The organism is Nonlabens dokdonensis (assembly GCF_002162835.1).
GTDB classification, from domain to species: Bacteria; Bacteroidota; Bacteroidia; order Flavobacteriales; family Flavobacteriaceae; genus Nonlabens; species Nonlabens dokdonensis_B.
The window spans coordinates 4,601-51,473 of the sequence record NZ_MAAX01000210.1 but is presented as its reverse complement, the minus strand read 5'-3'; the positions used below and the strand labels follow the sequence as shown (position 1 = coordinate 51,473).

The 46,873-nt window shown below is 35.3% G+C and carries 42 protein-coding genes and 1 tRNA gene; 17 read left to right on the top strand and 26 right to left on the bottom strand.

Annotated features, from left to right (window positions below):
* From A9Q93_RS14010 to A9Q93_RS14000, 3 genes are all read right to left on the bottom strand, one after another.
* Positions 1-424 (bottom strand): asparaginase (locus A9Q93_RS14010; protein ID WP_303688023.1); only part of this gene is annotated, 424 nt, incomplete at its 3' end.
* A complete protein-coding gene (locus A9Q93_RS14005) occupies positions 414-1,544 on the bottom strand; it encodes a 1-acyl-sn-glycerol-3-phosphate acyltransferase (protein ID WP_303688022.1) in 1,131 nt (376 codons plus the stop codon). The genes A9Q93_RS14010 and A9Q93_RS14005, both read right to left, overlap by 11 nt.
* A 38-nt stretch (positions 1,545-1,582) precedes the next feature.
* On the bottom strand, positions 1,583-2,350 hold the full coding sequence (locus A9Q93_RS14000; RefSeq protein WP_303688021.1) for a TatD family hydrolase: 768 nt from the start codon (positions 2,348-2,350) through the stop codon (positions 1,583-1,585).
* Between the two features lie 161 nt (positions 2,351-2,511).
* On the opposite strand from A9Q93_RS14000, the gene A9Q93_RS13995 reads away from it, so the two are divergent.
* Positions 2,512-2,952: a TIGR02281 family clan AA aspartic protease gene (locus A9Q93_RS13995; RefSeq protein ID WP_303688020.1), complete on the top strand. Its 441-nt coding sequence runs from the start codon at positions 2,512-2,514 to the stop codon at positions 2,950-2,952.
* A 153-nt stretch (positions 2,953-3,105) separates the two neighbouring features.
* On the opposite strand, the gene A9Q93_RS13990 is transcribed toward A9Q93_RS13995, so the two are convergent.
* The 8 genes from A9Q93_RS13990 to A9Q93_RS13955 form a co-directional block, all read right to left on the bottom strand.
* A tRNA-Val gene (locus A9Q93_RS13990) sits at positions 3,106-3,180 on the bottom strand.
* A 59-nt stretch (positions 3,181-3,239) separates the two neighbouring features.
* On the bottom strand, positions 3,240-4,412 hold the full coding sequence (locus A9Q93_RS13985) for a folylpolyglutamate synthase/dihydrofolate synthase family protein (RefSeq protein WP_303688041.1): 1,173 nt from the start codon (positions 4,410-4,412) through the stop codon (positions 3,240-3,242).
* A gap of 48 nt (positions 4,413-4,460) precedes the next feature.
* Entirely contained in the window at positions 4,461-5,282 is an 822-nt protein-coding gene (locus A9Q93_RS13980; RefSeq protein WP_303688019.1) for a hypothetical protein, read from the bottom strand.
* Positions 5,283-5,284: 2 nt separating this feature from the next.
* On the bottom strand, positions 5,285-5,677 hold the full coding sequence (locus A9Q93_RS13975; RefSeq protein ID WP_303688018.1) for a biopolymer transporter ExbD: 393 nt from the start codon (positions 5,675-5,677) through the stop codon (positions 5,285-5,287).
* 2 nt (positions 5,678-5,679) lie between these two features.
* Positions 5,680-6,375 carry a MotA/TolQ/ExbB proton channel family protein gene (locus A9Q93_RS13970; RefSeq protein ID WP_303688017.1) on the bottom strand — a complete coding sequence of 232 codons (696 nt, stop codon included), beginning with the start codon at positions 6,373-6,375 and terminating at the stop codon, positions 5,680-5,682.
* Between the two features lie 134 nt (positions 6,376-6,509).
* On the bottom strand, positions 6,510-8,039 hold the full coding sequence (locus A9Q93_RS13965) for a Na(+)/H(+) antiporter NhaB (protein WP_303688016.1): 1,530 nt from the start codon (positions 8,037-8,039) through the stop codon (positions 6,510-6,512).
* A complete protein-coding gene (locus A9Q93_RS13960) occupies positions 8,039-9,265 on the bottom strand; it encodes a Glu/Leu/Phe/Val dehydrogenase dimerization domain-containing protein (protein ID WP_303688015.1) in 1,227 nt (408 codons plus the stop codon). The genes A9Q93_RS13965 and A9Q93_RS13960 overlap by 1 nt, the downstream gene beginning before the upstream one ends.
* Positions 9,266-9,330: 65 nt before the next feature.
* The gene (locus tag A9Q93_RS13955) at positions 9,331-10,386 is read right to left on the bottom strand and encodes an anhydro-N-acetylmuramic acid kinase (protein ID WP_303688014.1); all 1,056 of its coding nucleotides are present in this window, start codon (positions 10,384-10,386) and stop codon (positions 9,331-9,333) included.
* Positions 10,387-10,465: 79 nt separating this feature from the next.
* On the opposite strand from A9Q93_RS13955, the gene A9Q93_RS13950 reads away from it, so the two are divergent.
* The 4 genes from A9Q93_RS13950 to rlmN all read left to right on the top strand — a co-directional run bounded on the left by A9Q93_RS13950 (position 10,466) and on the right by rlmN (position 15,728).
* Positions 10,466-11,608, top strand: coding sequence for an acyl-CoA dehydrogenase (locus tag A9Q93_RS13950; protein WP_303688013.1), 1,143 nt, complete (start codon positions 10,466-10,468; stop codon positions 11,606-11,608).
* Positions 11,609-11,697: 89 nt separating this feature from the next.
* Positions 11,698-12,726, top strand: coding sequence for a UDP-glucose 4-epimerase GalE (gene galE, locus A9Q93_RS13945; RefSeq protein ID WP_303688012.1), 1,029 nt, complete (start codon positions 11,698-11,700; stop codon positions 12,724-12,726).
* A gap of 217 nt (positions 12,727-12,943) precedes the next feature.
* On the top strand, positions 12,944-14,611 hold the full coding sequence (locus tag A9Q93_RS13940; RefSeq protein ID WP_303688011.1) for a T9SS type A sorting domain-containing protein: 1,668 nt from the start codon (positions 12,944-12,946) through the stop codon (positions 14,609-14,611).
* A 76-nt stretch (positions 14,612-14,687) separates the two neighbouring features.
* Positions 14,688-15,728 carry a 23S rRNA (adenine(2503)-C(2))-methyltransferase RlmN gene (rlmN, locus tag A9Q93_RS13935; RefSeq protein ID WP_303688010.1) on the top strand — a complete coding sequence of 347 codons (1,041 nt, stop codon included), beginning with the start codon at positions 14,688-14,690 and terminating at the stop codon, positions 15,726-15,728.
* Between the two features lie 271 nt (positions 15,729-15,999).
* Here the strand turns inward: rlmN and A9Q93_RS13930 are convergent, their stop codons facing one another.
* Complete coding sequence (locus A9Q93_RS13930) at positions 16,000-17,601, bottom strand: T9SS type A sorting domain-containing protein (protein WP_303688009.1); 1,602 nt, start codon at positions 17,599-17,601, stop codon at positions 16,000-16,002.
* A gap of 326 nt (positions 17,602-17,927) precedes the next feature.
* Between A9Q93_RS13930 and A9Q93_RS13925 the strand changes: the two genes are divergently transcribed.
* From A9Q93_RS13925 to A9Q93_RS13910, 4 genes are all read left to right on the top strand, one after another.
* Positions 17,928-19,028 (top strand): T9SS type A sorting domain-containing protein, encoded by a 1,101-nt coding sequence (locus A9Q93_RS13925; protein WP_303688008.1) that lies wholly within the window; start codon positions 17,928-17,930, stop codon positions 19,026-19,028.
* A 141-nt stretch (positions 19,029-19,169) separates the two neighbouring features.
* Positions 19,170-20,147: a polyprenyl synthetase family protein gene (locus tag A9Q93_RS13920; protein WP_303688007.1), complete on the top strand. Its 978-nt coding sequence runs from the start codon at positions 19,170-19,172 to the stop codon at positions 20,145-20,147.
* Between the two features lie 121 nt (positions 20,148-20,268).
* Complete coding sequence (der, locus tag A9Q93_RS13915) at positions 20,269-21,573, top strand: ribosome biogenesis GTPase Der (RefSeq protein ID WP_303688040.1); 1,305 nt, start codon at positions 20,269-20,271, stop codon at positions 21,571-21,573.
* A 215-nt stretch (positions 21,574-21,788) separates the two neighbouring features.
* The gene (locus A9Q93_RS13910) at positions 21,789-24,563 is read left to right on the top strand and encodes an outer membrane beta-barrel protein (RefSeq protein WP_303688006.1); all 2,775 of its coding nucleotides are present in this window, start codon (positions 21,789-21,791) and stop codon (positions 24,561-24,563) included.
* Here A9Q93_RS13910 and A9Q93_RS13905 read toward each other — a convergent pair.
* A complete protein-coding gene (locus A9Q93_RS13905; protein WP_303688005.1) occupies positions 24,560-24,703 on the bottom strand; it encodes a hypothetical protein in 144 nt (47 codons plus the stop codon). The genes A9Q93_RS13910 and A9Q93_RS13905 overlap by 4 nt on opposite strands.
* A gap of 145 nt (positions 24,704-24,848) precedes the next feature.
* Here A9Q93_RS13905 and A9Q93_RS13900 point away from each other — a divergent pair, with 145 nt between their 5' ends.
* From A9Q93_RS13900 to A9Q93_RS13875, 6 genes are all read left to right on the top strand, one after another.
* Entirely contained in the window at positions 24,849-25,550 is a 702-nt protein-coding gene (locus tag A9Q93_RS13900; RefSeq protein WP_303688039.1) for a glycosyltransferase family 2 protein, read from the top strand.
* Positions 25,547-27,040: a cellulose synthase family protein gene (locus A9Q93_RS13895; protein ID WP_303688003.1), complete on the top strand. Its 1,494-nt coding sequence runs from the start codon at positions 25,547-25,549 to the stop codon at positions 27,038-27,040. Before A9Q93_RS13900 ends, A9Q93_RS13895 begins: the two co-directional genes overlap by 4 nt.
* Positions 27,040-28,452, top strand: a complete 1,413-nt coding sequence (locus A9Q93_RS13890) for a hypothetical protein (RefSeq protein ID WP_303688002.1) — start codon at positions 27,040-27,042, stop codon at positions 28,450-28,452. The genes A9Q93_RS13895 and A9Q93_RS13890 overlap by 1 nt, the downstream gene beginning before the upstream one ends.
* 124 nt (positions 28,453-28,576) lie before the next feature.
* Positions 28,577-31,597: a T9SS type A sorting domain-containing protein gene (locus A9Q93_RS13885; protein WP_303688001.1), complete on the top strand. Its 3,021-nt coding sequence runs from the start codon at positions 28,577-28,579 to the stop codon at positions 31,595-31,597.
* Between the two features lie 87 nt (positions 31,598-31,684).
* Positions 31,685-32,341 (top strand): peptidoglycan-binding protein, encoded by a 657-nt coding sequence (locus tag A9Q93_RS13880; RefSeq protein WP_303687999.1) that lies wholly within the window; start codon positions 31,685-31,687, stop codon positions 32,339-32,341.
* 132 nt (positions 32,342-32,473) lie between these two features.
* Positions 32,474-33,046: a helix-turn-helix domain-containing protein gene (locus A9Q93_RS13875; protein ID WP_303687998.1), complete on the top strand. Its 573-nt coding sequence runs from the start codon at positions 32,474-32,476 to the stop codon at positions 33,044-33,046.
* A 58-nt stretch (positions 33,047-33,104) separates the two neighbouring features.
* Here A9Q93_RS13875 and A9Q93_RS13870 read toward each other — a convergent pair whose 3' ends face one another.
* The 7 genes from A9Q93_RS13870 to A9Q93_RS13840 form a co-directional block, all read right to left on the bottom strand.
* The gene (locus A9Q93_RS13870) at positions 33,105-34,640 is read right to left on the bottom strand and encodes a bifunctional GNAT family N-acetyltransferase/carbon-nitrogen hydrolase family protein (RefSeq protein ID WP_303687997.1); all 1,536 of its coding nucleotides are present in this window, start codon (positions 34,638-34,640) and stop codon (positions 33,105-33,107) included.
* Between the two features lie 170 nt (positions 34,641-34,810).
* A complete protein-coding gene (locus tag A9Q93_RS13865) occupies positions 34,811-35,485 on the bottom strand; it encodes a hypothetical protein (RefSeq protein ID WP_303687996.1) in 675 nt (224 codons plus the stop codon).
* Between the two features lie 3 nt (positions 35,486-35,488).
* Positions 35,489-36,457: a deoxyhypusine synthase family protein gene (locus A9Q93_RS13860; protein WP_036582440.1), complete on the bottom strand. Its 969-nt coding sequence runs from the start codon at positions 36,455-36,457 to the stop codon at positions 35,489-35,491.
* Positions 36,458-36,471: 14 nt separating this feature from the next.
* Positions 36,472-37,407: an agmatinase gene (gene speB, locus A9Q93_RS13855; RefSeq protein ID WP_303687995.1), complete on the bottom strand. Its 936-nt coding sequence runs from the start codon at positions 37,405-37,407 to the stop codon at positions 36,472-36,474.
* A gap of 49 nt (positions 37,408-37,456) precedes the next feature.
* The gene (locus tag A9Q93_RS13850) at positions 37,457-38,848 is read right to left on the bottom strand and encodes an arginine decarboxylase (RefSeq protein WP_303687994.1); all 1,392 of its coding nucleotides are present in this window, start codon (positions 38,846-38,848) and stop codon (positions 37,457-37,459) included.
* Between the two features lie 92 nt (positions 38,849-38,940).
* Positions 38,941-39,900: a pseudouridine synthase gene (locus A9Q93_RS13845; protein WP_303687993.1), complete on the bottom strand. Its 960-nt coding sequence runs from the start codon at positions 39,898-39,900 to the stop codon at positions 38,941-38,943.
* 130 nt (positions 39,901-40,030) lie between these two features.
* Positions 40,031-41,287, bottom strand: a complete 1,257-nt coding sequence (locus tag A9Q93_RS13840; RefSeq protein ID WP_303687992.1) for an ABC transporter permease — start codon at positions 41,285-41,287, stop codon at positions 40,031-40,033.
* 171 nt (positions 41,288-41,458) lie between these two features.
* On the opposite strand from A9Q93_RS13840, the gene A9Q93_RS13835 reads away from it, so the two are divergent.
* Complete coding sequence (locus tag A9Q93_RS13835) at positions 41,459-42,523, top strand: diphosphomevalonate/mevalonate 3,5-bisphosphate decarboxylase family protein (RefSeq protein ID WP_303687991.1); 1,065 nt, start codon at positions 41,459-41,461, stop codon at positions 42,521-42,523.
* A gap of 2 nt (positions 42,524-42,525) precedes the next feature.
* Entirely contained in the window at positions 42,526-43,464 is a 939-nt protein-coding gene (locus A9Q93_RS13830) for a mevalonate kinase (RefSeq protein ID WP_303687990.1), read from the top strand.
* A gap of 108 nt (positions 43,465-43,572) precedes the next feature.
* On the opposite strand, the gene A9Q93_RS13825 is transcribed toward A9Q93_RS13830, so the two are convergent.
* The 6 genes from A9Q93_RS13825 to pepE all read right to left on the bottom strand — a co-directional run.
* On the bottom strand, positions 43,573-44,346 hold the full coding sequence (locus A9Q93_RS13825) for a M48 family metalloprotease (protein ID WP_303687989.1): 774 nt from the start codon (positions 44,344-44,346) through the stop codon (positions 43,573-43,575).
* A gap of 5 nt (positions 44,347-44,351) precedes the next feature.
* Entirely contained in the window at positions 44,352-45,041 is a 690-nt protein-coding gene (locus A9Q93_RS13820; protein ID WP_303687988.1) for a M15 family metallopeptidase, read from the bottom strand.
* Entirely contained in the window at positions 45,038-45,493 is a 456-nt protein-coding gene (locus tag A9Q93_RS13815; protein WP_303687987.1) for a GNAT family N-acetyltransferase, read from the bottom strand. The genes A9Q93_RS13820 and A9Q93_RS13815 overlap by 4 nt, the downstream gene beginning before the upstream one ends.
* Positions 45,490-46,035 carry a GNAT family N-acetyltransferase gene (locus tag A9Q93_RS13810; RefSeq protein WP_303687986.1) on the bottom strand — a complete coding sequence of 182 codons (546 nt, stop codon included), beginning with the start codon at positions 46,033-46,035 and terminating at the stop codon, positions 45,490-45,492. Before A9Q93_RS13810 ends, A9Q93_RS13815 begins: the two co-directional genes overlap by 4 nt.
* The gene (locus tag A9Q93_RS13805) at positions 46,032-46,313 is read right to left on the bottom strand and encodes a GNAT family N-acetyltransferase (protein ID WP_303687985.1); all 282 of its coding nucleotides are present in this window, start codon (positions 46,311-46,313) and stop codon (positions 46,032-46,034) included. The genes A9Q93_RS13810 and A9Q93_RS13805 overlap by 4 nt, the downstream gene beginning before the upstream one ends.
* Before the next feature lie 17 nt (positions 46,314-46,330).
* Positions 46,331-46,873: dipeptidase PepE (gene pepE, locus A9Q93_RS13800; protein ID WP_303687984.1), on the bottom strand; the 543-nt coding region annotated here is incomplete at its 5' end.

Here is a 46,873-nt window from a genome sequence, read left to right as displayed (position 1 = left end):
TGTTGTTTTGAATGGCAAGTTGCAGGCTCGTTATCAAGTTTTCTTTTGCATCAGTGCGTAAATCTCCTATAGGTAGTTGAGAACCAGTTAGAATAATGGGTTTTGTAAGATTCTCAAACATAAAGCTAAGAGTGCTGCCAGTAAAGGACATGGTATCACTACCGTGCAAAACTACAAAACCGTCATAATCGTCATAATTAGTATATATAACATCTCCTAATTTGCGCCATTCTTCTAAATTCATGTCTGATGAATCTATGGGGTACTCAAATGAGTAAGGTTCAATATGGCAATCGAGCTGTTTTATTTCTGGAATGTGAACTAGCAATTGAGAAAAATCAAAGGCTCTCAGTGCTTTAGTCTCTGGATCTTTCATCATACCGATGGTTCCACCAGTATAAATAAGTAAAATATTAGGCTTCATTTGTTACAGCCAGTTTTTCTTTATTTAACACTGGTCTCGCATACATGTTGAGAAAACTCTCTACAGCCTTATGATCTTCTACATTTACTCGCAATCGTAATCTTCTTTCAAATTGTTGCATGTCATGATCTGAATAATGAGCTTTATACTTACTAGTAGAAGTTAATAAATCATGTGCCACATAATTAGTAGGCCATAATTTATAATTAGTCTGAATTTCATTATCAAGATGCTGTACTACTCGCTGTAAAATTTGATTGGTACTTTGGTTGGCACGTTCGGTAACTTTAAAAGGTTGTGCAGCGTGAATGTGAATATGCTTTTTCTGACCTAGCGCACCTTTAAGGATACTATTAAAATCTTCATTTTCAGATTTAATATATTCCTGTTCGGCTAGTTTAGCAAGCAGTTCAGGTACTTTTAAAATATCAGTAGGATCATATTCATAAGAGATAGAAACTGGGACAATGCGTAAACTATTTAAATAATTTTCTAATCCTCTCTTGCCGGCAGCAAGCGCTATCATCTTGAGAACACCTTGTTCTGTAATGTCGTTACCATCTTTAGTGCGACCTTGTCTCTGGGCGATCCATACACTTCTATTCTCTTCATGAATTAAGAAGTTGATATACTCACTTAACTTTTTACTACTCGTAAGTATCTCGCGTGGACTAGCACCTCTTTTTACTATAAAATTGCGTGTTAACTTGCTCAAAGCATTAACAAATGGTCGTTGCACGAGGTTATCACCTATCGCGCTTGCAGTCCTAATAAGGTTTTTTCTAAATAAGATAACATTGATTAACGACGTGTCTAGAACTATGTCTCTATGATTTGAAATATAGAGGTAGCTCTTTTCTGGATCAAGATTTGAAAATCCGCTTGTGGTGAGTCCTGCACTAGACTCGTCTAGTACACGTTCTACCGTTTTACTTATGACATCGCGTTGAAAATCATTTATTGATTTACATGATAAAACTATTTTCTTTGCCTTTTCATAATCCATTTCTTTAAATGTATATTGAAAAAGCGCTTTTATCATAGGGTGTCGCACAGCACTTTTAAGTGCCACTTGCACCTCTGCGTCATTAAAAAACCTTATGTCATCGTAATTGTTCAAATCTTGCATCTATAAAAACAAATGTAATGATCTCAAATTTATATACCGAAAACTTCACGCGAATTTAAGGTTGTTATATGTGCAATCTCTTTAATGTCTTTATTATATACCGTTGCAAGTTTTTGAGCTACCTCAATTAAATAAGAGCTTTCATTGCGTTTACCACGGTAAGGAACTGGTGCTAGGTAAGGAGCATCTGTTTCTAATACGATTTCAGATAAGGGTATCTTTTCTAGAAATTGATCTATTTTGCCATTTTTAAAAGTTACCACACCACCTATTCCTAATTTCATGTTGAGGTCAACGGCGCGTTTTGCTTGTTCTAAATTTCCAGTAAAACAATGAAAAATACCATGAAGTGATGTGTTTTTATAATCTTCTAGTACTTCAAAGACTTCGTCAAATGCTTCACGACAGTGAATCACTATAGGTAAATTACGATCTAAAGACCATTGTATCTGAGTATGAAATGCTTCTTGCTGCTGTGTTTTAAAATTTTTATCCCAATATAGATCCATTCCTATTTCTCCTACGGCAACGTAGTTCTCTTTATCAAGCATTTGTTTTACATGAGCCAGTTCTTCTAGGTAATTTTCCTTTACATGAGTAGGATGTAGGCCGCACATTAAATGCACTTGTTTAGGATACTTGCTTTTAAGATCCAGCATGGATTGCGTGTAAGTAGAGTCTATAGCTGGTACAAAAAAGCGTTGAACTCCTTTGTCTAGAGCGCGCTGTATCATAGCGTCTTGGTCTTCCTCAAACGCCTCGCTGTATAAATGGGTATGTGTATCTGTAAAAATCATTTTGCAAAAATAAGGCTTGTATATTGTAGGTGCGACAATAGAAGTTATAAGTTATTGTTATACCTATGGCTTGAATTATGATCTTTGTGTTTAAAGAAGTTGTGGGTCTTTAGTCCGCTTTCGCAAAAGCGGAATTATATTTACCCTTTAATCCTATTTTAATGGCGTCGCTCAAAAAATTACTTATTTCTCAAGGCTATATAGCACACAACATAAGAGTTGCTAGCAAAAGCGGCCATATCGTTACCAAGGCGTCTATAAATGGGCACAAAGGTAGATTTATCATTGATACTGGCGCGAGTGCCACGTGTGTTAATCAGGCTATGTATAAAGAATTCCAGCTAGAAACAGAATTTATGGATAGACAAATAGGTACGGCAAGTGGCTCTTTGCGTCCTAGAATTTCTCATAAAAACACATTAGAGTTAGGCGAGTGGAACGATGAAGACGTTACCTTGCTAAGTATGGATATGAGTTACATTAATAACGCCTTAAAAACTGAAGGAATGCGTTCTATTCAAGGGTTGCTAGGAGCAGATTTTTTGATCGCATCAAAAGCTGTGATCGATTATAAGAGTAAGAAGATTTATTTAAAGATGTAATTGATCTTATAATAAAGATTAAAAAATGGTTGATTGATAATTAATCATTTACTCAGATCACTGTTACTAGAGATGAAAATCTCAAGTATGGAAGACGAGTCGAGTCTAAGTTTATTACATAAAAAAAAGGTCTTCATTTCTGAAGACCTTTTGTGGGCGCGAAGGGATTCGAACCCCTGACCCCTTGGGTGTAAACCAAGTGCTCTGAACCAACTGAGCTACGCGCCCTAAAGCGGTTGCAAATATACAACTGTTTTTATTTCTGCAAAGGAAATTTTTTATTTTTTTTAAATAATTTCTGCGACAACAAATGTGCTTCCTGTTACTAGAATTAAATCGTTTTTTGCGGCTGCTGTTTTTGCCCTTTCAAGCGCTTGATTTACAGACTTAAAAGTGGTATTCATTAATTTCTGTTGAGTGAAATGATTACTCAGTTCTTCTACAGGCATTCCTCTAGGGATGTCTGGTCTCGCTAGGTAGTAAGTAGCTTTTTGAGGAAGTAGCTCTAGAACTTTATCGATATCTTTATCGTTCACCATTCCTATGACAATATGAAGTTGCTCATACGTTTCAGTCAAAATTTGTTTGATAAGTTGAGACATGCCTGCCACATTGTGTGCAGTATCCAGTATGATTTTAGGTTCTTCACAGCTCATTTCATATCGACCTCTAAGACTGGTGTTTTTTACCACGTTTAGAAATCCTAGCTGTATTTCTTTAGCACTTATATTAATTGTGTTGTTAGCATTTAAAAGGGTCAATACTTTTTCAGCTAGTCTGGAGTTTGCTTTCTGATAGGCTCCTTTTAAATCGGTCGGTAAACTTTGTGATCTATGATCTATGAAATAAATGGGTGCATTCTTATTAATGGCGCTTTCGCGAAAGCTAGATTTTAAAAACCTCTTTTGTTCTCCTATTACAACAGGAACCTTTTCTTTAATTATACCTGCCTTTTCCTTTGCAATTGCGGTAAAGGTATTTCCTAAAATCGCAGTATGATCTTTTGCAATGTTTGTTATAGCGGTAATTACAGGCTTGATGATGTTAGTTGAATCTAGACGACCGCCTAATCCAGTTTCTATAACAGCAATATCTACTTGTTTTGCTTTAAAATATTGAAATGCCATTCCTACGGTCATTTCAAAAAAGGATAGCTGGTGATCGATAAAAAAGTTTTTGTGTTTTTTTACAAAATCCACGACAAAAGTTTTCTCGCACATTTGCCCATTTACTTTAATACGTTCTCTGAAATCTTTAAGATGTGGCGAGGTATACAAGCCTACTTTATATCCTGCTTCTTGTAATGCGCTTGCCATAAGATGGCAGCTGGAGCCTTTGCCATTTGTCCCAGCAACATGGATAGTTTTATAACTAGTGTGAGGATTACCTAGGTGGTTATCTAGATCAATAGTATTATTAAGATTTGCTTTATAGGCTGCTTTTCCAGCTCTTTGGTACATAGGTAGCTGTGAGAACAGCCATTCCAGTGTCTGTGAGTAATTAGACAATTATTCTCCTACTTTAAAAATAACTTCAATGAAACCTATTTGTATATTTTTGGCCTTTGGAGCGGCACTGAATCTATAGGTTAGAGCGCTTTCTTTTGCAGCGTCTAATAGGCATTGTACTCTATTTGTGGTTCCTTTTTTACCTGGAGTAGCTTTAATTACTTTTCCTGAACGGTCTACTTGAATTTCTACAATTACTCTTCCGGTTTCATCGCAGTCTTGAACGACTCCTCTTCCTGCTAACTTGCCTCGTCCATTAAGGCCATAGCCTTTACCGCCAGTACCAGATCCTGGAGCTCCATAATAGGTGTTTGCATATGGGTCGCCATTAATATTACCTTTATTTCCAGGTCCATCACCAGGGCCTTCTCCAGTACTAGTTTCTCCATCTACCGCTTCAGATCCTGTTGCGCTATTAATGGCGTCTAAAACAGAAGAATCAGGTTTTGGGTCTGGTTTAGGCTCTACAGGTTTAGGTGTAGGTTTTGTTTCAGGTTTTGGATCAGGTTGTATAACTGTTGGGTCTGATACTACAGATGGAGCGTCTGTATTATCTTGTGTAACCACATTATCTACAGGTGTAGTTTCTGGCTGCGTTTCAGGCTCTGGATTAGATTGTTGTGCAACTTTAGTAGGTTTTGCAGGTTCTACTGGTCCAGAGCCTACTGCTGTGTTACCAAAATTTATCGCTATTCCTGACTTTTCTGGCGCTTCTATGACATTGATGATAGAGACAAATCTAAACAATAGAATGAGTGCTAGAATAATAACCGTACTTATTACTGCAGAAATCTTTTGCTCTTTTGTCTTTAAATAACTCATGTCTATTTATTTTTTACAGCCAGCACAATCTGTATTTTATTTCTATTTGCAATATCCATTACTTTAACAGAGTGGCTTACCGCTGCATCTTTATCAGAGCGTAGCATTATGGTAGGTTTATCTTTACCTTCAAGTACACCTAAAATTCTGCTTTCTAGATCTTCCTCAGTAGCTTGAGATGCGTCCACATAATAATCACCATCTTTTGAGATGCTCACAGTGACTTTACCTTGTGTTTGAGTTTTACCACCTGCGCTAGGTAATAAAAGATCAAGTGCCTCTGGCGTTATGGATGGTGATGTAAGCAAAAAGAATACCAATAATAGAAATACGATGTCTGTCATAGACGACATAGAGAATTCTGGACTTACTTTATTTCTACCTCTTAAATTCATAATTAAGCAGGTTCATTTAATAAGTCTAAGAAATCAGATGCGTTTTCTTCCATCTGGTGTACTACTTTATCAGTTTTAACAACTAAGTGATTGTATCCTATATAAGCCACAATACCGACTATTAATCCTGCAACTGTAGTGATCATTGCTGTATAAATACCACCTGCAAGGCTTCCCATGTCTGCACTTCCGCCAGCGTCTGCAAGAGTTTTAAAAGCGATTACCATTCCTATTACGGTACCTAAGAATCCTATCATAGGTGCAGCACCAGCAATAGTGGCAAGCATGCTCACATTTTTTTCTAGTTTGTAAACTTCAAGTTTTCCTGCATTTTCAATAGCACTATTAATATCTTCTAGAGGTGATCCTATACGACTGATTCCTTTTTCAGTAAGTCGTGCTACTGGAGAATCTTCTTTTGCGCAAAGCATTTTTGCACTATCTAGTCTCCCGTTAGAAATATGATCTTTAATCTGTAGCATGAAATTACTGTCTATTTTAGAGCTAGACCTTATTTTCATAAGCCTTTCAAAATATATATAGATAGCAAAAAATAATAATAGAAGTAGTACTCCTATAATTACCGTTCCAGAAGGACCACCAGCAGTTATCAAGCCTATAAGGGATTGCGATTCTTCATTTACTAAAGGTGTCGTTTCGGTAGCGATTTCGGCAGTTTCTTGAAAAAGTAAACTCATTGAAATTATGATATTAGTATGGTTGATAACGCAGTTTATTACTCATTCATTGTATAAACTGTGTATTTGATTTATTAAAGTTATGCTTTCGCGAAAGCGAGAACATCACAAACTCTTACAATAATACTCTTTTATTATAAAAAGTACCAAACACAGCCTAAACCTACAAGAGTTAGTACAATTGTATATGGTAATGCCATTTTAACCATCTTACCATAAGACAAGTTAATGAGTGGTGCTAACGCTGAGGTCAATAAAAATAGGAATGCGGCTTGCCCATTAGGCGTTGCAACACTCGGTAGATTAGTTCCAGTATTAATTGCAACTGCAAGGTGCTCATATTGATCTCTAGTTATTGTTCCGGCTTCGTATGCGTTACTTACCTCGTTAATATAAACGGTTGCCACAAAAACATTATCAGATATCATACTTAAGAATCCGTTTGCAAGGTAAAATATACTAGGCTGTGTAGAAGGATCTTGTTCCAGTGCCCATTGAATGATAGGTGCAAATAAATGCTGATCATGTATCATCGCAACGATTACAAAAAACACTACTAACAGTCCTGTAAATGGAAGAGCTTCTTCAAATGCTTTACCTAGACTATGCTCATCAGTGATTCCCATGAATGCAGTTTGTATAACTATAAGACCTAGTCCTATAAATCCTACGGGAGCAACGTGTAATGCTAGTCCTGCTATAAGTAATACGGCTGAAATCCCTTGAACTACCAATGCATATTTTTCTTTATCGGTACGTTCTGAATCTCTTTTTTCCATCCATCCTTCAATTATAGTGCGTACTACAGGAGGCATTTTCTGACCAAAACCAAAAGTTTTAGTAGTCTCTAAAAAAATCGTGGTCAAAATTCCTGCCGCGAGAACCGGCATCGTAACCACAGTCATCACCTTAAAGAACTCAATAAAATCCCAACCCATTTTAGAACCTATCAATAGGTTTTGAGGTTCTCCTACGATTGTACAAACACCACCTAAAGCGGTACCTACAACTCCGTGCATCACTAGACTACGCAGGAAAGAACGAAACTCTTCTAAAGTCTCACCACTCAGCTGCTTTCTGTCTAAAGTGTTATCGTGATCTAAATCTAAATCGCTGGAGTGTATTTTATGATATACATTATAGAATCCTATCCCAACACTTATTAGAACTGCTGTTACAGTTAATGCATCTAAAAAGGCAGATAAAACGGCGCTTATTAATAGAAATACTAGAGATAATGCAAGCTTTGACTTGATTTTAGTAAATAGCTTTACAAAGATGTACATCAGTAATGGCTTCATAAAATAGATACCAGCAACCATGAAAACTAGAAGTAAAATAACTTCTAGATTCTGAGCAACCTCTGCATACACACCACCTAGAACATGGTTTCCGGCTTCATCATAAAGGAACTCATGCGTATCATGATCCTTTGCATACATAGGGTGTGTTAAGCCTAATGCAAGTACTTGTATAGCAAGTAATCCACCAGATTGCAATGGATAACATTTTAAAGCCATTGCTAGGCAAAAAATAAATTCTCCTATGAAAATCCATCCCATTACCGTACCGCTAAGTGTGAAATAACCTATAATGTTAAAAATAAGAAAGGCGATTATCGTTAATTTAAACCACCTAGGACTATTACCTAAAAAATATTTCATCAAACTAATTGTTTAAGTGCAATTTCAAATGCAGTAGAACTGATTTGCTTTTTTGAACTGTTGTTATTAAATGTATTCTGAATTGCGTTGCGTATAGTCATGCTTGTATCATTGAAAATAGCCTCGTCCGTCATTTGAACGCGACGCTCCATGAAATAAGCAAAAACTCGTGCCATACCACAGTTGGAAATAAAATCTGGAATAAGACTTACTTTTTCATCTGTGTGTTCCATAATAGAACCGAAGAAGATTTCCTTATCTGCAAAAGGAACGTTTGCACCACAAGAAATTACTTCTAGACCAGAAGAAATCATTTGATCAATTTGTTCTTGAGAAATTAATCTAGAAGCAGCACATGGAGCAAAGATTTCTGTTTCTATATTCCAAATGCGTTTATTAACTTCTTCAAAAGAAATTAATTCTTTTGCTCTAAGGGTATTTCCATCTTTATTTAAAAATAACTCTGTAATTTCTTGATGAGAAAAACCATCTTCATTTATAAGACCACCTACACGATCTATAATTCCTACCACTTTTGCACCCATTTGTGAAAGATAGAAGGCGGCAGCGCTTCCTACATTACCAAATCCTTGTACAACAGCACGTTTACCTTTTACATCGCCTCCGTAAATATCATAGAAATGTTTTACAGCTTCAGCAACGCCAAATCCGGTAATCATATCTGCTACAGTATATTTTCTTGAAACGTCTGGAGAAAACGTAGGATTCTCTATTACTTTAATCACACCTTGACGCAGCTGTCCTATTCGGTTAATTTTATCTGCCTCAGTAGGAGCAAAGTGTCCATTAAAAACACCTTCTTGTGGATGCCACACACCACAATCTTCAGTCATAGGAATCACCTCGTGAATTTCGTCTACGTTTAAATCGCCACCAGTACCGTAATAACTTTTGAGTAATGGTGATACTGCTTTATACCAGCGTTCTAAAACCCCTTTTTTACGAGGATCTTGTGGATCAAAATTTATTCCTGATTTTGCACCACCTATTGCTGGTCCAGAAACGGTAAACTTGATTTCCATAGTTTTTGCAAGAGAAAGCACCTCATTTTTATCAAGTCCTTTTCTCATTCTGGTTCCTCCACCAGCGGCTCCACCGCGCAAGCTGTTAATTACAGTCCATCCTTCGGCATCAGTTTCAGGATCATTCCAGTGAAAAACAATTTCTGGATCGGCATTTTCATAACGTTTAAGAAGTTCCTTCATAGGCTGTCATAAGTTTGCACAAATATAATGGAACTGCAATTGTAAATAGACATTTTTACAATTTCTTAAGGTACGTAAATTTTACCGCTGCTGTGATCGTGCAACGCGCCGGTCACACTGGCTAGACAGTTATTCTCGTTACGCAACTTTAATACACCTAGAAATGCAAATATTAGAGCTTCTTTGTTTTCTACGATAATATCATCTGGTATGAGTAGTCTTGCGTCTGTAAATTCTTTTATTCTTTCTATTAAATATGTATTGAATGCGCCTCCACCAGTTATAAATAGACTCGCATTAGGTTTTATTTGATTTGAAATTTGAATTGCTACATGCTCCGTAAACGTAGCTATAATATCATGGCTGTCTGATATTGTGTCTAGAATCTTAAAAATGTTCTCGTTTACCCATTCGATGCCTAGTGATTTAGGGGCTTTTAAGTGGTAGAAATCTAGACTATTTAATTTCTTAAGGATAGAGGTTTTTACGGTTCCCGCTTTCGCGAAAGCGCCACCAGTATCATACTCTTTACCTAAATTCAAAGCATAGTGATTAAGAACAACATTTACAGGACATATGTCATATGCCACTCTTTTATGGTTACTGGAGAAACTAAGATTTGCAAATCCACCGAGGTTGAGACAATAATCATAATTGCTGAATAACAACTGGTCACCAATGGGTACTAATGGAGCGCCTTGCCCTTTTAATGCAACGTCTTGTACTCTGAAATCGCAAACTATCCTATTGTTAATGAGGTTTGCAAGCTCTGGTAAATTTCCTATTTGAAGGGTTAGTCCTTTATCAGGTTCATGGAAAATAGTGTGGCCATGAGAGCAAACTGCTATAAGGTTGGCGATATTATTTTTTGTAATGAAGAGATTGATATTCTCGGCCAGATAATTCGTGTATTCCTTATTTAATGATGAAATGGAAGTATTATCATCATGAATAGCATCTTTTAATTTTTGTTTCATAGCAGCAGAATAGGGAAACGTTTCGGCTGTATGAATTTGAAAGCTCCAGCGGTCTTTACGTACTAAGGTAACGTGTGCAATGTCAATGCCGTCGAGGGATGTTCCAGACATAACTCCTAAAACGTTATAGTACTGATGATTCATATCTTAAAGTTGTTGAAATTAGACTAGAATAGCATTAAATTTGCAAAACGGAAAAATAACTAAAAAAATAAAATACTAAATGGATTTTGGCCTAACAGAAGAGCATCTGATGATAAGGGATGCTGCGAGAGATTTTGCAAGAACGGAATTATTACCAGGTGTAATCGAGCGAGATAATCTTCAAAAATTCCCTGCTGAGCAAGTTAAGAAAATGGGTGAGCTAGGTTTTCTAGGAATGATGGCATCTCCTAAATACGGCGGTGGTGGCATGGACACAATTTCTTATGTCCTTGTTATGGAAGAGCTTTCTAAAATAGATGCAAGTGCTTCGGTAATTGTTTCAGTAAACAATTCTTTAGTTTGTTGGGGTTTAGATACCTATGGAAATGAGGCGCAAAAAGAAAAGTATTTAACAAAGCTTACTACAGGAGAGTCTATAGGAGCTTTCTGTTTATCAGAACCTGAGGCTGGTAGTGATGCTACTTCTCAAAAAACAACTGCCATTGATAAAGGTGATCACTATGTGCTTAATGGTACAAAGAACTGGATTACTAATGGAAATAGTGCAGATTATTACCTAGTAATAGCGCAAACTGACAAAGAGAAAAAGCATAAAGGAATTAATGCTTTTATCGTAGAAAAAGGTTGGGACGGATTTGAAGTAGGTGTAAAGGAGGATAAATTAGGAATACGTGGTAGTGATACGCACTCTTTAATATTTAATGATGTAAAAGTTCCTAAAGAAAATAGGATAGGTGAAGATGGATTTGGTTTCAAGTTTGCTATGAAGACACTTTCTGGTGGTCGTATAGGAATTGCCGCTCAAGCTTTAGGAATTGCTTCAGGAGCTTATGAGCTAGCTAGAGATTATTCTAAAGTAAGAAAAGCCTTCGGTACAGAGATATGCAATCATCAAGCAATTGCCTTTAAACTTGCAGATATGCATACTAATATTACTGCTGCACGTCATTTAGTAATGCAAAGTGCTTGGGATAAAGATCAAGGTCGCAATTATGATATGAGCGGTGCTATGGCAAAATTATTTGCTTCTCAAGTAGCGATGGATACTACAGTAGAGGCTGTGCAAGTGCATGGTGGAAATGGGTATGTAAAAGAATATCACGTAGAACGATTGATGAGAGATGCAAAAATCACTCAGATTTATGAAGGAACTAGTGAAATTCAAAAAATCGTTATTTCTAGAGGCTTGTTAAAAGATTAACTGCCACTATATTTATTATATGTAAGACAGCTGCAATTTGCAGCTGTCTTTTTTTATTATCTAAAGTATTAAATTGTAGTTTTGTTAATATGAAGATATTAGTTACCGGAGGATTAGGCTACATAGGTTCTCATGTAGTAGTAGAGTTACAAAATTTAGGTTATGATGTTATTATCGTTGATAATTTATCAAATGCATCTCTTAATGTTTTAGAAAATATTACCTCTATAACTGGTAAGCAACCTGCCTTTCATAAACTGGATGTAAGCGACAAGAATGCACTTTTTACATTTTTTAAAAATCATGAAGATATAGGTGGTATCATACATTTTGCGGCATTTAAAGCAGTAGGCGAGAGTGTATTGAATCCCTTAAAGTATTATGAAAACAATATAAATTCTCTAGTGTATCTCTTACAAAATATTCAAGAAAGGAATGTGAGCTTCATATTTAGTTCCTCTTGTACAGTTTACGGGCAAGCAGATGTCTTGCCGGTGACCGAAGATTCACCAGTAAAACCAGCCGAATCTCCTTATGGTAATACTAAACAAATAGGTGAGGAGATCATTAAGGAGACTTGTAAGGTGAATTCGAACTTAAAAGCAATTTCTTTAAGATATTTTAATCCTATAGGTGCTCATGAGAGTGCAAAAATAGGTGAGCTACCTTTAGGTGTTCCACAAAACCTGGTTCCTTATATAACACAAACAGCAATAGGTTTAAGAGAGCAGTTATCAGTATTTGGGACAGACTACCCTACGCGAGATGGTACGGCTATAAGAGATTATATTCATGTGGTAGATCTTGCTAAAGCTCATGTAGCATCGTTAAAAAGGTTGTTGTTAAATGAGGCTGATACAAACTACGAATACTTTAATGTAGGAACTGGCGATGGGTCAACGGTTATGGAGGTTGTTACAGCCTTTGAAAAAGCTACAGGAGAAAAGCTTAATTATAAATTTAAAGAGCGCAGGTCAGGAGACGTTATAGCTGCTTATGCAGATACAACTAAGGTAAGCGAGACTTTAGCATGGGAAGCAAAATATTCTTTAGAGGAGTCGTTACTTAGTGCTTGGAATTGGGAAAAACAAGTGAGAAAAAGTGACATCGTAGGCTAACTCATCAGCTTGTATTTAAAGCTACACTTTTTTTAATTGAACAGAGCATTTTATTAAATAACACCTTATTGAAATATTTATCGGTATAATTAGAATAGCTCTGCCTTTAACTTTGTCAGTTTTTTCGTTAAGTTTTGGTTAACATTTTAACTTTAGTAATTATGTGGAATTACATGTTTGAATTATCTTGCTCATCTATTCCTAAAACTATTAAATTATGAGAAAAGTTTACTTGCTTATTGCGCTTTTTGCTTGTCAACTAGCGGTAGCACAAGTAACTAATGAAAGCACACCCAAGAGTTGGGATTTAGCTTTTAAAAGTCAACCCCAGAAGATTACTATGCCATCAATTGATCTTGAGGCAATACAACAACAAGATGCTATTGATGATCAGATTAGAAATAAACCGTATAAATTTGGACATAAAATCCCTGTTGATTTAAATCTGTTCAATTCCGGCTTATGGACAGAACTTGAGAATGGTGACCGTTTATGGAGATTAAATATTGAATCTAAAGGCGCTAGAACAATTAACTTTCTTTTTGATAGGTATGATTTACCAGTAGGTGCAGAGATGTATCTTTATAACAATGATCGATCTGATCGAATGGGACCTTATACTGAAAATGAAAACCAGGAGGACGGAATCCTTGGGTCATGGATTATTTACGGTGATAACGTTTGGATTGAATATTATGAACCTGCTGCTGTTAAAAATCAAGGGAGAATTTCTATAGAGCAAGTAGTTCACGGTTATAGAGGATTTGGTATTGAGGAAGAAAATTATCTTAAGCTCAATGAGTCTGGATCTTGTAATGTTGATGTGCAGTGTAATCCTAATCTAGGATCTTCTACTGGTACAGATTGGACAACTATAAGAGATAATTATAGACAAGCGGTAGCTCGCATTATTATTAATGGTAATGGTTTATGTACTGGAACTATGATCAATAATGTAAGAGAAGATGCGACTCCTTATTTTTATACCGCAAACCACTGTCTTGGAGCAAGTGATGGTGCTTCAAGTTTCTATAATGCAAATAATTGGTCATTTGGTTTTGAGTGGTTCACTAATACACCAGATTGTGCCACTTTTGCTAATACTACTGGTCCATTTAATCCAACGCAAGTTTTAAATGGTGCCTCATTAAAAATGAATCACGGTTTTAGTGATACAGCACTTTTTGAATTGAATCAAACTCCTCCAGCATCATGGAATTTGTATTATGGTGGTTGGGATCGTACGACTACCGTACCTACAGAACAATTAGGTGTGCATCATCCTAGTGGTGACATAATGAAGTTGTGTAGGAATGATCAAGCTGCTGTTGCTCAAAACGTGACTATAGGTGGAGTTACCGCAAATACGTGGGCTATTGCAGACTGGGATTACGGAGTTACCGAAGGTGGATCTTCAGGTAGTTGCCTTCTTAATAACAGCGGTCAAATCATAGGAGAACTGTATGGTGGTGCTGCATTTTGTAATGGTACGGTAGATAATGGACAACCTGATTTTTATGGGAGATTTAGTACCGCATGGAATGGTGGAGGTTCTCCTGCTACCAGACTAAGAGACTGGTTAGATCCAGATAACACATCACCTAATACTTTAGATGGTGAGTTTTATGATATTCTTAATAATGAAGAGATTAATGCTGTAATTAGTATTGAAATTTACCCTAATCCATCCTCAGGATTAATAAATGTGATATTAGAAAATCCTGCTTCTTACGATGTATTTGATTTATCAGGAAAACTTATCCAATCTGGATCTTTTAATCAAGTAGAAAACCAGTTGAATATTAAAGAACTTGCAAATGGTATTTACTTTTTAAGAATACAAGATGGTAACAATTCTATTACCGAGAAAATTTCTAAAATTTAAATTCATATTTTAATAAAACTCTTAATGAACGCGTTGCAAGATCATGTAATTTTGCAACGCGTTTTTATTTAAAGATTTGAAAGAGAAAAAAAGAGACATAAGGGCATTAACTAAAGAGCAACTAAGAGACTTCTTTATTGAAAAAGGAGAAAAAGCTTTTAGAGGTAATCAAGTATATGAGTGGCTATGGAAGAAAGGTGCGCATTCATTTGATGATATGACTAATCTTTCAAAGGAAACAAGAATTTTTTTAGATACCCATTTTGAAATCAATCATATCAAAGTAGATGACATGCAAAGAAGCCAGGATGGCACCATAAAAAATGCAGTAAAATTACATGATGGTCTTACGGTGGAGTCTGTTTTAATTCCCACGGCAACGCGTACTACAGCTTGTGTATCTTCTCAAGTAGGTTGCAGTTTAAATTGTGAATTTTGTGCTACGGCAAGACTAAAACGCATGCGTAACTTACTGCCCGATGAAATTTATGATCAAGTGGTAGCTATAGATCAGCAAAGTAGGATGTATCATGGCTTCCCATTGTCTAATATCGTTTTCATGGGAATGGGAGAACCATTGATGAATTATAACAACGTTCTCAAGTCTATAGAGAAAATAACTGGTGAAGACGGCTTAGGAATGTCTCCTAAAAGAATCACCCTTTCCACCAGCGGTGTTCCTAAAATGATGAAAAAGCTGGCAGACGATGGCCCAAAATTTAATCTAGCACTATCATTACATAGCGCTATTGATGAAAAGCGCACTAAGATCATGCCCTTTAATGAGCAATTTCCGCTTGCTGATATAAAGGAGGCCTTAAAATACTGGTATGATAAAACAGGTACTAGAGTCACTTATGAGTACGTAGTCTGGAAAGGTATAAACGATACCATTGATGATGTTCATGAATTGATCAAATTTTGTAAAGTCATCCCTTGTAAGGTTAACATCATAGAATATAATTCTATCGATGATCCTAGATTTGAGCAAGCTAGTCCTCAAGCTATAGATTTATATAAAACTCAGTTAGAACGTAATCACATCATAGTAAATGTACGTCGCAGTAGAGGTAAGGATATTGATGCTGCTTGTGGTCAGCTGGCAAATAAGCATTAACAGGCCTTTCAATAGTTCTTTAAATTCATATCCTTTTTTATATATCTAGCTATTTAAAATTCCGCTTTCGCGAAAGCGATGCAGATTTACCAAATTACGTGTGTTAGATCTTCATATATAAGTATTCTCATAATCCAAAGAGACAAATTAATTATAGAAGGTGTTTGAATATCTTGAGATTAAATTATAGAACAAATAGTTCTGTTAATCTAAGTACATAAAAAAGCACCTCAATTGAGGTGCTTTTTAATTCATAATTTCAAAGTGTAAATTATTTTACAAACTTAATAGAATGTGTTTTTCCTTTAATATTTATTTGTGCAAAATAAAGCCCGTCACTTGCTGCATTTAAATCTATGGTCGTAGAAGAAGCATTCACATTTTGGGTAGCAATTTGTTGACCTAGTAAATTGTAAATATTGATATCATCAATTTTGCCATCGGTAATTTCAAGATTAAAAGTATTTGTTATACTGTTAAAAAAGTAATTAAGGTTAACATTATTTGCATCATCGACACTTAAGGTTGAATTAAGTGTTACTGCATCAATAAATACTGTATTTGCGGTTGTAACACCTACGAGAATATTAGACTTATCTCTAATTCCAAAATAATAATCTCCAGAAGTTGCAGGTGTAAAACTACCACTTCTTACTTGATATGCGATGTTATTCATGTCATCATAAGTGGCAAGAACTGTATTGTTCATTCCATCGTTTGTAGTGGCTGCTACGATTTCTATGTCTTTGTTAGGTGTTACAGCATCTGATACTACTCTGTTTCTTTGATCAAATCCAAAAGTGTAAGTCGTTCCACTAGTAAGGGTAAATGGCCCAAGATATATTGTAGCGTCTGCATCATCATTAATAAAGGTATTGTTAGAGAACATAAAACTTATACCATCACTGGCAAAATCATTAGTTGTATCTCCATCTGTTAAATCATCTTGAGCAAATGACCAATTGTTTGTGTTTGTGAAAAAACTTAAACCAAAATTTAATAATAAAGCTTGATTTGCTGCTGGTTCAAAACCTTGTGAATATGGGAAAGTTATTCCTGGTATAGGTGTAGTTCCTACTATAATTTCTATCCAGTCTGATAGTAAGCCACCAGCGCAAGACTGTCTTACAAATACGTTGTAAGATACACCAGGTGTAAGGCCGGTTAATTGATAGCTATTACCACCGACTACTGAATCTACAGTTCCACCAGCGTCTCTCACGGCATATGGGTACTCACCATATCTAATATCAAAATCACCTGAATTATCCCATGAAATATCTGCAGTGGTGTTTGCTATTGTTGCTGAATCAAAAGTTAGGTTATTAGGAACGTCACAAGCTGGTGCTTCTTCTACAAGGATGTCATCAAGGTTAAAAGATGCTCCGTCGCTTCCAGTATAGTTAATTTCAATAAATACATTATTTAGGCCCGCGTAAGCAGTAAGATCTAAAGTAACTTCAATCCACGTAAAACTAGTGAAGACGCCTAGATCATTTTCTGTCCACAATGCTGTTGTATTAGCTCCTTGTCTAGCTGAGATAGTAATATCATAATTGTTATTGGGGTCAACAGCCCAAAAATAGCTTAAGTTCACAAAGAGGCTTAGTTCTGGTGCTGTGGCAGATGTAAAATCTAATGCTGGAGAGATCAGAGTTTCATCTTGAGCAATTAGTGCTGGATCATACTGTACTTCTGCAGAACCTGTACCAGTATTTGCAGTTGTGGACAATTCAAAACTATAATTTGTATTTGTGCTATTAAGTGTCCATCCCGCTGGTGGAAAAGCACCGCCTTCAAAACCTTCAGTTAGATATTGACCATAGGAAAGAGCTCCTATAAACAGAATGATAATAAATGTAATTTTTTTCATTTCAAAGAATTTTTGTTTTAGATGAAATAAATATAAAGGTTTCTTACTAAAGTGTTTAATGATTTTTCAATAATTAAGGTGTTTGGTTAACTTTAATTGAGCTTTTTCGACAGAAAGAATTGTTTTTAAGATTAACGTGAAGACTATTGGTCATTTTACCGGATAATATTTATTTATTGTTAAATACATTGATACGTTTCTAGAGAAGGTATGTCTAGTTTTTTTTGCTTTATAAGTGCCCATTTTAACTTACATCACATTTCTTTTAACATATCTTTTAATAAAATTTTGTTTAATTAATTAATTTTACGAGAAATTCCCATAAAATGAAAAAAACTATACTTTTAATTGGAGCGTTTGCTCTAAGCTTAACATCATTCAGTCAAGTGCTGGAACAAGAAAATTTTAATAATTTAGTACCTGGAGATGTCGGTACTGTCTTTGACGCTAGTGGAGCAGGTCAAGGTGGATTTTTTACACTGGCGACAAATGGAGACGCAGCGTCAACAACCACTAATGCTGGAAATTCAAACTTTCAAATCGCTACGGTAAGAAATAGTACTGAACAAAACTTTAATCTAACTGGGCCAGATGGAGATCAAGGTGTAAGAGCTATGTGGAGAGATGGTCTTGATATGTCATGGACTAGCAGGACTGTAGGTAATGATGTAATTGAATTAGAATACACTTTTAACACAGGTCCTACTACGACTAGTAAAAACCAGATTGGTATGAGGATTTTTGCAGACAATCCGAGTACAGATCCTAATGCGCCAGCAACAACATCTTGTGTTGGTTATTCTTATGAAACTTCTACAGGCGAGTTGTTCGGGATAGCTTATCTTAATAATGGTGGTACTGAAGGAACCTTTAGAATAGGACTTTCAGCTACAGGACTAATTCTTTCTCCTAATACAGACTATACTATAGGGTGTTCTTATAATGTGGCAACAGGTGAGGTTTTATGGAAGACAGACCCAAATGCCGGAAACGCAACTATAGGTAGCGCTTTTTGGGTAACTAATCAAGTGCCTTTAGAAATTGATTTTTTAGCTTTTAGTACTGCTGCAAATCCTAATGCAACACCACCAGTGACTGCAAATACATCTGCCACTACACTAACTTTTAAAGATTATGTTTCTAGAGCTGTTGCAACTAGTAACTTATTGAGCAATGAAGATGAGACTCTTGATGAAGTAAGTGTAAAGATTTTCCCTAATCCAGCGACTGACATTTTAAACGTGTCTAGTCCTACGCAACAATTAACATCTCTTGAGATTGTAGATCTTAACGGTAGATTGATTAAATCTCTAGAAGTAAATAACACAGAAGTAAATGCAAATATTGAAGATTTAAAGCCAGGTCTTTATATTTTAAATATTTCAAGTAATGATACAGTCATTACAAGAAAATTTGTGAAGGAATAATAAGACTATATTCATAACTCTTAATAATCAGGCTTTCTTAGTAAGAGAGCCTGATTTTTTTTGAAAAAGAATTAGTAAAAATTCTAAATGTTAAGTTACAGTTCTTACTTTACATTTGCTCTATCATTATATTTGTAACTTATGAAAATCGTAGAGCAAATTAAAGAGCCTATAGCTCATGAAATGGAGCTTTTTGAAAAGAAGTTCCATCTTTCCATGGCTTCTCGTATAGCTCTACTTAATCGCATTACCCATTTTATTGTAAATCGCAAAGGAAAGCAAATGAGGCCCATGTTTGTTTTTCTTGTGGCCAAAATGATAGGAAAAGGTCAAGTAAATGATCGTACCTATCGTGGTGCATCTGTAATTGAGTTGATTCATACAGCTACGCTAGTACACGATGATGTAGTAGATGATAGTCTTAAGCGACGTGGCTTTTTCTCTATTAATGCATTATGGAAAAATAAAATAGCTGTTCTTGTAGGAGATTATTTATTATCAAAAGGATTACTTCTTAGCATCGATAATAAAGATTTTGACTTGTTACAAATCATTAGTGTTGCCGTACGTGAAATGAGTGAGGGCGAGCTACTCCAGATTGAAAAAGCTAGAAGACTGGACATCACAGAAGATATTTATTATGATATCATACGTAAAAAAACAGCTACGTTAATTGCTGCCTGCTGTAGCTTAGGTGCCTGTTCTGTGCAACCAGAAGGAGAAGATGTAGAAAAGATGCGCAAATTTGGCGAGTTAATCGGTGTTGCATTTCAAATTAAAGATGACCTATTTGATTATGGAAATCAACGTATAGGAAAGCCTACAGGTATCGATATCAAGGAACAAAAAATGACGCTACCGCTCATTTACAGTATCAATACGGCTTCTTCTAAAGATAAAAAATGGTTGATCAATTCTGTAAAGAAACATAACAGAGATAAAAAGCGTGTACGAGAGGTTATCAATTATGTTAAAACTAATGGCGGTCTAGATTATGCCATCGACTCCATGTATCGATATAAGAACGAGGCACTAGATATTTTAAATACCTATCCAGATTCAGAGTATAAGACTTCCTTGCTTAAAATGGTAGATTATGTCATTGATAGAGCTAAGTAATTAAGTTTTAAGTGTTGGTTTTTCTTCGCTTTCGCGAAAGCGGAACTTTAATCAAACATCTTCTCAATGCTACAGCTCTTATACTCAATAAAAAACTACCTTTGCAAATTCAAATAAAAGTATCATGAGTATAGTAGCAATCGTAGGAAGACCTAATGTAGGAAAGTCTACTCTTTTTAATCGTATGATTCAACGTAGAGAGGCCATTACAGATTCTGTAAGTGGTGTCACTAGAGATAGACATTACGGTAGAAGTGACTGGAATGGTAAGGAATTTTCTTTAATCGATACTGGTGGTTATGTAGTAGGTAGTGATGATATATTTGAAGCTGAAATAGACCAGCAGGTTGAACTGGCTATCGATGAGGCTGACGCTATTCTTTTTATGGTAAATGCCGAGGAAGGTATTACTCCTATGGATGAAGATGTTGCTCAACTATTGCGCAAGGTTACAAAACCAGTTTTTCTTGTTGTTAATAAAGTAGATAATAATAAGAGAGAGCAAGATGCTTATGAATTTTATAATTTAGGCCTTGGTGAATATTTTTCCATTTCAAGTATTAATGGAAGTGGTACAGGAGACTTACTAGATGAAGTAGTAAAAGTTCTTCCTGAAACTGTTGAGGAAAAGAAAGACGATTTACCTCGATTTGCAGTAGTAGGAAGACCTAATGCTGGAAAAAGCTCTTTTATAAATGCCTTAATAGGAGAAGATAGGTATATCGTAACAGATATTGCAGGGACAACTCGTGACTCTATTGATACTAAGTATAATCGCTTTGGTTTTGAGTTTAATCTAGTAGATACTGCAGGAATACGCAGAAAGAAAAAAGTAAGAGAAGATCTAGAGTTTTACAGTGTCATGCGTAGTGTTAGAGCTATTGAACATAGTGATGTTTGTATTTTAATGCTAGATGCAACAAGAGGTTTTGATGGTCAGGTGCAAAATATTTTTTGGCTGGCAGAGCGCAATCGCAAGGGAATTGTAGTTCTTGTAAATAAATGGGATCTTGTAGATAAGGAAACTAATACTGCAAAAGAATTTGAAGCAAAAATCAGAAAAGAAATGGAACCATTTACTGATGTTCCTATTGTTTTTATTTCAGTTTTAAATAAGCAAAGAATTCATAAAGCCATTGAAACTGCTGTGGCTGTGTACAAGAATAGGTCTAAAAAAATCAAAACTAGTCAGCTCAATGAGACTTTGTTGCCTTTAATTGAGAATTACCCACCACCATCACTCAAAGGTAAATTTGTAAAAATTAAGTTTATCACTCAATTGCCTACGCCACAACCGCAATTTGCTTTCTTTTGTAATTTACCCCAATATGTTAGGGATGCATACAAGAGATACCTTGAGAATCAATTACGAGAACATTTTGATTTTCATGGTGTACCTATCAGTGTTTATATGCGCAAAAAATAGATGGATCTTTGATCTAATAAGAAAATTTTCATTCTAGATTTATAAATAAAATTCTACTACTAGTATTTTATGATATCCTGAATATTTTAATTGAGGTCGAAGAATTATTACAGCTTCTTTCTTAACTAAATGTTAATAGGTTGTTTCTTATAAAATTTAACTAATATCCTTGCGTTGAGGATATACCAAATTCTTAGAAACTAACCTTACTCTTAATGAGATTATTCTTTTTTTCATGTTTAGCAACTTTATTTGCTTTGCATTCGACAGCGCAAACATTTAGTATCAAAGGAGTTGTAAAAGATTCCTTGACAAATGAAAAACTACAAAGCGCGACTATTTACCTAGAAAGTGTTAAAGATTCCACGTTAATTACCTACTCGATAACAGATGAGCAAGGAGTATTTGCTCTTTCAGGTAATACTGCTTATGAAGAAGTAAGCTTTATAGCATCTTTTCAAGGTTATAAGACATATACAAAATCTGTAAACCTAAAAGAAACTCGAGAATTAGATTTAGGTGAAATCTTTTTAAGTAATGATATCGAGGCACTCAATAGTGTGCTGGTAAAGGCTAGAAAAGCACCTATAACAGTAAAACAGGATACCTTAGAATTCAATGCAAAGTCGTTCAATACTAAAGCCGATGCCACTCTTGAAGATGTAATGAAAGAATTACCTGGTGTAAAAGTGGACAAGGATGGTAAAATCACGGTAAATGGTAAAGAGGTTTCAAAAATATTAGTAAATGGTAAGGAGTTCTTTGGTGATGATCCTCAGGTAGCACTTAAAAATTTACCCAAAGAAATTATAGATAAAATACAGGTTACAGAGTCTAAAACTGATACTCAAAAGGCTACTGGAGAAGATGGAGATGCAAACGCTAGTGAAATAAATATCACCATTGACGAAGATAAAAATAAAGGCTGGTTTTCTAGATTAACTGCTGGTGGAGGAACAGATGAAAGATACTCCATGAGTGGTATTGCAAACTACTTCAATAAAGACTTTAAGTTAAGTATCTTAGGAAGTAGTAATAACATTAACAGCCCAGGTTTTTCTTTTGATGAGATTTATGATGCTATGGGGAGTAGCGCTTACTCCATTTCTAGAAGTAGTAACGGTAGTTTTGGAATTAATGGTATCAACTTCGGTGGAAGTGGTGGAATTACCTCTAGTGATAGCGCTGGATTAAATATGTCTAACGATTGGGGTAAAACGGTAAGCGCATCTATGAATTACTTTTATGGTGGAGAAAACACCATATCTGCATCAGACACGAGAAGAACAACCTTTTTACCAGACAGAACTTTTAATACAATAGGATCAAATCGTGGAGATCGCACAGGAGATAATCATAGAATTAGTGGTCGCATAGAAGTAAAGCCAGACACGCTTACTTCCTTTAATATTAGACCTACTATAAACTTATCAAACAACTTCAGCGACAACTCCAGCTCCTCAGTCTCTACAGATGAAGAAGGCAACATAATTAATAATGTGGAAACGTCATCTATTTCAAATTCAGATAATCAATCTTTAGGAGCAAACTTTAATTTTTCTCGTAGAACCCAGCAAAAAGGAACTTACTACGGTCTTTACGGTAACGTAAATAAGAATAAAAATGAATCGCAAAGTGACTTTAATAGTATAAGAATTACATTTGATGAATTGGGTAATCCAGAAACTCCAGATATTCAAGACCAGATCATTAATAACAATTCAGAGAACAATAGGTTTTCAATAACACCTTATATTAATAAAAAAATTAGTGAAACACTTACCGGTTCCATAAATTATAATTTTGAAACAGGTAATCAAGAAAATAAGCGTAGTGTTTTTGATCGTGATGGATCAGGAACTTTAATTTTCAACCCTGCATTAAGCAATGATTTTGAAGTTAAAAATCGCCAGCAAAGACCTAGTATAGGTTTGCGGTATAAAAAAGGTGATTTTAGGTTTAACTTGAGCGGTGGGATTATTCATCAAACCTTAGAAAGTGAAGACGTTCTTTTAAACACAAGTTTTGATAAAGAGTTTACAGACCCATATGTAAATGCAAACATGAATTACAAGTTCGGTAAATTTGGTAGGGCATATCTCAATTACCGCAATAGTATAAATGTACCTAGTGTAACGCAATTACAACCTGTAGAAAACAGGACAAACCCACAAAATATAATCATAGGTAATCCAGACCTAGATGCAAGTCAGCGTCATAATCTATATTTCAATCTTAGCAATTACGACTGGGAAAAAGGCTCCGGTTTTTACTCTGGAGGTGGATTTACTTATACAGATAATAGTGTTGCTGCAATTACCACTACTGACGAAGACTTAATTAGAACTACGACCTACGTGAACATAGATGGTGAGTATAACGGCTATTTATACACCAGTTATAGTAAATCATGGAAGAAAGACGACAGAGAAATAGAATTTGACTTAGGAATAGATGCAAACCTATCGCTTAATAAAGGGTTTACTAATGGTCTTGCATTTCAAAGTGAAGCTATACGCATTGCGCCAGAAGTGACACTTGAATACTCTTTGAAGGATTATATAGACGTAGAGCTGGAATATGAAATCAGTGCCAATAGAACTCAATTCGACATTGAAAACATTAGCGATCAAGAATTTGTGAACCATCGCGCTGCCATAGATATTACAACTTCTTGGCCAGAACATGTAATTTTAGGTCTAAGAGGTGAATACAATAAATTTGGAAATATTTCTGGCGATTTTGATGACGATTCCTTTGTATTGATAGGAAGTTTAGGATATAAGTTTTTAAAAGATAAGGCTACAGTAAAATTGAAGGCTTACGATATTTTAAACCAAATCATAGATACGCGTCGTACTATAAGTGATGATTTTGTTTCAGACACTAGTAGTTTGGTTTTACAACAGTATTTCATGCTCAGTTTTACTTATAAGTTCTCGCAATTTGGTGGTAAAAAGCCAGACAGTAATAATGTAATTATGTTTTAATTAGAGGTGAATTTTGTTCTCGCTTTCGCGAAAGCGAGATTTCTACAAACACCTAGGAATTCTTTATTCAAAGTAAAATGAAAGCTCGTCACCTTAGCATCATGTGCTCTTGGTAGGCTTATGTGATGTATTTTACTCAAACGAGTTGTATTCAAAAAAATGTTTGATAGCTATTAAATTAATCTTGCTAGATTATTATAGTTTGTAGAGCTAGGATTAATTCCAGAAATCTAAAGCCACCAATTTCATAATGCTTAAATTGCGCGACTTTTTAATGCCATTCTCCTGAGTTCACTACCCATCATAAGAGTTATCATACCAGCTTATAATGAAGCCGATTCAATTCCGCTTGTCATTAGAGACATTCCTTCCATCGTAGAAGAAATAATCGTATGCAGTAACAACTCAAATGATAACACCGTAATAAACGCTCAAAAAGCAGGTGCTACTGTTGTAGAAGAATCCACTCCTGGTTATGGTAATGCTTGTCTTAAAGGTATAGAATACCTAGAAGGCCTAGAATTGCCTACTGATATTGTAGTATTTCTAGATGGAGATTACAGTGATTACCCACAACAACTTACAGAATTAGTGGCGCCTATAATGGAGGAAAATATAGACTTTGTGGTAGGAGCAAGAGTGAAGCATTTACGAGAATTAGGTTCCATGACGGCTCCTCAAATTTTTGGAAACTGGCTAGCTACTAGTTTAATGAAGCTTTTATTTAATTCTAGATTTACAGATTTAGGTCCCTTTAGAGCTATTAAATATGATAAGCTCAAGGAGCTACAGATGGAAGATCGTACCTATGGATGGACTGTAGAAATGCAATTAAAGGCTTTAAAAAAAGACTTTTCATATAGAGAAGTGCCTATGAAATATAGAAATAGAATAGGTGTGTCAAAAGTTTCAGGTACCGTTAAAGGTGCTATCTTTGCGGGCGTTAAAATTTTAACTTGGATATTTAAATACGGTTTTAAAAAATGATATTGGTCTGGATTTGTATTGTAATTTACTCTATATCGCTAGTGTTGATATTATTTTATGCCTTTGCGCAGCTCAATTTGTTAATTAACTATATGAAAGCGCAAAAGTCAGTTGATCATGCTGCTTTATTAGACTTAAATGATCCTGACCAAGTTCCTTATGTAACGATACAATTGCCCGTATTTAACGAGGCATATGTAATGGATAGACTTCTAGACAATATTGTATTACTCGATTACCCTCGAGAAAAATTAGAAATACAAGTTCTTGATGATTCTACTGATGAGACTGTAGCGTCTACCGCTGCCCATATAGAACGACTTGCTGTAAATGGACTAGACATTGTCCATATTACTAGAACAGATCGTACCGGATATAAAGCTGGTGCCTTAAAAGAAGGTCTTGAGATAGCTAAAGGTGATTTAATCGCCATTTTTGATGCAGATTTCCTTCCAGAAGCTGACTGGTTACAAAAAACGATTCCGCATTTTAAAGATCCCGAGATAGGTGTTGTGCAAACCAGATGGGCGCACCTCAACCGTGATTATTCTATTCTTACCCAAATTCAAGCCTTTGCACTTGATGCCCATTTCACATTAGAACAAGTAGGTCGTAACTCAAAAGGTCATTTTATAAATTTTAATGGTACTGCCGGAGTGTGGCGCAAAGAAACGATATACGACGCAGGAAATTGGGAAGGTGATACCTTAACCGAAGATCTGGACCTGAGCTACAGAGCACAATTAAAAAACTGGAAGTTCAAGTATCTAGAACATGTCACTACACCAGCGGAGTTACCTATTATCATAAGCGCAGCTAGATCTCAACAGTTTAGATGGAATAAAGGTGGCGCAGAGAATTTTAGAAAGATGTTCAAAAGAGTGATCTCTTCTGAGATGTCTTTTAAATCAAAACTACATGGAATTCTACACCTTTTAAACAGTACTATGTTCTTAAATGTTTTGATTGTAGGGATTCTAAGTATTCCTATGTTGTACATTAAAAATGAATACGGCCACTTGAGAGAATATTTTATAGTAATGAGTTTCTTTGTAATCAGTACCATAATATTTTTCTTTTGCTACTGGTATATGTACAAGAAAACTTACGGTGGTGGTTTACAAAACTTCATTTCTTATATAGGAATGTTCTTTACATTCTTTTCCATAGCTATGGGCTTTTCATTTCATAATTCTATTGCGGTTCTTGAAGGTCACGCTGGTAAACGCAGTGAATTTGTGAGAACGCCTAAGTTTAATCTTAAAGCAGTAGGAGGCAACTGGAAAGCAAATAAATACCTGCGTAAAAAAATTAGTCCTCATGTGATCATTGAAGGAATGTTGATGCTATACTTTGCTTTTGGTATGTATTCAGCCTTTGTTGTAGGTGGAGCAGAAAAAAACGGTGATTTTGGACTGTTTCCTTTTCATTTAATGTTATTCATAGGCTTTGGATTTGTATTTATACGTAGCATTACAGAGAAGCAATAATGAAAAATAAGCTCGGTAATATTCTAGGTATTATCAGTTTAATCAGTGTAGTTTTATATGCTGTTTTTTTCTCGCTTTCGCGAAAGCAATTTCTGGAAACCTTTGTTATTTACAGCTTACTGTTTATAGGTCTGCTTGCTATTTATCAAATTAGTAAAAAGGCATTTGTTCAAGATCACAGGCTTTTACCTAAAAGATGGAGTAGTAAATTATTTGATTCTGATATTTTGTTATTTGTATTGTTTGTAGGTGTTTTTCTAAGACTAACACTACTGACATATACGCCTAATCTATCACAAGATTTCTTTAGATTTTTTTGGGATGGGCACCAATTATTAAATGGTTATAATCCCTACCTTTATTTACCAGACGAAGTTATTGCCACTGATGCTTCTCATATCCCAAATGCAACTTTGTTACGCGCAAATATGGGTGCGCTTTCCAGTGGTCATTATACAAATTATCCACCATTAAATCAATTGTTATTTGCCGCAGCCGCATTTTTGGGAGGCAAAAGTATAGTTTTAACGATGGTATGGATGCGTGTTTTTATCATCCTTGCTGAGGTAGGTATTTTTATCTATGGTGTGAAACTACTCAACCTATTAGGAAAACCACCATATCTTATTCTGCTTTATTTTTTAAATCCGTTTGTAATTATTGAACTAACTGGTAATTTACATTTTGAAGGGGTTATGGCTTTTTTCATGCTGTTAGCTGTCTATAATTTGTTTGTTTCGAGACATTTAAGGAGTGCGTTATTCTTAAGTTATGGAATCCTTTTGAAATTACTTCCGGTAATTGCACTGCCTTTATTAATCAGGAGACTAAATATTAAGAAAGCCATCTTGTATTATTTATTTGTAGGTATTGTTATTGTATTAGGTTTTCTTCCTTTTTATAGTAGTGAGTTAATTGCAAAATATTCAAGCTCAGTAGGCTTATGGTTTGGTAATTTTGAATTCAATGCTAGTTTTTATTATATCATACGTGCCGTAGGTTATGAAATAACAGGTTATAATATTATACAGATTGCAGGTAAGATATTGCCTGTAATTACTTTCTTCTCAATTTTTGTAATCGCCTTAAAACGAAAAAATGAAGTTCCAGAAGTGCTATTAATCAGCATTGTTTATTCATACTTCATATACTTATTACTGTCAACAACAGTTCATCCATGGTATCTTACAATACCGTTGCTATTTTCTATCTTTACTAGGTATCGATTTATGCTCGTGTGGAGTTTTTTAATTTTTCTTAGTTATTTGACTTACTCTAATAACTCTTATACTGAAAACCTATGGCTTATACTACTAGAGTATGCTTTAGTGATCGCAATGTTTATGTATGAGTATTACAAAAAACCTAAAAATCATTCATTAGAGGTTGGAAACGTAGCAAAGTTGCCATAAAAATATAAGATTTTAAGTCATTGATCTAAATTTAGAATCACTTGATCGTCTTTGTCAATTTCTTCCATGGATTTATTTTTGTAAACCCTTGTCACTACTTACTTTCGCAGTCAAATTAATGATAGTGAATAGATTAATATTAGTATTATTAGGCTTATTTTCAATCAGTTTGACAGCTCAAAATGGTCCAGGTGGAGTTGGTGATTCATCCATCAATGGTCTTTGGTTAGATGCCAATACAATTGCAGTTTCTAATGGTGATCCTGTTCCTACTTGGAATGATACCTCAGGAAATGGTAATGATGCCTTTCAAACTGTAATATCTGATCAACCTTCATATATAGCAGCCTCTTCATTTAACTCATATCCAGCTTTAGACTTTAATAGATCTAGTTCTCAATGGATGCAGGTGGCAGATGCTCCAATTTTAGATGGAACTTCTTCTATCAATTATTTTGCAGTAGTAAGACCTACTAATTTAAGTGGTATCAATGCTATTGTTGCAAAGCGCAGAGAATATAGTGGTTTCAATTCAGATTATGCGTATACCTTTTTCTTTAATGGTACACCTCTCAATTTAGATATAAATACTGCAAACAATAGGTTCAATGCTTCTGGTTTTTCTTCAAATACAAATTATTTATTAAGCTTTGGATTTGATGGGGCACGATCATCTTCTTCAAGAAGTGTTATATCTAGAAATGGTGCGGTTATACGTACTAGTTCAGAGTCGTCAACAAGTATTATAGATTCTTCCTCTCCATTAACCATAGGTTTACTTAATGTAGCTGACGGTAGATATCTAGATGCAGAAATAGCTGAGATCATTCATTTTAATAGAGAATTAAACGCAACCGAATCTATCATTGTAAACAATTATTTATCAGCAAAATATGATATTTCTATAGCTTCAGCAATTGACTATTACACTCAGGATGATCCTGCAAATGGTGATTTTGATCATGATGTAGCTGGTATAGGTAGAGAACCAGGTACTTCTTTCCCTAGCGGACAACATTTAGATAGTCAGGGAACGGGAATCGTTCGTATATCATCTCCAACAAACATCGGTAGTGGTGATTATTTATTTTGGGGTAGAGATACAAAGAGTGGTGTTACTCCTAAATTTGTAATTAATACAGTTGACAACAATCTTATACTTGATACTAAATGGAGAGTTTCTAATGTGAGCAACGGCATAGGTGGAAATCTCAATTTTGAAATTGATCTAACAGGTGTTGTAGAACCGGACGGATGCGATGATTTACAGCTCATTATTGATAACGACAGTGATTTTAGTTCTCCTAAATTTCCTGAAACACTTTCATTATCTGGCACCATAGCAACTGCAATCACTGAAGTAGGTTTTGATGATGGAGATTATTTTACTATAGTTAGAAATAACGTTGTTATATATGATGGTACTACATGGTTCAATGGTTCGGGTTCTGGTAGTATACCAGATCTAACAGATAATTGTAAAGATCTATATATTCTTTCTGGACCTAGAGTAGACCTAGGAAATTTTAGTGTACGATCTATACAGCTATTTGGTAATGCTAGGCTGCGTGTAAACAATGATGAAGTTGCTATTGTAGAAAATGGCATTTTTATCGATACTAATGCTAGAATTATTTTACGTGGCAGGTCACAGTTAATACAAAACCATACTGGTGCTAATTTAAATTCTGGTGATGGAATTTTAAGGGCTAGACAACAAGGTACTGCTAATAGATACAACTATAATTTCTGGAGCAGTCCTGTCCATAGATCTGGTAACTGGCAATTACAGTACTTACAAAATGGAAATGGTCCTGTCTTATTTTCACCTATTTCAGAAGCAAATCCGTCAGCAGGAGATAATCCGCTTACATTGAGTGGACGATGGCTATACACTTACAATGGAGCTAGAAATGATTATAATGCATGGAATTATATAGGAGCTTCTGGAGCTATCCTTCCTGGAGAAGGTTACACTATGAAAGGTAGTGGAATAGGCACTGGAACCTATAATTATTTGTTTGATGGGACACCTAATAGTGGTGATATTTCTATTCCCGTTACTGCAAATGGATCTGTATTAGTAGGAAATCCATATCCTAGTGCGCTAGATATGAATCAATTCCTGTCTGATAATGCTGCAAATACTACTGCCACGGCATATTTCTATGAACAATTTGACACAAATAACTCTCACTTATTAAACGAGTATCAAGGTGGATATGCTACCAGAAACTTAATGATGGGAACACCAGCGACTGCAGACACAAGTGGTTTGACAAGTGGATTAGGTACTGCATCAAAACCTGCTCCTAATCAGTATACCGCAGTTGCACAAGGATTCTTTATGGACACTACTACAGGTGCTGATATTGTTTTTAACAATGATCAAAGAGATTTTGTGAGAGAAAACGATGCAACAGGTTCTGTCTTTTATAGAGCTTCAGGAAATTCAAACCCTGCATTAATAGGCGATTCTAGAACTACTATAACTCTTTCATTTAGTAAGCCTAATGCCTACGTAAAATACATAGGCTTGGGTTATGATTCAAGAGCAACATATGGTGTTGATAATGGATTTGACGCCATAGATAAGAATGATGAGCCCGATGGGATGAGATGGTATCTCAATCAAGAGGATTATATCATACAGGCACTACCACAATTTAATAAGGCAGATGTACTTCCTTTGCGATTTAATATTGAAAATGCAGGTAATTACACCATAGGTATAGAAAGTGTGAAGAACGATCCTGGTAATTTACAAATTTATTTATTCGATCAATTAACTGGCGTAGAATATAAACTAAATGATGGTCCAGTGAATTTAACTTTGCCTATCTTGAATCAAGTAAGTGATCGTTTTTCCATTCGTTTTGAATCTATAGCTACTTTGACTGTAGAAACTACAGCGTTAGAAAACGTTAGCGTTCAATTTTTGAATAGAGAATCTGTACTGGAAATTAGGAACGCTACAAATTTATCAATAGAAAAAGCACAAGTCTTTAGTATGAATGGTCAGTTGCTTCATATCATTAACGAGCCTAAAACTCACACAGGCTTGAACCTCTCTTCTGGAATTTATATCGTGCAGTTGATGACTCAAAACGGACTGCAAAAAAGCGAGAAGTTCATTGTAGAATAGTAGGATTTTTGTTCCGCTTTCGCGAAAGCGAAATAAATACATTCTTCATCTAGGATTACTATCTTTGACATCACAAAGAGAGTAATTATGAAGCAAGTCATCATTTTTTTATTAGTACTAATACTGGGATTCTTAGTCTATGATTTTTACAAAGACTGGGAACGTTTTCATGCACCTAACTATTTCTACGAGTCTAGTGATGAGGTGGATCTGAATTATTATGATAAAATGACAGTATGGGATTATGAAGAGGCAATTCAAGACTTGAATACCTATGTGAAATTACAGTGGACTGCAAATGATATAGACGTACGATCTCCCGAAAAGGATAATCTAGAAACTCAAAATGCTGTAAAGGGCTATGCACAGAAACTAGCCAAAGTCAAATACCTAGAAAAAAAGTTAGTTTCCTCTGCAATTCACAAAGCAGAAGGTTTAACTAATGCTGAAATTAAAAAGATCAATTCAAACGATTTTAAATCAAAATCTGCTCCAGATGATGATCCTAAACAAATTTTAAAACAATTATTTAGTGATCAATCAGCCATAAGCAAAAAATTAGGTTCTAGAAGTGCTCTAATTTACGAGACGCAAAAATTATTAGTCGCTAAAGGTTATGCCATTCCATTAGACGGTGTTTTTGCTCAAATCACCAGTACCGCACTAGCAGATTTTGAATCAAAAAACAATCTTTTCCCAGATGGGAAAATAGATATACTAACTTTTGAGGCTTTATTAAAGTAGTTTTTAAGGTATTGTATTTCAGAGTTTTGACATGTTTGTCATAAGAATGACGTAAACAAGTCTGCACTATAATTTGTTCTTCAAATGACTTCATTCTTAGGTTTGTTTCACTAATTTTAATTCATGAAAAAGATGAACCCAGTAGGTACTAAAATCAAAGAAATACGTCTCAAAAAGGGTATGTCTCAAGAGGAGCTTGCGACAGAATCTCAAGTCAGTTTACGAACCATTCAACGTATCGAGAACAATGAAAATGAACCTCGAGGTAAAACAATGCAGCTTATTTGTGAAACGCTGGATATTAACATTGAAGAGTTGCTTGATTACGGTAAGCATGAAGATCATCAGTTTTTAATGTTTTTTCATTTGTCGGTTTTAGCGGGCGTATTTATTCCAATCGGGAATATTCTTTTACCTCTAATTCTATGGATGACTAAAAAAGATAAAATTCAAGGCTTGCAGAAAATAGGAGCGAGGTTGCTTAATTTTCAGATTGTTTGGACTTTACTTTCATATCTATTGCCTGTAATTATAGTTGGCTCGCAATTTTTTAATAAAGAGTTAATACCGTTAAGTGTGCGTTCTGTGGTGTATATTTATTTTATAATTAGCCTTATAAATTATGTCTTTTCCATAATTTTCGCTTTAGCAAATCGAAGCGGTAAAAAAATCACCTATCCAAGTATTATTCCTATGATTAAATAAAAAAAGGTTTCTTATGCTTTATAAGAAACCCTTTTACAATTTTAATTTTAGGCAAGGCTTACTTTTTACTCACCTCATATAAATCAGTCCTGCGGTCTTTTAAATTCTTAACTGCGCCGTAATTGTGCAGTTCTTTTAATAAATCTAGATCTACATCGGCCACAAGAATCATTTCTGTATTGGCTGTAGCTTCTGCCTTAACGCCATTTGATGGGAAAGCAAAATCACAAGGCGTGAATACAGCACTTTGCGCATAAGAAATATCCATGTTTTCTACCGCAGGTAAATTCCCTACGCTACCTGCTATCGCTACATAACATTCATTCTCTACCGCTCTAGCTTGAGAGCAAAGGCGTACACGAGCATAAGCATTTTGTGTATCTGTCAAGAATGGTACAAAAAGAATTTGCATCCCTTCTTGTGCCATAATACGACTCAATTCTGGGAATTCACTGTCATAGCAAATCAAGATTCCTATTTTACCACAATCGGTGTCAAAAGTCTGGATCATACTTCCACCTTGTAATCCCCATACTTTTTGCTCATCTGGCGTCACATGTATTTTTTCATAACGTCCTATCGTTCCATCGCGACGGCACAAATTCCCAACATTGTACAATTGTCCATCAATAATTTCAGGCATGGAACCTGTAATAATGTTGATATTATATTTAATGGATAATTCAGAAAACTTGTTTCTTATCATCTTAGTATATTTTGCTAGTTCTCTAATAGAATCACTAACACTCAACTTATTGTAAGCAGCCATTAAAGGCGCGTTAAAATACTCCGGGAATAAAGCAAAATCAGATCTGTAGGCAGCTACCGCATCTACAAAGTATTCTACTTGTTGCATCAACTCATCAAAACCAGAATAAGGGCGCATTTGCCACTGGATTAATCCTAACCGTACCGTGCTTTTTAATGCTGTGGTTTCTGTAACTGGTTTTGTATAGTAAATATTATCCCATTCTAGTAATACCGCATATTCCATAGAGGCTTTATCACCATCCAGATAGTTTTTAAGAACACGAGAAACATGGAAGTCGTTTGATAATTGAAAGTTTAGGACAGAGTCTGTAATCTCTTTATTGCGCACTTTTTCAATGTACTCCTTAGGCGTCATATCACTCGCGTGATTATGATAGTTAGGAATACGACCGCCAAAGGCAATACCTCTTAAATTCAAATTCTCACACAGCTCTTTACGGTAATCATATAAACGACGACCTAATCGCATACCGCGATATTGTGGTTTTATAAATACCTCAATTCCATAAAGTACATCACCATCATCATCGTGCGTGGTGAACTTGTAATTTCCGGTTACTTGCTCATAAGTGTACTGACCACTGAAATCGTTATACTTTACCACTATAGAAAGCGCACAAGCTACGATCTCTTCATTCACTTTGAGGACAACTTGACCTTCTGGGAATTTATCTATAAGCGTTTTGATCTGTTCTTCTCGCCAGTAAGAATCTGGTAGATTACTATAAGAATCTATCATTGCATGTTTCAACTCTTCATAATCCTTAAGCTGTAAAAACTCCAGATTTAAGTTGTCTATCTTACTCATATTTATATCACTCATGATGTGTTACTTATATTTAAATGTAATTGTAAGTCATTAATATTTCACAATTGAAACGTTAATATTTAAAGCATAAAAAACCTGTAAACCGCTATGTGTTGAGCAACTTACAGGTTTTGATTTTTGTTCCGCTTTCGCGAAAGCGAAGCCTAATATTTATTAAATCAAAATTAACCGCAATTAGAATTATAAAGTTCAACAATCTCCTTTAAATCTTTCTTTTTGAGTTCACGTTCTTCAAGTTGAACAACTACGGCAGGACAGTCACCAAAATATTTAGAAGCTCTTTTTTTAAAGCCTTTAAAGAGACTTATTTGATTAATCAATTTTGCTTCTTCATTTTCTTTTTGAACATATAACTCATTGTGCGTCATCCAATAATTATGATACATAGGAATATTTGTGCCTGTTTGATTCATAGGTCCGATAGCTCCTTGTGCATTTACGGTTCTGCCGTATAAGGAAATCGGTCCCACAACAATTTCTTCCATAAAGCATTTTTTGACCTTCTTTTTCCGTTTTTTATTTATTACTGGTACGTATTTAGCTGTTCTAGTGTTTTCTATTTTCTCACCATCTACCTTTTCTGTAAAAGAGATTGTAAAGACTATTTGTGATACTTCTGAAATATCATATTTAGTTTTTTTGGAACCTTTCTTTAACCTGAATTTTACTCTTTCCTTATGTTTAACAATACTTCCTACGCCACTATTTTGCATAGGTATGCTAGCTTCTCCTGTTAAAGTTTTTCCATTATTGAGACTTACAACCGCAGGAGTCCAACCATATTGAGCGTAGATTAAATTGGAAACTAATAAACTAACGATTAAAATAATATTTCTCATAAATTACATCTCTAATAAATAAGCAAAGATCAATGGTGCTACTATGGTCGCATCACTTTCTACAATAAATTTAGGTGTGTCTTGATCTAGTTTTCCCCAAGTGATTTTTTCATTAGGTACGGCTCCAGAATAACTTCCATAACTGGTCGTTGAATCAGATATCTGACAGAAGTAACTCCAAAACGGCGTGTCGGTACGTTCCATATCTTGATACAACATAGGCACTACACAAATAGGGAAATCTCCTGCGATTCCACCACCTATCTGGAAGAAACCGATTCCTTTCTGTGAGTTGTCAGTATACCAGTCTGCAAGGAAAGTCATGTACTCGATACCGCTTTTTACAGTACTTGCTTTTAACTCGCCTTTTAATACATAACTGGCAAAAATATTACCCATCGTACTGTCTTCCCAGCCTGGAACGACGATTGGTAAGTTAGCTTTGGCAGCGGCATACATCCATGAGTTCTCAATAGGGATTTCATAATACTGTTCTAGGACACCACTTAAAAGTAGTTTGTACATATATTCATGCGGGAAATAACGCTCGCCTTTTGCCTCTGCATCTTTCCATATTTTTACGATGTGTTCTTGTAATCTTCTAAAAGCCTCTTCTTCTGGAATACATGTGTCGGTTACACGGTTGAGTCCTTTTTCTAGTAAATCCCATTCGTCTTGCGGTGTTAAGTCGCGATAATTAGGCACTCTCTTATAGTGGCTGTGCGCTACTAGATTCATCAAGTCTTCTTCTAGGTTGGCACCTGTACAAGAAATGATATGTACTTTATCCTGACGAATCATCTCGCCAAAAATCTTTCCAATCTCTGCAGTACTCATTGCTCCAGCAAGTGAAACTAGCATTTTAGAGCCTTGGTTTAATTGTGCTTCATAACCTTTTGCAGCGTCTACTAGTGCAGCGCTGTTAAAGTGTAAGAAGTAGTTTTCTATAAAATCAGTAATAGGTTTTCCCATGATGTTTTTGAAGATTAATCTTCTATGTTTTTCATTTTTTTTAATCCAGATTTGGTAAAAGCATTATTTGCTTCATAACCATCTTCTCCTTCTAGAGCAATGTCTTTAAATTTATAGCTCAGCATTTTATAATATAGTTTTGCAGCAAGAAAATCTGATGATTTCTCTGATGGATTAGGACATAATTCAACAATGTCAAAACCTACCACGTTCTTCTCTGCAAATACCATTTTTAAGAAATCTAATGTTTCATACCAGAAGAGCCCACCAGGTTCAGGCGTGCCCGTAGATGGACATATCGATGGGTCAAAAGCATCTAAATCGATGGTAATAAATACATTTTCTGTAAGTGCTTCAGTAGCTTTCTCTTGCCAGTAGTCATCTTGAACCATTTCATGTGCAGAAAATATTTTATCGTCATCATTAATACCTACTTCTATACTATCCATAGAGCGTATTCCTACCTGCACTAGGTTTGTTTTCTGACTTGCTTCATAAACGGCGCAGGCGTGATTACAACTACTACCATCGTATTCTTTTCTTAAGTCTGCATGAGCGTCTATTTGTAAAACACTTAGATTTTCATACATATCGTTAAAGGCGCGTATGCTTCCGATAGAAATAGAATGTTCTCCACCGAAAAGGGTTACAAACTTATTTTTCTTGATATACTTTTTAGCAGTTGCGTGAACGGCATCTACCATTGCTTCTGGCGAGCTATTTTCTGTAACAGGATTTGCAAGAAAGACTCCATGATGATACACTTCTGTATCCGTTTCAATATCGTATAATTCCATATTTGCACTGGCGTCTAGAAAAGCTTCTGGTCCTTTATCTGCGCCTTTTTGCCAGGTGCTTGTTCCATCATAAGGAACTGGAATTAAAACGATTGATGCATTATCGATTCCAGCATATTCATCTGGAATTCCTGCATAGTTTGAATTACTCATGTCTTGAAATTAAAAGTTTGTTTTAAAGTTAATCGATTTATATAAAATATTAATATCCTAATATATCTAGCATTTGTTCTGAGCTTTGTTGCTCTTTAAAAACTCTAGTTTGTATAGCGCCATTTTCATCGCGGTCTATTAAAATATGTTTAGGTGCTGGTATTAAACAGTGTTGTATACCGCCATATCCACCTATGCTTTCTTGATATGCTCCAGTATTAAAAAAGCCTATGTAAAGCGGTCTATCCTTATGATATTTGGGTAAATAGATAGCGTTAACGTTTTGCTCGCTGTTGTAATAGTCATCACTATCGCAAGTTAGTCCACCTAATAATACACGCTCATATTCCTCATTCCAGCGGTTTAAGGCTAGCATAATAAAGCGTTTACTTATTGCCCACGAGTCTGGTAAGGTTGTGATAAATGAACTATTAATCATATTCCACTTTTCACGATCATTTTGTTGTTTTTGATACAACACTTTGTAGATCGCACCACCACTTTCACCTACTGTAAAAGAACCGAATTCTGTAAAAATATGTGGTACGTCCACATCTGCCTCATCACACACCTGCTTTATTTGAGTTACAATCTCATTAATCATGTACTCATAGTCAAATTCAAATGCAAGTGAGTTCTTAATCGGGAAACCACCACCTATATTGAGACTGTCTAATGAAGGGCATATTTTCTTAAGGCTTATGTATACTTTGAGACATTTGTGTAATTCATTCCAGTAATATGCGTTATCACGTATTCCGGTATTAATGAAAAAATGAAGCATCTTAAGAGATACCTGTTGGTTCTCCTGAATCTGATTTTTATAGAAAGAAAGAATGTTTTTATAACCTATGCCTAAACGACTGGTATAAAATTCAAACTTTGGCTCTTCCTCACTGGCAATGCGTATTCCTACTTTAAACTTCTTATCAGTAACATTAGTTAATAAGTTCAGTTCTTCGTAGTTGTCAATGATAGGAATACAATTCTTGTGACCAGAGTTGATCAAATCTGCAATATTATCTATGTACTTTTCACGTTTAAAACCATTACTGATGATATAGGTGTCGTCTTTAATTTTACCTTCAGCTTTCAGGCTTTTAATAATATCTATATCAAAAGCACTGCTGGTTTCTAGATGTATATCATTACTTAATGCCGTATCAAGTACATGTTTAAAGTGTGAGCTTTTTGTACAATAGCAATAGTGATATTTTGCTTTGTAATCCGCTTTCGCGAAAGCGTCATTAAACCATTTCTGTGCACGCTGAATATTATCAGAGATCTTAGGTAGATATGTAAATTTTAAAGGAGAGCCGTACTGCTCAACTAGGGCCATGAGATCAATATCATGAAATTTTAATTGCCCTTTATTCAATTCAAACTCCTCAGTAGGAAAGAAGTACGTTTGATCTATGAGATCAATGTATTTTGTATTCAATATGTAAACTAATATAATTTATTAAGCAACCACTCAATTTTTGGGTTGATTAAATGTAAACAAGTTGAAGTTAATACAATGTTAATTTATCACTATATCATTTTGAGATTGATCACCTCTTGTTCAGTTAATTTACGGTAGTGGCCTCGAGGTAAATCTTTTTTTGTTAAACCTCCTAAAACAACTCTATCTAGGACCTTAACTTCATAACCTACAGCAGTAAACAAATTTTGAACGATGTTGTCCTTACCACTAAAGATCTCTATACCTATCTCGTTATTTTTACCGTTTTCTATATAATTAATATCCTTGATCTCAATTATTTCTTTATCGATCATTATGCCTTTACGCAATTGCATTAAGTGTTCATGCTTGAAACTACGGTCCAAAGCAACTTGATATATTTTACGTAATGGTTGTTTAGGGTTATTCAACTTATTTGCAAGTTCTAGGTCATTTGTAAAAAGCATAAGCCCTAGGGAAGCACGACCTAATCTACCTACAAAGTGCAAGCTGTTAGGACTGGCATTTTCCATAAGATCAAGAACTGACTTTGAAGAGCGTTCTCCTTTGCGAGGCGAGTTGAAACCTTTAGGTTTATTAAGGATGAAGTATTCTTTCTTAGTAGGCTGTATAGGACGATCGTCAAATCTTACTTCATCACCAGGCATAACTTGATAACCCATTTCTGTAACAGGTTTACCGTTTACAGAAACACTTCCTGCTTTAATATAAATATCTGCATCACGACGGCTACACAATCCAGAATTTGCGATGTATTTATTTAATCTGACGCCGTCTTTATTAGTTTTTCTTTTGGAGAAACTCTCTGCTTTTTTACGTTCTATGTACTGTTTTTTTGTAACAGGATTTCCAGATCGTGAGGTGCCTACCACTTGATTTTTACCACCGCGAGTGGTTTTACGTTCATCACCATCTTTGCTTGACGGAAAAGATTTTCCTTTGCGGTCATTACTATTTTTATTAGCAGCACTTTTACCGTCGCGGCGTCCTTTACCTTTATTCTTTGATCCTTCGCTACCTCTATTCATCGTATTCAAATTTTTTGCAAAGATAGCTTTTTAGAGTTTTGAAAATCAATAGAGAATACAATTATCCATAAAACTATATAATCCATTAATGGACTGAAATTTTGATAGGTCTATAAATTAAGAATATATCTTACATTCCTGTTCTTATAGCTTCTACAGGATCAAGTTTTGCAGCAATAATGGCAGGGACTATACCTGCAATTAAACCTATCGTCGCACTTATAGATGTACCGAGTAGTACATTAGAGCTAGACAGTACAAAAGTAAAATCTTCTGTAACGCTGTTTGCAATTATACTAGCTATCCAGACAAACAATAAGCCAAAGAGCCCGCCAAATAAAGCTAGGATAATAGATTCAAATAAAAACTGGGAAAGAATAAAACGTCTTTTAGCACCTAGGGACTTTTGTATACCTATTAAGTTAGTACGTTCTTTAACGCTTACAAACATGATATTTGCGATTCCAAAACCACCTACCAAAACAGAAAAGCCAGCAATCACAGCGCCTACTAAGGTAAGTGTGCTTGTTACAGTGTCCAGTAAGTCTGATAATCCTTTTATAGGGTTTATGAAAAATGTGCTTAGTTCGCCATCTTTTAAACCACGGTAAATTCTTAATTTTTGCTCAAGAGTTGCAATAAATTCATCCTGATCAACATCCTTTTTAGGTTTTACAATTACTGCAGGAAGCCTCGATCTATTATTATCTCCATAGATTTTTCTAACAAAACTTACTGGAACATAAGCGCTACCGTCTTTAGGCGGCCCGACGCTCAATCCTTGACCTACTTTTTCTAATACACCTATTACAGTAAATTTATTACCATAAAGTCGTATACGTTTACCTATAGGGTCACTATCACCGAAAAGGCTTTTTGCAACCTCATACCCCAAAACGGTAACTGGACTACCATTATTAGACTCTGCGCCATTAAAAAAACGACCATCCTCAAGTTTGAGGTTTTCAATGTCATAATAACTATCAGTTCCTGGTATAATATTTACATTAGTTGCAGTATTGTCTTCAAATTTTATGTTCTCTGGAGCAGAAAAAATTGTGTACGTAATTACATCAATATCTTCCATGCTACTTTCTAGCATTTGATATTCATCATAAGAAATATTAGGAAAATTCTCGTACTGATAAGGCTCTAATTGTGTTGGCCCAAAAGATTGCCTAGTCACATAAATCGTAGAAATATCCAGTGAGCTCAATCCGTCTTTAAATTCTTTTTCTAAAGAATCGACTGCCGCAAGAATACTGATAATCGCAAAAATTCCGATAGTTACACCTAGTAAGGATAAAAATGTACGCAGCAAATTGGTGCGCAAGGCATTCAATGCAAAAAAGAAACTTTCCTTTAAAACTCTTAGATAAATGAGCATGAATTGGCTTTAATTTTTTTAGCTAGTTAAAATAGGCTTTCTCATTGGACAAGATAATGGTAGAAATGTTACAATAAAAATGGTTTAATGTTACGCTTTCGCGAAAGCGGACTCTCAACCATCTTAAAACCGTATTTCCTATCTTATATTTGTAAACTAAATGTAACACTTTTGGAAGATAATTTTAAACTAACGAGTTCTTTGGACTTAAAGCAGTCCATGGTAACTAAATGGCAAGCGCCGTCTAATATTGCACTGGTTAAATACTGGGGTAAATACGGAATGCAATTACCGGCAAACCCTTCTTTAAGTTTTACATTAAATCAGTGTCGCACGATTACTAAAGTAAATGTGAAAACTGGAGAGCATGGTTTTTCTATAAGTTATGATGGAGTAGAAAAACCGGAGTTTGCACCTAAGATCAAGGCCTACTTTGAGCGCATTCAAGATTACTGCCCTTGGATTTTAGATTACTATTTTGAGATAGATACACATAATACGTTCCCGCACAGCTCTGGAATAGCAAGTAGTGCCAGTAGTATGGCTGCGCTGAGTGCTTGCGTGATGGATTTTGAAGCGCAACTAACAGGTCAAGCTATAGATTATCATAAAATGTCTTTTCTTGCACGCTTAGGCTCAGGAAGTGCTTGTCGTAGTTTAAAAGGTGAAGCTGTACAATGGGGCGAGCATAAAAATACTGCTGACGGATCTAATTATTATGGAGTTGATAAGAGTGATTTGTTGAATCCTATTTTTCAAGACTATCAAGACACTATTTTATTAGTAGATAAGGGAGAAAAGGTCGTGAGTTCTACCGTAGGCCATGATTTAATGAACGATCATGCTTATGCATCAAGAAGGTTTGAACAAGCTCATGAAAATCTTGCAACCTTGAAAACTGCTTTAAAAGAAGGAGATTTAGAGACATTTATTAAGATTACAGAAAGTGAGGCGCTTACCTTGCATGCGATGATGATGACTTCTCATCCTTATTTCATTTTGATGAAACCTAATACGCTGTCGATCATAGAAGCTATATGGGCTTATAGAAAAGAAACGGAAATACCAGTCTGTTTCACACTAGATGCAGGAGCAAACGTTCACATGTTATATCCTAAAAAATATAAAGATAGCGTCGATAAGCTGATTAACAACAAATTGGCGCAATATTGTCAAAACTCTCATTATATTTGTGATGAAATAGGCACAGGCGCAACTAAGGTGCAAACCTCTTGATTATGAAAGGACCATTATTTTATTCTAAGATTTTACTTTTTGGGGAATACGGTATCATTAAAGATTCTAAAGGTCTTTCTATACCATATAATTTTTATAAAGGAGCCCTAAAAATTAGCACCGATTTATCAGATCAAGCTGCGCAATCTAATAAAAATTTAGAACGACTTGCTACTCATATTGAAACACTACAAGAAACTGATCAAGAATTTCCGAGATTTGATATCGCGAGTTTAAAAAGCGATGTAGAAGCTGGAATGTATTTTGACTCTAGCATACCTCAAGGTTATGGAGTAGGAAGTAGTGGCGCGTTAGTAGCCGCTATTTATGATAAATATGCCATTGATAAAATCACGGTTCTTGAAAATCTTACAAGAGAGAAATTACTCGTTTTGAAAGATATCTTCGGTAAAATGGAGAGCTTTTTTCACGGTAAGAGTTCAGGATTAGATCCGCTTAATTCTTATTTGAGTTTACCTATACTTATCAATTCTAAAGAAGATATTGAGCCAGCAGGAATTCCATCGCAACTTGCGACAGGAAAAGGAGCTGTTTTTCTTTTAGATAGTGGTATAGTAGGAGAGACCGCACCTATGGTAAATATCTTTATGGAGAATATGAAGCAAGAAGGCTTCCGTTCTATGTTAAAAGACAAATTTGTGAAGTACACAGATATGTGTGTGGAAGATTTCTTAAGTGGCGATGTAAAAGGACTTTTCGGTAACGTTAAGAAACTTTCTCATGTGGTTTTAGATAACTTTAAGCCTATGATTCCTTCTCAATTCCATGAATTATGGAAAAAAGGATTAGATACTGGAGACTATTATTTGAAATTATGTGGTTCTGGCGGTGGTGGTTATATCCTAGGATTTACTGAAGATCTAGAAAAAGCAGAAAAGACTCTTGAAGACTATAAACTAGAAGTTGTTTATTCTTTCTAACAGAAACTTTATTATATAAAAAAACGCTCAATTTAAAAGTTGAGCGTTTTTTATGGACGTAAAACTTTCCTTTCCTTTCTATAAATTAAATTTCATTAAAACGCTGGATTAAGCTTTTCTATAAAACTCAATGGCTTCTTTAATGCGTTCAATGCGGTTTTCTGGATCTGGATGAGTACTTTGAAATTCTGGCGTGCGGTTAGGGCCACCGGCAGCTTTAAGAATTTTCATAACGCCTATCATCTCGTATGGATCAAAGCCAGCATCCATCATCATTTTAACACCTAGTTCATCACTTTGTAGCTCATCATCACGCCCATATTTCATCGTTAGCATTTGTGCAATGGCAGCTGCTGCTTCACCACCGCTACCATCAGTTCCTACACTTACTCCAGTAATAACTCCTTGTGCTAGCCCTTGCTGGCTCATTCTTTGTGCACTATGTTTGGCAACGACATGACCTATTTCATGACCTAACACGCCCGCTAGTTGATCTACATTTTCCAGTTGTTGATATAAGGCGTAGGTTATAAAACACTGTCCACCTGGTAAAGCAAATGCATTGATGGTTCTATCATCTGCTAGCAAGTGAAAATCATATTGATAATTGGTACTTTTACCTATACTGCTGTTCACTAATTTTGCTCCTACAGCATCTACAATATCTTGATATTCTTGGTTAGGGTAAAGACCACCATGCTGCTCGATCATGCTAGGTGTGGCTTGAAGTCCTAGTGCAATTTCTTCGTCAATGGTTAAGTCTATATATTGTTTTTCGCCAGTGTGTTCATTAGTCTCTGCGCTCCCGAAATACTTAATTACCGCAAATGCGACAATGGCTACTCCTATGAATAACTTTAATTTTCCGCCTCCTCGTCTCATTTGCTTTAATTTTTAAGTAAAGGGTTTACACCTTTTATGTGTTCTTCTAGATAACGCTGGATTCTTTGATCGCTAATTTTATCCATTCCCATGATATTTTCAGATCTTAAGAAAGATAGTAAATCTATGTGTTTAAGGTAGTTGTTATACCGCTTTCGCGAAAGCGGAACATAACTATAATGCCACGGCTCGTATTTAAAGCCAGTGCGCCTATCATTCATAGTGTAAACTAATTCAAAACCATGTGCAGAAGCGTTTTTTTCCATCCAATCTTTGAGCTTGCAAAAAGGACCAGTACCATGAAATTTTGACGGAACCAAAACGTCGCCGTTATAGTTTGCGTTTGTATCAATGATATCTATGTCAGTACCCCAATGATGCCTTGAAGTCCCTGGAACAGTGCTGTATTCCACGATTTTATCAAAAATGGCATCAGGTTCAAGACCTTGAGACTCGTACTTTTTATACTTACGATTCCAGATTTGAGTCTGTCGCTTAAAGCTTCTATAACCAGAAACGACGCTTATTTGAATACCGTTTTTTGCTGCGTCTTCTTTCATTAAATTAAACGCAATTTGTACTTCTTTCTCTAGCAGGTTTTTGGGATTAGGACTTTGCCCGGTCAGTTTTTCTATATCAACCTTTTGTGGTTGAAACAAGAGCAGTAATAATAAAAATGCACAAGATCTCATCATAATAATTTCATCATTTTGTGATGGTCGCCCACTTGAGGAATCATAAAAGGTTCGCTAACGATTTCATATCCCATTTTTTCATAAAAAGAAATCGCATTTACTCTTGCATTAAACCAGAGCCCTTGTACCTGTTTATCTTTGAGGAGCTTTTCTGCATGTTTTAAAAGCTTTTTTCCTACTCCTTTTCCTTGAGCTATTTCTAGTACAGCCATGCCTCGCAATTGATAACAATGATGTAGTTTGATGTGTTTGATTTGCTCTAAGTCAATATCTTTATTCATTAAAAATGTAGCAACACCTATAATTTTATCTTTTTCAAAGGCTCCTAAATGGAATGTAGTACCAAGCTCATCGCCTGAAAAACGACAGTCTTCTACAGGTCTTCCTTTACGTAAAACAGCATGCCTTACTGGGTAGGTTTCTCTTGAGGTAATAGGAATTATTTGTATCATTTTTTAACAGTGTTAAAATAATGATTTTTATTTATTTGATAATGTCTTCCTGGTTCTCTTTCTTCCCAATAAAACCTGTGCTCTAAACTCATGCCTAAACGTCGTGCAACTTTTTGAGAACTGTAATTTAATTCATGTACTTGTGCGACAAGAATATCTAGTTGATGATCCTCAAAGCCATGTCTTACCACTTCTATTCCAGATTCTGTGGCGTAGCCATGACCCCAATATTTTCTCATGAATCGATATCCTATATCTACAAAATCGGCGCTTTTGTGATATTTAAGTCCTGACCATCCTAAAAACGCATCATCTGACTTTCTTATGACAGCGATTCTTCCCATGTGATATAATTGGTACTGACTGTTCTTATTTGTATTATAATCTATAGCAAATTCTTGCGCTGCTTCTAGATCTTTAAAAGGAACGTCACCAGTATACCGCATCACTTCTTCATCGTTATTGAGTTCAAACAAATAGGGTGCGTCCTCTTTTATAAAGGGACGTAGATAGAGACGATCTGTTTCTAGTTCAAGTTTCATACTCTTACATCGTTCCAGTCTTGATTCTTGTCAAAAAGAACCTCTGCAAATGGACATAGCGGATTAATCTTATGGCCGTTTTCTTTTGCATACTCATAACTGCGTTCTACAAGTTTACTGCCGAGTCCTTTTCCTTCTTTCTTACGATCTACCTCTGTATGATCAATGGTCATGACATTATCATTTAATGAATAAGTCAATTCTGCTATGGTATTATCATTTTCTTTGATGTAAAAAATACCTCTAGATTCGTTGTGATTGTGTTTTATGGAGTTCATATTTAGAAAGTTTAATTTTATAGTTGTGCAAAGTTATAACCTGTAGCAACTTCTATTGCTATTTGATCTTTTTTAAAAATCCTAGCGGTAAGATTACCACAAAGAATCTCTTCTTTTCCTTCTACTCTGATGTAGCTACCTTCACGTAAACCTACCACAGGTAGTGAGTTGTATGCATGAAACTCTTTAATTCTTTGTTCGCGAGTTTCGCCCATATGAGTTGATGAAGGATCAGGATCAAGATAATGTGCATTAATATTATAACCTATGGCTCCGGTAGTTTTGAAACTAGAAGGCATCACTATAGGCATGTCATTTGTGTTTCTCATATTCAGACCACAAATATTGCTTCCGGCACTCGTTCCTATATAAATAGCTCCATCGTACATCTTCTTGCGTAAGGGAACCATTAAATTTAAATCGTGAAGCATTTTAACAAGAACAAAAGTATTGCCTCCACCAGTAAAGATCGCTTTTGCATCTTCCAGCGCTTGTTTAGGATCGGCAAATTCATGGATTCCTTTTACTTCAGTATCAGTGTTTGCAAACGCCGTTTTTAC

Coding starts and splice junctions, on each gene's coding strand:
- speB (WP_303687995.1), bottom strand. CDS start 37,407: ATGAGTAATTCAAACTATGCAGGAATTCCAGATGAATATGCTGGAATC.
- A9Q93_RS13825 (WP_303687989.1), bottom strand. CDS start 44,346: ATGAGACGAGGAGGCGGAAAATTAAAGTTATTCATAGGAGTAGCCATT.
- A9Q93_RS13940 (WP_303688011.1), top strand. CDS start 12,944: ATGAGAAAAGTTTACTTGCTTATTGCGCTTTTTGCTTGTCAACTAGCG.
- A9Q93_RS13965 (WP_303688016.1), bottom strand. CDS start 8,039: ATGAAATATTTTTTAGGTAATAGTCCTAGGTGGTTTAAATTAACGATA.
- A9Q93_RS13875 (WP_303687998.1), top strand. CDS start 32,474: ATGAACCCAGTAGGTACTAAAATCAAAGAAATACGTCTCAAAAAGGGT.
- A9Q93_RS13820 (WP_303687988.1), bottom strand. CDS start 45,041: ATGATGAGATCTTGTGCATTTTTATTATTACTGCTCTTGTTTCAACCA.
- A9Q93_RS13980 (WP_303688019.1), bottom strand. CDS start 5,282: ATGAGTTATTTAAAGACAAAAGAGCAAAAGATTTCTGCAGTAATAAGT.
- A9Q93_RS13810 (WP_303687986.1), bottom strand. CDS start 46,035: ATGAAACTTGAACTAGAAACAGATCGTCTCTATCTACGTCCCTTTATA.
- A9Q93_RS13830 (WP_303687990.1), top strand. CDS start 42,526: ATGAAAGGACCATTATTTTATTCTAAGATTTTACTTTTTGGGGAATAC.
- A9Q93_RS13925 (WP_303688008.1), top strand. CDS start 17,928: ATGAAAAAAACTATACTTTTAATTGGAGCGTTTGCTCTAAGCTTAACA.
- A9Q93_RS13890 (WP_303688002.1), top strand. CDS start 27,040: ATGAAAAATAAGCTCGGTAATATTCTAGGTATTATCAGTTTAATCAGT.
- A9Q93_RS13955 (WP_303688014.1), bottom strand. CDS start 10,386: ATGAATCATCAGTACTATAACGTTTTAGGAGTTATGTCTGGAACATCC.
- A9Q93_RS13975 (WP_303688018.1), bottom strand. CDS start 5,677: ATGAATTTAAGAGGTAGAAATAAAGTAAGTCCAGAATTCTCTATGTCG.
- A9Q93_RS13865 (WP_303687996.1), bottom strand. CDS start 35,485: ATGAGAAATATTATTTTAATCGTTAGTTTATTAGTTTCCAATTTAATC.
- A9Q93_RS13870 (WP_303687997.1), bottom strand. CDS start 34,640: ATGAGTGATATAAATATGAGTAAGATAGACAACTTAAATCTGGAGTTT.
- A9Q93_RS13970 (WP_303688017.1), bottom strand. CDS start 6,375: ATGAGTTTACTTTTTCAAGAAACTGCCGAAATCGCTACCGAAACGACA.
- A9Q93_RS13860 (WP_036582440.1), bottom strand. CDS start 36,457: ATGGGAAAACCTATTACTGATTTTATAGAAAACTACTTCTTACACTTT.
- A9Q93_RS13985 (WP_303688041.1), bottom strand. CDS start 4,412: ATGTACCAAAGAGCTGGAAAAGCAGCCTATAAAGCAAATCTTAATAAT.
- A9Q93_RS13930 (WP_303688009.1), bottom strand. CDS start 17,601: ATGAAAAAAATTACATTTATTATCATTCTGTTTATAGGAGCTCTTTCC.
- A9Q93_RS13950 (WP_303688013.1), top strand. CDS start 10,466: ATGGATTTTGGCCTAACAGAAGAGCATCTGATGATAAGGGATGCTGCG.
- A9Q93_RS13995 (WP_303688020.1), top strand. CDS start 2,512: ATGGCGTCGCTCAAAAAATTACTTATTTCTCAAGGCTATATAGCACAC.
- A9Q93_RS13805 (WP_303687985.1), bottom strand. CDS start 46,313: ATGAACTCCATAAAACACAATCACAACGAATCTAGAGGTATTTTTTAC.
- A9Q93_RS13920 (WP_303688007.1), top strand. CDS start 19,170: ATGAAAATCGTAGAGCAAATTAAAGAGCCTATAGCTCATGAAATGGAG.
- A9Q93_RS13910 (WP_303688006.1), top strand. CDS start 21,789: ATGAGATTATTCTTTTTTTCATGTTTAGCAACTTTATTTGCTTTGCAT.
- A9Q93_RS13845 (WP_303687993.1), bottom strand. CDS start 39,900: ATGAATAGAGGTAGCGAAGGATCAAAGAATAAAGGTAAAGGACGCCGC.
- A9Q93_RS14000 (WP_303688021.1), bottom strand. CDS start 2,350: ATGATTTTTACAGATACACATACCCATTTATACAGCGAGGCGTTTGAG.
- A9Q93_RS13815 (WP_303687987.1), bottom strand. CDS start 45,493: ATGATACAAATAATTCCTATTACCTCAAGAGAAACCTACCCAGTAAGG.
- A9Q93_RS13840 (WP_303687992.1), bottom strand. CDS start 41,287: ATGCTCATTTATCTAAGAGTTTTAAAGGAAAGTTTCTTTTTTGCATTG.
- A9Q93_RS13960 (WP_303688015.1), bottom strand. CDS start 9,265: ATGAAGGAACTTCTTAAACGTTATGAAAATGCCGATCCAGAAATTGTT.
- A9Q93_RS13895 (WP_303688003.1), top strand. CDS start 25,547: ATGATATTGGTCTGGATTTGTATTGTAATTTACTCTATATCGCTAGTG.
- galE (WP_303688012.1), top strand. CDS start 11,698: ATGAAGATATTAGTTACCGGAGGATTAGGCTACATAGGTTCTCATGTA.
- A9Q93_RS13880 (WP_303687999.1), top strand. CDS start 31,685: ATGAAGCAAGTCATCATTTTTTTATTAGTACTAATACTGGGATTCTTA.